Source organism: Paenibacillus chungangensis, assembly GCF_042675905.1.
GTDB classification, from domain to species: Bacteria; Bacillota; Bacilli; order Paenibacillales; family Paenibacillaceae; genus Pristimantibacillus; species Pristimantibacillus chungangensis.
Window position 1 is genome coordinate 57,672 of sequence record NZ_JBHTJZ010000014.1, and the last position, 46,336, is coordinate 104,007.

Sequence of the window (46,336 nt, forward strand, 5' to 3'; positions counted from 1 at the left end):
CAAGGGCTGAACCGTTATTCTTCTGTGGAGTTGAAGAACAAGTCGAACGGACTTAGCCTAGGTACCGTGGCGGCGCGCGAATTGACAGACGCCCTCCCACATATTGCGGTCGGCCTGATCTCCAACGCCCGGGGGGGCACATCGCTTGCCCAGTGGCAGAAGGGCTGCGGTACCTGGCTATATGAAGAGGCTGTGCGCCGGACGAAGGAAGCGATGAAGAGCGGGACGCTGAAGGGGATATTATGGCATCAGGGGGAGTCAGACGTTGGACATGCCGACTCCTATTTATCCGACTTGAACGCTATCGTTGTCAATCTGCGCGCCGATCTAGACATACCCGACGTACCTTTTATTGCCGGACAGATTATGCCGGGAAAAAGCGATACGTTCAACGCGATGCTAGAGTCGATCGGACAGACGATTGCACATGCCGACTGGGTATCGAGCTGCGGGACGGCTTCGATCGGGGACGGATCACATTTCGACGCCGCCAGCCAACGTCTGCTCGGCAGGCGCTACGCCGGCAAGCTGTGGCCGATGGTTTACGCCGACATGGCGGTGACGGAACTGCCGGAGGAATAATCCCTCCTGCCGCAGCCCATAGACCGTTCAGTGGCAGTCGGCATCAGGTTATTTTGCGGAAGTAGACCGTTTACCTGGTGAGGGGCGGTCTATTCTTGTTCAATAAAGGCTTGCTGAACCTTAATACCGGCTGCATACTCTGGAGGCGCACTCGTATGCGATTCCGTCAGTTTAGTGTTGGCTGCATACACTGGAGGCGCACTTGTATGCGATTTCGTCAGTTTAGTGTTGGCTGCATACACTGGGGGCGCACACGTATGCGATTCCGTCAGTTTAGTGTTGGCTGCATACACTGGGGGCGCACTCGTATGCGATTCCGTCAGTTTAGTGTTGGCTGCATACACTGGAGGCGCACTCGTATGCGATTTCGTCAGTTTAGTGTTGGCTGCATACACTGGGGGCGCACTCGTATGCGATTTCGTCAGTTTAGTGTTGGCTGCATACACTGGAGGCGCACTCGTATGCGATTTCGTCAGTTTAGTGTTGGCTGCATACACTGGAGGCGCACTCGTATGCGATTCCGTCAGTTTACTGTTGGCTGCATACACTGGGGGCGCACTCGTATGCGATTTCGTCAGTTTAGTGTTGGCTGCATACACTGGGGTTGCTCTCACATGCGATTCCGTCAGTTTGGTGTAGGATTCCAACAATCCGGCTCGCATGTATCTATCCACTAGCTGATCGTATTCAACTCGATTTGAATAAACACTGTATCAATAAAAAAACACCCCCTCACACCAAGCGAAACCTGCTGCTTAGTGTGAGGAGGTGTTCCAAAACATTAACGAGCAAAGCTGGCGGCAATGCCACCAGTGCTACTTATACGAGCGCCTTCGCCGCGATATCCGTGCGGTTCTGCTTGCCCTCGAACTGAATGACGCTGACTGCTTCATAAGCGCGGGCGCGCGCTTCCGCGATATCGCGGCCGAGGCCGACGATGCCAAGGACGCGGCCGCCGCTGGTGACGATGTCGCCGTCCTTCTGTGCCGTACCGGCGTGGAAGACGAGCGCGCCCTGTGCTTCCGCCTCCGCAAGGCCGGTAATGACGCGGCCCTTCGGATAAGAGCCAGGATAACCCTCGGATGCCGCTACGACGCATACCGCAGCCTCGTCGCTCCACTGGATGTCCAGATCGGCCAGTCTGCCGTTCATGGCCGCCAGCACGATATCGACGAGATCTGTCTTCAGACGCGGCAAGACGACCTGCGTCTCCGGATCGCCCATGCGAGCGTTGAATTCAATCGTCTTCGGACCGTCCTTCGTTATCATCAGTCCCGCGAACAGCACGCCGCGGAACGGACGGCCTTCGCTGACCATCGCCTTCGCGGTCGGAATGATAATATTCTCGATCGCATCATCGACAATCGACTGCTCAATATGCGGCAGCGGCGTGTATGTACCCATGCCGCCCGTATTCGGTCCCTTGTCGCCATCGAATATGGGCTTGTGATCCTGCGCCGGTACCATCGGCTTCACCGTCTCGCCGTCGACGAACGCCAGAATGGACATCTCCTGTCCTTCCAGGAATTCCTCGATCACGACTTGATTGCCCGCTTCGCCGAACACCTTGTCCACCATAATGGAACGAAGTGCCGCCTCCGCTTCCTCCATCGTTGCAGCCACAGTTACGCCCTTGCCCGCCGCAAGGCCGTCGGCTTTAATGACGATCGGAGTAGATTGCTCTCGCAAGTAAGCGGAGGCCTTCTCGAAGCTTGTGAACGTTTCGTATTTTGCCGTCGGGATATTGTACTTCTTCAGCAAGTCCTTCATGAAGATCTTGCTTCCTTCAATCTCCGCCGCGAGCTTGTTCGGTCCGAACGCCGGTATGCCCGCCGCTTCGAATGCATCCACGATGCCGTCGGCGAGCGGATCGTCCGGTCCCACGAATACGAGATCGATGGAAGAATCCCTCGCGAAGCTCGTCAGCTCGTCGAACTGGTTCACTGCGATCGGTACGCACTCTGCAATACTGGCAATCCCTGCGTTGCCCGGCGCGCAGAACAGCTCCTTCACCTTCTCGCTCTTCTTCAGCGCCCATACGATCGCATGCTCGCGCCCGCCGCTTCCGATAACCAATATACGCATCTTGCAAGCCCCCTTAATAGAATATGACCCCGCCCCTAACCACCGACCCGATGCGGCCAATGGCAAGAGGCGAGCCCTCAGACATATTAATGTTTAAAATGACGTACGCCCGTGAACACCATCGCGATATTATGCGCATTGGCCGCCGCGATGGACTCCTCGTCCTTTATAGAGCCGCCCGGCTGAATGATCGCGGTAATACCCGCCTTCGCCGCCAGCTCCACCGTATCGCCCATCGGGAAGAACGCATCGGATGCCAGCGCAGCTCCCGTCGCCTTCTCACCCGCTTGCTCGATCGCAATGCGCGCTGCGCCGACACGGTTCATCTGACCAGCGCCGACACCTACCGTCATATCGTCCTTCGCCAGCAGGATCGCATTGGACTTCACATGCTTCACGACCTTCCAGCCGAATAGCAGCTGCTTCATCTCTTCTTCCGTCGGCTTGCGGTCCGTGACGACCTGCAGATCGGCCTCGTTCAAGCTATGCACGTCGCTCTGCTGCATCAGCATGCCGCCGTCTACAGATGTAACCAGCCATTCCGGCTTGCGCTCGGCCGCTGCGGACAGCTCGCCCAGCTTCATGAGACGAATGTTTTTCTTCTTCATCAGAATGTCCAGCGCCTCCGGCGTGAAGTCAGGAGCAATCACAATCTCCAGGAAAATGCTGCCCAGCAGCTCGGCCGTATCCGCGCCAATCGTGCGATTCGCCGCGATAATGCCGCCGAAGATGGACGTAGGGTCCGCTTCGTACGCTTTCTGATATGCCTCATGGATGGTCGCTCCGATGCCTACGCCGCAAGGGTTCATATGCTTCACAGCGACGACAGCCGGCTCGTCGAATTCCTTCACAATTGCCAGCGCCGCATTGGCGTCGTTAATGTTGTTATAGGACAGCTCCTTGCCGTGCAGCTGCTCCGCCGTCGTCACATTGCCGGTAGCGGCCAGCGGCTTCTTGTAGAACGCCGCCTGCTGATGCGGGTTTTCTCCGTAGCGAAGATCCTGCACCTTCTCGTAAGTGACAGTGTAGGATTCCGGCAGCGGCTCACCGTTCAGCTTGGACAGATAGTCGGAGATCAGCGCATCGTATGCGCCGGTATGACGGAACACTTTCGCCGCGAGGCGCTTGCGCGTCTCTAACGTCGTGTCTCCTCCGGCCTTCATCTCCTCGACAACTGCGCCGTAATCTCCGGCGTCTACGACAACCGTAACGAAAGCATGGTTCTTCGCCGCGGAGCGAAGCATAGTCGGTCCGCCGATATCGATGTTCTCGATCGCGTCCTCATACGTCACATCCGGCTTCGCAATCGTCTCTTTGAACGGATACAGGTTGACGACGACCAGATCGATGTAATCCAGCCCCAGCTCCTGCATCGCCTTCTGATGCTCTTCATTGTCACGTACAGCCAGCAGGCCGCTATGCACAGCGGGATGCAGCGTCTTCACGCGTCCGTCCATAATCTCGGGGAAGCCTGTCACATCGGAGATGCCGATAACCGGCACGCCTTCCTTCTGCAGCAGATTGAAGGTACCTCCCGTTGAAATGATTTGCACGCCCTGATTCGCCAACTCTTTCGCAAATTCCACAATGCCCGTCTTATCCGATACGCTAATTAACGCTCTGCGAATTGCCATTCCATCGTCCTCCTTTATTAACTGAACCTATATTTATTCCTCAATCCGCACATGGCGACCGTCCAGCTTCACACGGCCATGCGCGATATGCTGGATGACGCCGGGCAGCAGCCGCTGCTCAGCCGCATGAATGCGCTCCGCCAGCGACTCCGTCGAATCGCCCTCCAGCACCTCGACAACCTGCTGCGCAATGATGGGACCGCTGTCCAGTCCGCCATCGACGAAGTGAACGGTCGCTCCCGTCACCTTCACGCCATACTGCAGCGCCTGGCCGATGCCGTCCACACCGGGGAAGGCCGGCAGCAGCGAAGGATGAATGTTGATCATCCGGCCGTAGTAAGGCTCCACCAGCACGGAGGTGATGATCCGCATATAGCCTGCGAGCACGATCAGCTCTACGCCGCGGCGCTCCAGCTCGGCGATAATCTCTCCCTCGTAGGCTTCGCGGGACGGATAATCCTTCGGCTTGAAGACGAAGGCCTCCACTCCGGCCCGCTGCGCCCGCTCGACCACCGGCGCCGACGGCCGGTCACAAACAAGAAGCTCGATGGACACATCGAGCTTCCCCTCCCGCACGGCATCGGCAATCGCCTGGAAGTTCGTCCCCTGACCCGATGCGAATACCGCGATTCGAAGCTGAGACATTAGACTTCCGCTCCCGTGAACGTCACGGCCCGGCTTCCCTCTGTCACCGTGCCAATGCGGTACGCCTGCTCGCCAAGACCGCTCAGCACCTGCAGCGCTTCCTCCGCTTGATCGGCAGGCACGACGACGATGAGGCCGATGCCCATATTGAATGTGGTGAACATATCGCGATTCGTAATCTCGCCCTTGCGCTGCATCAGCTCGAAGATCGGCAGAATCGGCCATGCGCCATACTGGATGTCCACATTAACACCATCCGGCAGCACGCGCGGAATATTCTCGATGAAGCCGCCGCCCGTAATATGCGCCATACCCTTCACCTGAACAGATTCGATCAGCTTCAGCGCTTGCTTCACATAGAGGCGGGTTGGCTCCAGCAAGACGTCGCCAAGCTTCGCTCCGCCGAGCTCCTCCATCTCCTGATCCAGCGAGTAGCCGGCTTCTTCAAGCAATAGTCTACGCACAAGCGAGAAGCCGTTGCTGTGAATGCCGCTGGAGGCAAGACCGATGACAGCATCTCCAGGCGCAATCGTGGAGCCGTCGATCATTTTCTTCTTGTCGACGATACCTACGGTGAAGCCCGCAATATCGTACTCTTCCTCCGAATACATGCCCGGCATCTCTGCCGTCTCTCCGCCGATCAAGGCGCAGCCGGACTGCACGCAGCCTTCGGAGATTCCCTTCACAATCGCCTCGATCTTCTCCGGCACCACCTTGCCGCATGCCAGATAGTCGAGGAAGAAGAGCGGCTCCGCTCCCTGCACGATAATGTCATTCACGCACATGGCCACCGCATCGATCCCGATCGTGTCATGCTTATCCATGGCGAAAGCAAGCTTCAGCTTCGTACCGACGCCGTCCGTGCCGGATACGAGCACAGGCTCCTCATATTTATCCTTGTCCAGGCCGAACAAGCCGCCGAAGCCGCCCAGGTCGGTCAGCACCTCGGGACGGAACGTCCGCTTCACATGCTTCTTCATCCGTTCGACCGCTTCATTGCCCGCGGCAATGTCGACGCCTGCTTTTTTGTACGCTTCTGACAATTTGGTCAACTCCTTCATATCTTTAGGTTCTTCAAGTTACTTGGAACCATGATTCACTTAACAGCTGCAGCTCTTATCCGATTCCGCGTTCACAGGCGTCGGATAATCATTGTCGAAGCAAGCCAGGCACATCCCGCGATTATACGCGCCGTCGTTGCCCCCTACGGAATCCACGAACCCTTCATCGCTTAGAAAAGACAAGGAATCCGCGTTGATCTCACGCCGAATCTCTTCCACCGTGCGGTAAGAAGCGATCAGCTCCTTGCGATCCGGCGTATCGATGCCGTAGAAGCAAGGGTTCTTGAACGGCGGTGAAGTAATCCGCACATGAACCTCCGTCGCACCCGCTTCACGCAGCAAATTGACGATCCGTCGCGACGTCGTGCCGCGGACGATAGAATCGTCGATCATGACGACACGCTTGCCCTCCACGACCTTGCGGACTGCCGACAGCTTCATCTTCACGCCCTTCTCCCGCAGCTCCTGGGAAGGCTGTATGAAGGTTCGTCCGGTGTACTTGTTCTTGATCAGACCAAGCTCGTAAGGAATGCCCGTCTGCTCGGCATAGCCGATCGCCGCGGAGATGCTGGAGTCAGGCACGCCCGTCACGACGTCCGCGTCCACGAACCCTTCGCCAGCGAGCTGTCGCCCCATCCGCTTACGCGCAGAGTGAATGTTGATGCCGTTAATGTCGCTGTCAGGCCTTGCAAAATAAATATATTCCATCGCGCAAGTCGCTCTACGCTGCTCTTCCGCATAACGTTCCTCGCGAAGGCCGTTCGCATCCAGAATAAGCAGCTCGCCCGGCTGGACGTCGCGCGCATATTCCGCACCAATCGTCTCGAATGCGCAAGTCTCCGACGAGAATACGTAGCCATCGCCAAGCCGTCCCATGACGAGCGGACGCAAGCCGTGCGGATCAGAGGCGACCAGCAGCTTGTCGTTCGTCATGATCAGGAAGGCGAAGCCGCCAACAAGCTGCTGCAGCGCTTCCTTCGCCGCCGTCTCGAAGTCCTTCGACGAACGCGCGATCAGATGCGCGATAACCTCGGTATCGCTGGACGTCTGGAAGATGGAGCCGCTAAGCTCCAGCTCGCGGCGGATCGCCGGCGCATTGACGATATTGCCGTTCGTCGCTATGCCCAGATCGCCGTCGCGATAGCGGAAGATCAGCGGCTGGGCATTGCCCAGATAGCTCTCTCCAGATGTGGAATAACGCACATGTCCGATCGCTCGATCCCCCTGCAAGCTATCCAGACTGTCCTTGTCGAACACTTCCTTCACCAGACCCATGTCACGGTGGTAGCTGAATTTATTCCCGTTCGCGGAATCCACTGTGCAGATGCCCGCGCTCTCTTCCCCACGGTGCTGCAGCGCATGAAGGCCGTAATAAGAGAGACCAGCGGCGTCAGGGTGTCCGAACACCCCGAACACGCCGCATTCCTCTCGTAATTTATCGAATATATCGTCGCGCCCTATGCCCTCATTATAATGAGAGCCTGTCCACAGCAAGGGTTGCTTTACTTCATCAGACATGGAATCGCATCCTTCCAGACCTTCTCCAGATGTTGGACCGGCGCATGGATGCCGGATTTGCCGTTGACGTTGATGGTCAGGTTGCTTCCCGTTACCGTTCCGACCTTCTCGTGAGCGACGCCTTGCTCTGTCAGCCAAGCCGCCAGCGCTTCCGCTTGCTCCGGATTCGCCGACAGCAGAATGCGCGATTGCGATTCACTGAACAGCAGATGGTCAGGACGCAGGTCCGAAGTCAAGGATACGTCAGCACCCTTGCCGCCGCTAATGCAAGACTCCGCCAGCGCGACAGCGATGCCGCCCTCCGACAGATCGTGTGCAGATGCGACCAGCCCCTTCTGGATTGCGCCAAGCACCGCTCCTTGCACCCGCTTCTCCACATCGAGATCGATAACGGGAGGACGGCCGGATGCCGCTCCGTTCATCACATACTGCAGCTCGCTTCCGCCGAACTCCGCCTTCGTCTCCCCGATCAGGATGATGACGTCGCCTTCGGACTTGAAGCCTTGCGTCATAATATGATCGGTGTCGTGCACCAGTCCCACCATGCCGATCACCGGCGTCGGATAGATCGCGCCCTTCGCGTTCTCATTGTACAGACTGACGTTGCCGCCGATCACCGGCGTATCCAGCTTCACGCAAGCTTCGGACATGCCGTCGGCAGACTTCTCCAGCTGCCAGAATACGTCCGGCTTCTCCGGGCTGCCGAAGTTCAGGTTGTCCGTAATGGCCAGCGGCTCCGCGCCGGAACAGACGATGTTGCGCGCCGCTTCCGCCACCGCAATGCGGCCGCCCATCTCAGGATCCAGATAGACATAGCGCCCGTTGCAATCCGTCGTCATCGCCAGACCCTTGCGCGTGCCGTCGATTGTGACGACTGCCGCATCGGAGCCCGGACGAACAGCTGTATTGGTGCGAACCATGTAATCGTACTGATTGTATACCCACTCTTTGCTCGCCACAGTCGGGGAAGCAAGCACTTTCTCCAACGTGCCGTTCAGATCAGTGATCTCAGCGAAGCCTGCTGCATCTACAGCGGCGTTATCTCGATAATATTGCGGCTCAGCGGACGGCTGATTGTACACCGGACACTCGTCGACGAGCGCTCTCACCGGCATATCCGCCACCTGCTCGCCTTGATGGATCAAGCGAAGACGGCCGTCGTCCGTCACCTTGCCCACTTTCGCACAGATGATGCCCCACCGATTGAAAATCTCCATAGCCTGCTCTTCATGCTGCGGCTCGATGACGAACAGCATCCGCTCCTGTGACTCCGACAGCATCATCTCGTACGGCGTCATGCCCGTCTCGCGCTGCGGCACCTCGTCCAGATACAGCTCCAGACCGTTGCCCGCCTTGGACGCCATCTCCGCGCTGGAGCAAGTCAGACCCGCCGCGCCCATATCCTGAATGCCGAGCACGATGCCGGAATTGATCAGTTCCAGCGTCGCTTCCATAACCAGCTTCTCCATGAATGGATCGCCGACCTGCACCGCGGTACGCTTCTCTTCCGATTCCTCGGACAGCTCTACCGATGCGAACGTCGCGCCATGAATGCCGTCGCGACCAGTGGCCGGGCCGACATAGAATACCGGGTTGCCGACGCCTTTGGCTACGCCGCGCTGAATCTTGTCGTGATCGATCAGGCCGACACACATCGCGTTGACGAGCGGATTGCCCTCGTAGCTCTCGTCGAACATAACCTCGCCAGCTACTGTCGGGATGCCGATGCAATTGCCGTAGCCGGCAATGCCGCTGACGACATTTTCGAACAGGTACTTGACGCGATCATTGTTCAGATTGCCGAACCGCAAGCTGTTCAGCAGGGCAACCGGACGTGCGCCCATGGAGAAAATGTCACGAATGATGCCGCCTACGCCAGTCGCTGCGCCTTGGTAAGGCTCAACCGCGGAAGGATGGTTATGCGACTCGATCTTGAATACGACCGCTTGATTGTCGCCAATATCCACGATGCCCGCGCCTTCGCCAGGCCCCATCAATACGCGCGGCCCGGTGATCGGAAACTTCTTCAGAATCGGCTTGGAGTTCTTGTACGCGCAGTGCTCAGACCACATCACGCTGAATACGCCGATCTCCGTATAGTTGGGCTTGCGGCCCAGGAAGCCGCAGATCAAGTCATATTCACTGTCGGACACGCCGAATTGCGTGTAGATCTTCTGTTCGGCAATTTGCTCTGCCGTCGGTTCCTTAGCTGTTAATTGCTGCGCCATGTTGTTCCCTCCATGCATTCAGAATCGATGTGAACATCCGCTTGCCATCTTCCGATCCCAGTAACTGGCTTACTGCACGCTCCGGATGCGGCATCATGCCGACGACGTTACCGGCCTTGTTGGAGACGCCCGCAATGTTATCTACAGAACCGTTCGGATTGGTGTCGCCCGCGTAGCGGAATACGATCTGGTTATTGGCTTTCAATTCCGCGAGAGTCGCCTCGTCGCAATAGTAGTTGCCTTCGCCGTGGGCGATAGGAATATCGATAATCTCGCCTTGCGAGTATTGATTCGTGAACGGGGTAGTATTGTTCACCACTTCAAGCGACGTGCCGTGGCAGCGGAACTTCAGTCCCGTATTGCGAATCAGCGCGCCCGGCAGTAATCCTGCCTCCGTCAGTATTTGGAACCCGTTGCAGATGCCGAGAATATATTTACCTTGCTCTGCAGCCTTCTTCACTTCGTTCATGACATCCGCGAACCGAGCGATCGCGCCGCAGCGCAAGTAATCGCCGTAAGAGAAGCCGCCCGGCACCAGGATGGCGTCGTAAGCGGACAAGTCCGTCGCGGTGTGCCATACATAGTCGACTTCTTGCCCGACTGTAGACTCTACCGCCTTGTAGCAGTCGATGTCGCAGTTGGAGCCTGGAAATACAAGTACCGCAAACTTCATCGCCTTAACCCTCCAGTTCGAATCGATAGTCTTCTACGACGGTGTTCGCCAGCAGCTTCTCGCACATTTCCTTCAGCTTCGCTTCCGCTTCCGCGCGGTCGTTCGTATCTAGCTCAACCTCCAGATATTTGCCGATGCGGACCTTGGATACTTCGTTGAAGCCCATCGAGTGAAGCGCGCCTTGCACTGCAGTTCCTTGCGGATCCAATACGTTTTCCTTAATCGTGACGTAGACGGTTGCCTTCATAATAGCCTCCTGAGTATGGTTGTATTTGAAAGTAATGAGTTACTTGAACGACTTGCTCTCCAGTGTATGCGGCATACACTAAGCTGGCTCGTCCACACCTTTTCGGCGCTCCATTGTATGCGGCATACACTAAGTTCGCTCGCACCTTTCCGGCGCTCCAGTGTAGGCTACCTACACTATTTTCGCTCGCTCGCACCTTTTCGGCGCTCCAGTGTATGCGGCATACACTAAGTTCGCTCGCTCGCACCTTTTCGGCGCTCCATTGTATGCGGCATACACTAAGTTCGCTCGCTCGCACCTTTTCGGCGCTCCATTGTATGCGGCATACACTAAGTTCGCTCGCTCGCACCTTTTCGGCGCTCCAGTGTATGCGGCATACACTAAGTTCGCTCGCTCGCACCTTTTCGGCGCTCCAGTGTATGCGGCATACACTAAGTTGGCTCGTCCGCACCTTTGCGGCGCTCCAGTGTATGCGGCATACACTAAGTTGGCTCGTCCGCACCTTTTCGGCGCTCCAGTGTATGCGGCATACACTAAGCTGGCTCGTCCTCACCTTTTCGGCGCTCCAGTGTATGCGGCATACACTAAGTTGGCTCGTCCGCACCTTTTCGGCGCTCCGGTGTATGCGGCATACACTAAGCTGGCTCGTCCGCACCTTTTCGGCGCTCCAGTGTAGGCTGCCTACACTATTTCGGATCGTTCGCGCCTTTAAGGCGCTCCAAGCTATGAATCATCCCCTGCAGCATCCTGCACAGTTACTTTCCGAGCTCCAGACGATGTGCCCTGCCTTAGAGCCGGCTATACAGCTACTTTTCACTCTCCAGGCTATGATTCCTCGCCTGCAGCACCCACATCACCCCGGCAGCGTGCCGGAGCACACTATCGCTACTTCAGTTCGGAGCCGCTCAAGCGGCGGTAAATCTCGCGATAGCGGGCCGATGTCGCCGTAACGACCGTCTCCGGCAGCGGATCGGGCATGCTGTTGCGATCCCAATCGGTGCCCAGCAAGTAAGTGCGCACAGGCTCCTTGTCCATGCTGTCGATCTCCACATCCAGCTCGTAGTTCCCTTCCGACCAGAAGCGCGAGGAGTCCGGCGTGAAGATCTCGTCGATCAGAATGACCTTTCCGTCGATCAGCCCGAATTCGAACTTGCAATCGACCAGAATAATGCCCCGCTCCTTGCAGTAGTCGTGCGCGTAACGATACAACTCTAAGCTGCGGTCACGCAGCTCTGCCGCCTGTTCCGCGCCGACCAGCTCTTCCATCCGCTCGTACGGGATGTCCTCGTCGTGGCCGACATCGTTCTTCGCGGCCGGAGTGAAGATCGGCTCCGGGAACCGCTCGTTCTTGCGCATCCCTTCTGGCAGCGCAATACCGTTAATGGCGCCCGACTGCACGTATTGCCGCCAGCCGCCGCCGGTAATGTAGCCACGCACGACGCATTCGATGTCGATGCGCTTCGCCTTGCGCGTCACCATGACGCGGTTTTTCAGCAACTCCGGCTCCGTCACCAGATCACCCAGCTTCTCCACATCGGTATGCACGACATGATTAGGAAGTATCTCATTCGTTCGGCTGAACCAGAATGCCGCCAAGGAATTCAGCACATTGCCCTTGTCCGGCACGGCAGGCTCTAATACATAATCGAACGCCGAGATGCGGTCCGTTACGACAATCAGGTAATGCTCGCCCAGATCGTACAGTTCACGCACTTTTCCTTTATACACCAGAGGAGCTTTCACATAATCAACAGCCGTGGTTATCGCCTGCGGTTGCACTGTCATGAGAACTCTTCCCCCTTAAATTAATTCAAGCCCAAACGGTCGAAAATCGTATCCACATTCTTCAGATGCCAAGCCGGATTGAAGCAATCTTCAATTTCTTCCACAGAGAGGACCTCTGTAATTGCCGCTGTTTCTTCTATAATAGAGCGGAACTGTCGCTGCTCCTCCCAAGCTTGCATCGCGCGCGGCTGTACCGTGTCGTACGCCTCCTCACGGCTGAAGCCCTTGTCGATCAACTTCGTCATAACGCGTCCGGAGAACGGCACGCCGTAAGTGGCGCTCATGTTGCGCTTCATATTGTCAGGGAATACCGTTAAGTTCTGAATAATGTTGCCCAGACGGTTCAACATATAGTTAAGCAGCATCGTCGAATCCGGCAGGATGACGCGTTCCGCCGACGAATGGCTAATGTCGCGCTCATGCCACAGCGGTACATTCTCGTAAGCCGTCAGCATATGGCCGCGGATCACGCGTGACAGACCGGACATATTCTCGCAGCCGATCGGATTGCGCTTGTGCGGCATCGCCGATGAGCCCTTCTGCCCCTTCGCGAATGGCTCCTCCACCTCGCGGAACTCACTCTTCTGCAGAGCGCGAATCTCCGTAGCGAACTTGTCCATCGACGTCGCAATCAAGGCTAGCGTCGCCATGTACTCTGCATGGCGGTCACGCTGCAGCGTCTGTGTCGAGATGGGAGCGGCCGTAATGCCCAGTTTGTTGCAGACGAACTCCTCCACGAACGGGTCGATATTCGCATAAGTGCCGACAGCGCCGGACATTTTGCCGAACTCTACCCCCTTCGCTGCATGTTGGAACCGCTCCAGATTGCGCTTCATCTCTTCATACCAGAGCGCCATCTTCAAGCCGAACGTCGTCGGCTCGGCATGGACGCCATGCGTCCGTCCCATCATCGGGGTATCTTTATACGCAATCGCCTTCTCGCGCAGAATGCCGATGAACCGCTCGATGTCCTTCAGCAGGATCTCGTTCGCTTGACGAAGCAAGTATCCCATCGCCGTATCGACCACATCGGTGGAAGTAAGTCCGTAATGCACCCATTTCCGCTCAGGCCCGACCGTCTCCGATACAGCGCGTGTGAACGCAATAACGTCATGGCGCGTCTCCTGCTCGATCTCGTAGATGCGCTCAATATCGAAGCTGGCGGACTTGCGCAGCGCAATCGTATCTTCCTTCGGAATAACGCCAAGTTCGGCCCACGCCTCGCATGCGCACAGCTCCACCTCAAGCCAAGCCTTATATTTGTTCTCCTCTGTCCATATCGCTCTCATTTCCGGTCTGCTATAACGATCCAACATATGCCCTCACACCTTCCAAGCTTGAGTTTCCTGTTCCCAAATCCCTGTATTCTCAACCCACTGCAGGGCATCCTCAACGGTGGTCGCCAGCACGTTCACGTGACCCATCTTCCGCTTCGCGACAGCATCCTTCTTCCCGTACAAATGCAGCTTCGGCTCGACGCCCAGCGCCTCCGCTCCGGAATCCTTGCAAGCGATCCGCTTCAGCACCGGCTCAACATGCTGGCCCAGCACATTGACCATGACCACCGGCGTCATAAGCGACGGATCGCCAAGCGGGAGACCGCATATCGCGCGAATATGCTGCTCGAATTGGGATGTGCGGCATGCTTCCATTGTGTAATGACCGCTGTTGTGCGGACGCGGCGCCAACTCATTGACGTACAGCTCGCCGCTCTCCGTCACGAACAGCTCTACCGCGATGAGGCCGACGACGCCGAGCCCCTCCGCGATCCGTATCGCCAGCTCCTCCGCCTTGCGTTGCAGCTCGTCTTCGATTCGCGCAGGCACGACGGACAGATGCAATATATTTTCGACGTGAATATTTTCCGCAGGTGGGAAAGCTTTTATTTCCCCTTGCGCGCTTCTTGCCGCAATAACCGATATCTCCTTCCGGAAGGCGATGAACTGCTCCAGGACAAGCTCGGTGCCAGCCCGAGACAACGTCTCATACGCCTCGTCGATCTCCGACTCCGAGCGAATAACCCATTGGCCCTTGCCGTCGTAGCCGCCCGTCGCCGTCTTCAGCACGCAAGGCGTGCCGAAGGCGGACACCGCCTCACGCAGCTCGTCTGCGTTGCCAATCTCGCGGTACGGCGCTACCTGTACGCCCGCCGCTTCAATCGCACGCTTCTCACGAAGCCGATGCTGCGTCGTATACAACAGGTGGCTACCTTGCGGTACATACGATTCCGCCATCAGCATCGCCGCGACGCCCGCGTCTACATTCTCGAACTCGTATGTGATAACGTCGGCACGCTCCGCCAATTGCCTTGCGGCCTCGCGATCGTCATATGCGGCTTCGATCTGCCGCGCCACCTGACCGGCCGGAGCCTCCGGCGTCGGATCCAGCGCGATGAAGCGATAGCCCATCGCGCTTCCCGCTTGCGCCAGCATGCGCCCCAGCTGTCCGCCGCCAAGCAGCCCGATTGTGCTGCCGGGAAGCAGCACCGGCGCAGCTTCAACGCCTCCAGCTAGCGACATCTTCTCGCCCGTGGCACGATCAACAGGTGCAGGCGCTCCCCCCGCATGATCGCTCCGCAAAGATTCCTTCATCATAATGTCTCACTGCTTTCCAGCACTTGCTGCTTCACACGTTCCCGGCGCGCTTCCACACGCTCCCTCACTTCAGGATCGAAAGCGCCGATCATCTGCGCCGCCAGCAAGCCCGCATTCGTGCCGCCGGCATTGCCGATTGCAACCGTCGCCACAGGGATTCCTCCCGGCATCTGCACAATCGACAGCAGCGAGTCCAGTCCATTCAGATTCGAGGACTTGACGGGTACGCCAATGACCGGCAGTGCCGTCTTCGCAGCGACCATGCCGGGCAGATGCGCAGCGCCGCCGGCTCCGGCAATAATGACCTTCAAGCCGCGCTCCGCCGCACTCTCCGCATATTCGAACATCAAATCCGGCGTCCGATGCGCAGAGACAACCTTCTTCTCATAGGGAATATTCAGTTCCTCCAGAACGTCGCAGGCTAACTTCATAGTGTCCCAATCCGACTTGCTGCCCATAATGACGCCCACCATCGCAGACATTTCCTCAAACCCACTTTCTCTATTAGTATGTGATCATCAACAAATGAAAAAAAGCCCTTCAGCAATCCATATCCGATATGCCGCAGGACTCCAACGTGAAACAACCGGCACAGTGACGACAACCGGATGATCACCACTCATGAATGCAACCAACAGCAAGAAGCCCGCACCAACACCATTGGAATGGAGAGGCGACGACTCAGCCGACAGCGCCCCTAGGCGCCGAGAGCGGCTCTCGCAAAACCGTTGTTCATTCATCAAGCTCGTAGTCCAGAAAATGCGGTTTCCGGGTAGAAACATTCGGGCCTATCCCGAACATATACGAGACTGCTGTGGAAAAGCGGAAACGTCCGCTTCAACCTCCTTTAGTTTATCGAATCTGACATAGGCTGTCAATGAAATACGAACATTTACAAGCTTTCAATTATTAAAGTTCGTATTTTTCACCAATCTCTCTTTAATCGTCCCTCTCCTCGACCGAATAGCCTCCCAATTCCATCATCCTTCTCCATCATCTTCCTTTAGAATGCCCTAATTGCTTCTCTAATTATTAGACTATGGACAGACCGCGCTGAATACATTGGATTATAAGGAGCTTGCAGCCGGCGAGAGGAGACAGCCTGTCCTCAGGCCGTCCCATCGATAAGGAGGGTTACACGTGCAGATACATACAGTGAAGAAGGGAGATTCGCTCTGGGCGCTGTCGCAACGCTACGGCGTGCCTCTCGAGCACATCTTCGACGCGAACGGATTGACTGATCAAAGCCCGATTGTAATCGGTCAGGCCATCATCATTCCTACCGATTCCGACACGGTGACGCACAAAGTGCTCGCGGGAGAATCGCTCTGGATAATTAGCCAGCGCTACGGCGTATCCATGCAAGAGCTGGCGAAGGTCAACGGCATTCGCAATCCCGCTCAAATCTCAACGGGTCAGGTGCTGACCATCCCTCGGGCGGCGAAGCCAATCATCGAGGTCAACGCCTATTCGGAGAAGATGGATGAGGCGGGCGTGAAGCTGGTCGATGAGGTCGGCGACTACCTGACCTACATCAGCCTGTTCAGCTACCGCGTCCGAATCGACGGCTCCATGACGCCGCTTAACGATGCCGCCGTTATTGCCGAAGCCTATGACGAGCGGGTCGCCCCGATGATGGTCATTACCAACTTTGAAGGCGGCACCTTCAGCTCCGACATTGCGCATGCTGTGTTATCCAATCCCGCTGTACAGACTAATCTGATCGGGAATATTCTGCAGGTTATGAACACGAAGGGCTACAAGGCGCTGAATGTAGACTTCGAGTATGTCCTTCCCGGAGACAAACAGAATTATAACGACTTCCTGCAGAGGCTAGTGGACGCCCTCCATCCCAGCGGCTATCTCGTCTCCACCGCACTCGCGCCGAAGGTATCCGCCGATCAGCCAGGTACGTTATATCAGGGGAAAGATTACGAGGCGCATGGACGCATAGCAGACTTCGTCGTCATCATGACGTATGAATGGGGATGGTCGGGAGGCCCGCCCCGCGCAGTAGCTCCGCTTAATGAAGTCGTGAAGGTGCTGAACTACGCCGTAACCGTTATCCCGCCGGAGAAAATTATGATGGGCATGCCGCTGTACGGCTATGATTGGACGTTGCCATACGTGCAAGGCGGGCGCTGGGCGCCGACCGTCAGTCCGCATGAGGCGGTCGTCCGGGCAGCCAAGTATGGGGCGGACATCCGCTATGACGAGGAAGCGCAATCCCCTTACTACAACTATTACGACGAGGAAGGCAAGGAGCATGTTGTCTGGTTCGAAGACGCTAGAAGCGTGCAAGCGAAGTTCGACATCGTGAAGAGCTACAAGCTGCGCGGCGTCAGCTATTGGGTGCTGGGCGTGTCCTTCCCGCAAAACTGGTTTGTGCTTGGCGAGAACTTTACGATCAAGAAGCTGGTTTAAAGATTAGAGGTAACAACACGAACCCTTACGACTCGATTTTGGAAAAATGGAGGATCTGTCAAGCCTTTTTCGGAGAAAAAAGCCAAAAATACCTAGAACAATTCCCATAATGCAAAAAGGAATTAAATGAAAAAATCCCCCTACAGAGTAGGAGGAGAGCATGATTGGTGGTACAAGGAAACCCTTGTCCCATCTGCCTCGGTGAATGCCGAGAGGCTATTGTATAACGCGGAGGAAATATGGCGATTTGAGTGAGATTCAATCGCGAAATACCTTCCTAGTTTGAAATAAGCTCATCATTAATGTAAAACCTATCGCAGCACTAATATGCGGCAGCCATTGATATGTGATAAGCTGAAATCCCAAAAACAATGGTTCAGCCGCTATCAAAACCAATGACAACGGCAAACACGCACTGAAGAAAAACATCGCTTTAAACTTAAAACGTCTCACATCTACAACACATAAGGCGATATACACACCAACGAGCATATAAAGCGGTACTAGCAACAGCAACCATTCCGCAGTATACGTTTTTCCCACGACTGTCTGTATTCGACCTTCCAGGTTATCGACCAACATTAAAACGAGCCAAAAGCCGATTACCCAGCCAATGTTGTACAAAACACTCCAGTAATCTCTCACCCAATCATCCTTTCTTGCACTATTTTGTAATATCATATTATTTAGAAAAATAAGACCTCACACCTACCTAGTCTTATGCAGAAGATAGACCCGGACTAAACCGGGTCTATCTTCTATTGCAAAAAAACTCATACATTCCTGAAAACGTAATGAAAAATTGACCAAATTCGCTGAATATACCTTGAATGTATGCATAGTTTTCACACTAATTTTTTGAACCGAAGTAATTATTCGTGTGTGAAAGTGACCATGTATTATTGGGATCAGCATGCCAAATGGTAATATCTGTTTAATCACCTAAAATCATATACGCTTGCACTAATACAGGTTCAAAGCTAACCGGCTTTTCATAGGAATAAGTTAATCGACTCGGGTTATAATCCTTATAGTTTTGTACAAATAAACTGTCTGCAGTCGTACCCACTTGTCCTATACGAACAGACTGATCCTTTACGTTCAATGACGTATCAGCTCTATTCCAACCACCTGTAACTCTGACTAAGTCATAATACTTTCCACCACGATTATCTACAGTTTCATTAATATAGACAGTTGAGTATGCCTCAATCCCTATGCTACCATCCCAATCATTTCCTTTATATTTGAATTTATCATAGTCATTTATAGTTGTGATGGCATATGTGTTTACTCTTTCCGCATAATTTACTTTTGTATCTAATAATTGGACCGTTTTAAACTCTTTCATTTGAAAATTCACTGTATCGCCAGAAGTAGATATTACTTCTTTATTCTGAATAGAGAAGGTATTGCCTATTCCAATATCAGATATACCTCCTTTCATTGCCCGTTCCTTCAAAATATCAATGTCTATACTAGAACAAATTTAAGTTGGGAGTATATTTCAAATTAATACTCTGAATGAAATAACTGAATTAGTAATTAGTCTATAAGAAAAAGCCCTCATTATATAAACACATAATATGGCTACGTAGTTGTAAATTAATTGTAGATATTTTCAGAAAGTTTATTTCCATCATGAATCCAATAATTATAGATGCTTATCTAGTAACTGAAATGTCCCTACAAACCATCAATTCCATAAGAAAAATAGCCTTAATCCCAAACTTTATCGGATTAAGGCTATTTATAATTTATTAATAAATAGGCATCACTATCGGGCGTTACGAACATCGTCCAAATATTAAACTTCTTCCACCCACACCGTCTTACTCGCAACCGAACCGCGCTTCGGCTCCGGCGGCGTCATATCAGGATAGCCGATATAGACCAGCCCAACCAGCTCTTCCCGCTCCCGGAGCGCTAGCGTCTCATGCATGCGCGGATGGTACATCGGCGCGCCGGAGCGCCATATGGCACCCAGCCCGTGAGCATGGGCGGCGAGCAGCATATTTTGCACAGCGGCTTGCGCTGCCGCCAGCTCTTCCGCCATAAGCGCACGCGGATCATCGGACGGCGAGCAGATGGCTGCGATGACGACAGGTGCACGCATCGCCTTAACCATCTCCTTCTCCCGCACCTCTTGCATGTCTGTCTCGCTTATTCCCTCGCGATCAGCAGCTGCGACCTGCGCGTAGCCTTCGCCAAGCTGTTCCCTGCCCTTGCCCGTCATGACGATAAAGCGCCAAGGCTGGGTATTGAAATGGCTCGGCGCCCAGTTCGCCGCCTCCAGCAGCGATTCGATCACACCGCGATCCACCGGGTCCTGCTTTACCCTGCCGATCGTTCTTCTCGTCCGGATCGCCTCCAGTACACCCATTGCCACCGCGCTTTTCACTTCCTGTTGCATCAAGTCCAATCCCCTCTCCCGTCTAAAGCTATCCGTGTATGACTGCCCATGTCGATTCTAGCTGAACATAGACTTATATTCTCCGTACCCTTCCTCTTCCAGCTTCTCCTTCGGAATGAAGCGGAGTGCGGCGGAGTTGATGCAATAGCGCAGTCCCGTAGGCTGCGGCCCATCATCGAACACATGGCCCAGGTGGGAGTCCCCTTCCTTGCTCCGCACCTCGACTCTCACCATCATGTGGCTCGTATCCGTATGCTCCGTCACCGAACTCTGCTGGAGCGGCTTCGTGAAGCTGGGCCAGCCGCAGCCCGCATCGAACTTGTCCATCGAGCTGAACAACGGCTCGCCCGAGACGATGTCGACGTAGATGCCTTCTTCTATATGATCCCAAAACTCGCCAGTGAACGGCCGCTCCGTGCCGCTGTTTTGCGTCACCTCATATTGGATAGGCGTAAGCCGGCGCTTCAGCTCATCATGATCGATGCTCATCTTCCAATGCTTGCTGATGAACGCGTCACGGCCCGATCCTTTGCGGTACATCTTGTAGCGGAACGGATTCTTTTTATGGTAATCCTGATGGTATTCCTCTGCGATGTAGAACGCTCCTGCCGGCTCGATCTCCGTCACTATCGGCCCCGCGAAGCGGCCGCTCTGCTCCAGCTCGCGCTTGGAGGCTTCCGCCTGCTCCCGCTGCTCCTCCGTATAATAGTAGATGCCCGACCGGTAGGAACTGCCGCGATCATGGAACTGCCCGCCTGCATCGGTGGGATCGATCTGCTGCCAGAATGTAATTAGCAGCTTCTTGTATGGGAATACGTCCGGGTCATAGGTTATATGCACAGCTTCCGTATGCCCGGTCGAATCTGAGCACACTTCCTCGTAAGTCGGGTTCTCCGTATGACCGCCCGTATACCCCGATACGACAGATATGATGCCCGGCAGCTCCTGGAACGGCGTCACCATGCACCAGAAGCACCCCCCAGCGAACATCGCCTCTGCCCGACGACCGCCCTTCTCCAATTGTTCCATTTTCATCGTCCTCCTTCGATCGCTCATAGGATTGCTACTCTCAACTGATTATCATTATACAGGATGGCCCCGCCCAGCTCAAAATGCTCCAGCATTTGCCTTCGCCCCGCATGGCGACAGCTTGTTGCACCTTTGTTACAATTAGATGAAATTCGCAACCTTTTGGCACTCCCGAACCGTTAAGTAAGGGCACAAGCGCAATTGGACACAAATGAGGTGAAAGAAAGATGCAACAATCCAACTTGGAAATCCATGCCGGAAGCCGCCAGGCCGCCACGGCGCAGAAGCGAAAGGGCAAGCTGGCGGTCGCGGTTTTTCTCGGCGTATGGACGATCCTGATCGGGGGCGGCGTATTCGGAGCGAAGTGGTACATCGATCGCATGCAGACGAACCTTACCGCCGATATAGAGCGGCAGACGGCCGCGCAAATCCAGCAGCTGCAGTCCTCTTATGACGCATCGCTCCAGGAGCTGGAGCAGCAGCATACAGAGGAGATGAACGCACTGAAGGGCAAGGTCGACGCTTTGAACGAGCTGCTCACCTTCGCCAAGGACAACGCGGACACGAAGACGGACAACAGCAACAAGCTGTATACGCAGTTGAATGAAGTGAAGAAGCAGCTGAATGAGCTGAAGAAAAATCTGGATGTGCTGAAATGACCATAACGACACAGAATCTGCACAGAATGGCCTTGCTCGCAATTGCCCCTTTCATCGGATTAATGCTGTGGCTCCTCATAAGCGACTTCGGCATTCAACTGGACGTGGAGACGAAGCGCGAAGCCACGGTTCAACCGCAGCAGCTTGCGGCAGCGGAGGAAACTCTCACGGGATTAGAGCAAGCCCGGCAGATGGCGGAAGAGACGAGCAAGTCGCTGACGAAGCAGATTGGCCTGTATAAGAAAACTAATGCGGAGATGGAGGAGATTGCGAAGGTCGCCTCTGCCCAAGCGGGACGTCCGCTCGCTATCTACGACCGGCAGATTACAAACAGACTCGGCAAACCGTCTTCCACGATCAGCTCGGACAAGCTTCGCGCGCAATTATTTTATCTGAATCATGAGCATTTCCGTGGTTATGCCGTTAAGCTGCAACTGAAGTCTCCCGATGCGATGAATATGGCGATGGGCGGGGACAAGCCCGGCGATGCGATGACGACACTTCAAGCCGTCAAGCAATATGGAGCTGCTGTCGGCGTGAACGCCGGCGGATATGCTGATGCTAAGGGAAAGCGGTATCCGCTCAGCACGACGATTGCGGATGGCAAGTACATAACGGGCTTTGAAGCCTCGTATGCGGATTTGTTTTTTGTAGGGATGAATGACAAGAACAAGCTGATTGGGGGGAAATTCACGAAGAAGGAACAGCTGGATGCGAAAAAACCAAAGTTCGGCGCTTCCTTCGTGCCGATATTATTGAGGAACGGAGCGGCGCAGAACATACCTGCCAAATGGCAGTCGAGCCCGAAGCGCGCTCCCCGCACCGTCATAGCCAATTATAAGGATGATCAACTGCTCATCCTCGTGGCGGACGGCTACAATGAAGGAGGAAGCTCCGGCGCGACGCTGTCCGAGCTGCAGACGATACTGAAGCGGTATGGCGTTGTCGACGCCTACAACCTTGATGGGGGCGGCTCCTCCTCGCTTGTCTTCAATGGCACGCTGGTGAACAAACCGTCCGACGGCAAGCTTCGCAAGCTGCCTACGCATTTTCTGTTTTTCAAGTAGGGGCGCTCACTGCCCCTGCTTTTTTCATTTTCAAGGCAATGCCCGCCTTCAAAACATCGATATCCCGCTCCCGCTGTAGCAGCAGCCGCTCCGCATCCTGATGCGTGATAAGCTGGAACCGCACTTCGTCTCCCGGCTTCAATCCGGCAAATATCGGCAGATCGACGGCGGCCACCTGAGCCACTCGCGGATAGCCGCCCGTCGTCTGGCGGTCCGCCAGCAGCACGATGGGCTGCCCGTCCCCAGGTACTTGAATCGTGCCTGCCGCCACCGCTTCCGACAGCAGCTCCTCCTTCGTGATGAGCTGGAGCTGCTGGCCTTCCAGCCGATAGCCCATCCGGTCGGACCGCACGCCTACCCGGAATGCCGTCTGAAGTAGCGCATGCTTGCTCTCAGCCGATAATCTATCCATATGCGTTCCCGGCATAATCCGGATGACATGCATGGGGGTATGCATAATAGCAAAATGCCCCGCATGCCATGACATTGTTCCTCCTTGCCCGCGAAGCATGTGCATGACTTGCGCTTGCTTGGACCCCGGCGCTGAAGGCAACACGGACAACTTGTCTCCCTTGCGCAGCGCACGTCCTTCCAGTCCGCCAATACCGGCTCGCAAGTAGGTGCTGCGGCTTCCCATTACTAGCGGAACGTCGATTCCGCCGGACACAGCCAGATATGCTCTGCATCCGGATCGGCAGGTGAGGAAGCTTAGTACGCTGCCTTCACGCCACAGCACCGGTCGCCATAATGGAACCGACTCTCCATCCGCCTCCACTACCATATCACCGCCGCAGATGGCCATAGCCATATCTTCGTCGGCCCGCAGCCCCGCCCCTGCCATGGTCAGCTCCAACACCGCCATCCCCTCATCGTTGCCGACCAGCAGATTCGCCACCCGGGCAGCCCCTTCGTCCATGACGCCGCCGACCACCACGCCGTACTGCTGATACGCTGGCCTCCCCAAGTCCTGGACCGTCGTCAACAGACCCGGTCGCATGACGGTTAACGCCATATTCTCTCCCCCATTCCTGCTCATGATGTCGTCATCTGCACAGTTGCCGCCCAATTACACTTTTCTATGCAACTTAGGTATGTATTTTCATACAAGCTCGCCTGACTTCGCCTGACCTCGTTTTTCCTCTCCTGACATCTCATTACCTCGCCTCTCCAACCCACTTTGCAGCCACTTTTGTACGATTTTTCGTACAAACCACTCGCCTCAGACGCTCGATCCGTCACTTTTATACGATTTTTCGTACAAATTCGCTCGTTTGGACCACTGACCGCACACTTTTGTACGATTTTTCGTACAAATCACTCACCTCAGACGCTCGATCCGTCACTTTTGTACGATTTTTCGTACCAATTCGCTCGTTTGGACCACTGACCGCACACTTTTGTACGATTTTTCGTACAAACCACTCGCCTCAGACGCTCGATCCGTCACTTTTATACGATTTTTCGTACAAATTCGCTCGTTTGGACCAATGACCGCACACTTTTGTACGATTTTTCGTACAAACCACTCAACTCAGACGCTCGATCCGTCACTTTTGTACGATTTTTCGTACAAACCACTCACCTCAGACGCTCAATCCGTCACTTTTATATGTTTTTTCACACAAAACACCTGCTCCAGATACTCGCCCCAACACACTTTCCTACTGCTAACCTTTTCACAGAGCTCCCAAATCACTGCCGGGAAGGGGACGATCACATCACCCTCCTCGTCTTCGCAAGCTCTCGTACTCCTCCGCCGCAATCGGCAGGAAGCGAACGTGATCGCCGGCCTTCAGCAAAGCAGGCTTCTCCCTTTCTGAAAGGAACAGCGAGAGCGGCGTCCGTCCGATCAGCTGCCACCCCCCCGGCGTGGCAAGCGGGTAGACGCCTGTCTGCTTGCCGGCGATCCCTACGCTTCCTGCCGGGATAGAGGTGCGCGGCGTCTGTCGCCGCGGAGCAGCGATTGATTCCGACATGCCGCCCATGTAAGGAAATCCGGGAGCGAAGCCAATCATGTACACGAGATAAGAAGGCTGACTGTGAATGGCGATTACGTCTTCCGGCGTCAGCCCATTATGCTTCGCGACTTCCACCAGATCGGGTCCATACTCCCCCCCATAGCATACGGGAATCGTGACGACTGTCGGTTCATCCTCTTTTTCGAAGGACGCCACAAGTCCGCCACCCGTTCCAACCAACAAGCTATTCAGCCTTACACATATCGTCTCATAGATAGTAGCATGTCCTTTCTCGCTCTCGCTGCGGCTGCTCCGCACCTGAATAGGATCATAATGGATCGTGACCGATGCGAATGCGGGCACCACTCCCCTCACCCCCGGTATCCCGCCCCGCTCCACTATATGCAGCACAGTCATCACTTTCCGGTGAGTCGCTTCATTCAGTTCGTTCCCCAGCCCAATAATAACACCGCATTCACCCAGAGGGAGCAACTCATAGGACAGGGCTCCTGCATTCTTCTCCTTTCTCTGACTCTGCTGCATGCCGCATCTCCCCTCACACTCCGACGCTTTCTCATCCGGCTCTTCTCATCCTCACTCGCTTACAATATTTTGAACGCGGCCGACTTGACCGTCTTGCAGCCGCACCTTGATCCCGTGGGGATGCTGAGGAGAATTGGTCAATATATCTTTAACGACACCACGCGTAGTCGCGCCAGTCCGTTGATCTTTTTTTAGCACAATGTCTACTTCCAGCCCCGGCTTAACGTCGCTGCGTAATTTTCCGTTCCATGCCATTCCGCACTTCAGCTCCTACTCTAATCTCTAGTTGTTTTAATCGTACCATATTCGGCACATTCGACGAAAATAAACTCGCAAAACCTTCCTCCAACAAAATCTGCAGGGCGCGGCAGCTGACGCCAATAACCATAAGTGAAGAGGTAAAAGTTACTATCCTTACTCCAATTCCCTCGCTATTCACTCCGCCTGTGCGTCATCTCCCCTTTTCATCACAACCACTAGCATTCATCCAACTCGCCATCAATCCCTACACACTTTCCGAACTAGCGGTAACAGCCCTGAAGGAGATGCCTTCCCGCTTCAGCAACTCTCGCAATGCCAATACATGTCCCGCCGCTCCAGGTGTATCGCCATGGACGCATATGGTGTCCGCCTTCAACGCAATCACACCGCCTTGCCTCGTCGCAACCTTGCCTTCCTTCACCATCATGACGGCTTGGCGAGCCGCAGTCTCCGCACTTGCCAGCACCGCTCCTTCGATGTTCCGAGGCGTCAGAGAACCGTCGCTCTCATAAGAGCGGTCCGCAAACACTTCGTTCGCGGTGCGAAGTCCCAGCTTCTCCCCCGCCCGAATGAGCGCGCTGCCCGATAGCCCGAAGAGCAGCAAGCTTCCGTCCACTTTATATACCGCTTCCGCAATGGCTTCCGCAAGCGCATCCTCCATTGCCGCCATATTGTACAACGCTCCGTGCGGCTTCACATGCGACAAGAAGCCGCCTTCCGACTCCGCGAACGCCCGCAGCGCACCGAGCTGGTACACGATCATATCATAGGCTTCCTTAGGAGCAATCGCCATCTCACGTCTCCCGAATCCTTCCCGGTCAGGCAAGCCGGGATGCGCCCCGATTGCGACATTGTGCTTCATAGCAGAAAGAACGGACGCGCGCATAATTCCAGGATCCCCCGCATGGAAGCCGCAGGCAATGTTAGCGGACGTAATCAGCCCCATCAGTTCCTCATCCGCTCCTATCCGGTACGCGCCATACCCTTCTCCAATATCGCAATTGATATCAATACTCAGCATAGGTATTCTCCTTTCCGCTCCCTGCTTTCAATCTGCACGATATACATTCGACTGTTTAATGCTTCCATAGCAATTGTCCTTTGCACGCCTTCTTCCATTATAGTAGAGAAAAATACCCACTCCGCACAAAATGACACTTCCGCCGATGATTTGGCGCAATGTCACCATCTCTCCCAAAATAAAATAAGCCAAAATAGCGGTTCCGACAGGCTCCAAGAGAATGCTCATCGAGATCGTCGTCGCGCTGAGCCATTTCACCAGCCAGTTAAAGACGGTCTGCCCGAATACAGTAGGGATGAGCGCCAGCAAGAACATCCATAGCCAATCGCTGCTCTCGTAGCCCGTCAGCGCTTCGCCTGTGGCCAGACAGTAGACGAGCAGATAGAGAGCGCTGGCAGCATATACGATGAACGTATAAGGGAACAGCTCCAGCTCCTTGCGAACGCTCTGGCCGATCATGAAGTAGACCGTCACGACAGCCGCTCCCATTAGAGCCAGCAGATCGCCGAATAACGCAAGGCCGCTGATCTGCATATCGCCCCAGCCGATAATAAAGCTGCCCGCTATTGCCAGCAGACCGCCCCCAATCGCAGCCATTCTCAGTCGCTCCCGGAATAGCCAGGCGCCTCCCGCTATTGCGAACAGAGGCTGCAACGTCACAAGCACGGTCGAGCTCGTGACGGACGTATAGTTCAACGATTCGAACCAGAGCACGAAGTGAACAGCAAGAAAAAAGCCGGCCAGCAGACACATCATCCACTGGCGGCGAGTAAAACTCCTTATGTGCCTTAAGCTGCTTCTCGCGTCCGCCATCAGCAAGGGCATGATAAGCAAAGCGGAGAACAACATGCGATAAAAGGCAATGACGGACGCCGGAGCCTCCGTCAGCTTCACGAATATGGCCGACGTTGATAAAGCCACCGCACCAAGAAACATGGCGATATATGCCCGATTGTTGCTCATAGATGACATTTCACCTGCACCTTATCTCCTTCTTCTAATACTACCGTAATCTTGCTGTGGACATCGCCACTCCAATCCTGCTCATAGGCCGGCGTCATCTCATTGCCATTCGCTTATAGGCGTTCGTTTTCGCCCGGGAACTTCGCCGTCCATTGGATGGGATGCTTGCAGCGGTGCGGCGAATGACACCTCGGGATAGTCTCTCCTGTGCAAGCGCTCGTCAGTTAACTCCAAGAGCTCCCCCATCGCCTGATTGCGATACCCTTACTTGTAGCAGATGTCCGGCAGATGCGATTGCTCCTCCACATTGTATTCATCATAACGGATCGCATCTACCAGCGCCAGCTTCAGCTTGCGCGAATCTCTGATGAAGTGCTGCATGATGAAGATAATCCTCGTCTCCCGTGCGCATATATTCCCGAGGGCAATAGCCCGACCCGACTTGCGGCAAGAACTTCAGCAGCTTGCGCTCGAAGCCGCTCCATGCTTGCTGTGTATGCCCACATACGGCACGGAATACGACAGCATATACTTTACGCCCTGTTGCTATCCAGCTCGATGCTCCGTTCACCTTCCAGTTCGACGCCCCGTATGCCGTCTTTCTATCGCCTTCTGCCGTTTTTTACGGTCGTCATCCAGTTCGGACTAGCACCTAATTTATAAACGACAAAAAGAGAGCAGCGCCGGTCCAGCGCTGCTCTCTCTTCAATTGCTAATTTGTTATTATTCCCCGCCAAGGAAAATATAACGGCCTAAAATGAGAATGGCGAGAATCCACATCAGCCAGTGGATGTTGTACTTCCCTTTGCCGAACAGATTCGCTACAGCAGCCAGCAGCACGTATAACACGATACCGAAGGAGATGCCGTTCGCAATGCTGTACGTGAATGGCATCAGCGCCAGCGTGAAGAACGCAGGAATCGCATAGACCATATCGGAGAAGTCAATCTCCTTCACAGACTGCATCATGAGCACACCGACGATGATCAGCGCAGCAGCCGTTGCAGAGCCGGGAACAAGCGCCACCAGCGGAGACAGGAAGACCGCAAGCAAGAAGCAGATCCCCGTCGTCACTGCCGTCAGGCCGGAACGTCCGCCCTGCGCGATGCCGGCCGAGCTCTCCACATAAGCTGTTACGGTGCTAGTGCCCAGAACCGCGCCGCCGCTAACGCCGATCGCGTCCACGAACATGGCTTTGCCGATTTTCTTCTTGCCCTTCTCAGGATCCTTCATAATGCCGGCGCGGTTAGCCGTACCGACAAGCGTACCGAACGTATCGAACAATTCCACGAATGTGAATGTCAGAATGACGGTAATCAGACCCACTTCGAAGACGCCTGCGAAGTCAAAATGCCAAACTTGCAGCTCGCTAAAGTTCGGAACCCATGTCTTGCCTTCCAGCACCTCGCTAACGTTCACATGGCCTGTAATAATCGCAATGATTGTCGTGGCAATAATGCCGAACAGAATAGCGCCCGGAACACGGAGCACCATCAGAAGCGCGATGAGCACGATTGCCACAATCGTGAAGACCACTTCCGCGTTGTGGAAGCTGCCAAGCACGATGACCGTCTCGGCCCCGCTGACCGCTGTGAAGCTCTTCTGCGGAATGTCTGAGAAGCTATCTACAACAATTGTCATCAATCCGCTGTTCTTCAAGCCAATAATGGCGATGAACAAGCCGATACCGACCGTGATGGCATGCTTCAAGCTGTCAGGAACAGCTGTAATGAGCATCTGCCGCACTTGGGTAACGGTCAGAATGATGAAGATAATACCGGAGATGAATACCGCTGTCAGAGCCATCGAAGCCGAGATCGGCTTGCCGGTCGCTTGCGATGCGATAACCACTGAAGCGAAGTAAGCATTCAAGCCCATGCCCGGTGCCAATGCGACCGGGAAATTGACGAATAGCCCCATCGCAATGGTGAAGATGCCCGCCGCAAGTGCCGTAGCAAGGAATACACCTTCCCAGCTCAGTCCGGCCGGCGTCAAGATTATAGGGTTGACTGCCAGAATATAGGCCATCGTCATGAATGTCGTCAACCCTGCCATAATTTCAGTTCTTACATTTGTTCCCAGTTCCTTCAATCGAAAGAAACGTTCCATTTTGATCCATACCCTCCCAAAATTGTGTTGGAACAAACAGAGAAACCTGGTTGAATATACGCACACGCGCATCTCCCCCCAGGCTCTGCAAAAAGCGAAAAAATGATCCGCTGGACCGTAGCGGACATTTTTTCCACTTTCCGTAGCCTGATCATTTACGGTGACCTGTAGATACTCTCAAGCCGATTCTTGAGATTATACGAAAAGCTTATGCTGTTGTTTTCCGATTACAATTTTATAGAGAATAGCGCTATTTTGTCAACATATTTCACGAATATTCGAGGAATTTATATTTTTAATCATTCGGTTTTACAGCGTTTTCAAAAGGGGCGTATATCACTATTTACCTATATACGCCTACCCATTTCCTTACATGCTTCGCGAAAACCCCATAATCATACATAATCCCCCTATTATCCCATCGCCCAAGTGAGAAGAAGAGAGATGGCAATTATGCTAATCAATATGATCCACCCAAACGGCCTTGCGAAGTTCATCGTCCATCCGACACCGAAGCGCTTCTCCACGAATATCGCCGGGTCCTTGGGATTGAAGTAGAATTGGCCAAGCTTCCAATGCTGATCCTGATCTCCTGCTGCTGCCGCTGCTTTCCCATCCGCACTCCCGCTGCCTCCTCCGATCCGACTTCCGCCTTGTCCGGTCACAATCGACAAGACGATGGAGCCAACGACGATAATGCCCGTTACGACAAGGACGAGTATGCTTGGCACCCGGATGTCCCAATCCAGCAGTTGGTACAGCTGAAAGCTTCCGAACATCGCGATCATCAGGAAGGCGTTCACAACGATGAAGGAAGACCAGTAGCGACGGAATTTGACATTGCGCCGCAAGGAGCCCTCCGGATCATGGGACTCTACGATCTGTTTGCTGCGGCTGATCGTATAATTGACGAAGATGAATACAAGCAGCAGGAACGAGCCAATGATAGCCGGCCACATGACGGCTGAGTAGCTTTTGGCCACTGTTCTTGTAATATTCCCCGCGAAGTCATGCTTCATCGGAATTTGGTCGGGAAATTGATCATACCCCAGCACCCCGATGAGAACGTATGAGACGATAAGCAGGAAGTGAGGAATAAACCACAGGTATGATACGGTCAATTTCTCCTGCCGAAACTTCATATTCACGATAACTCTCTGCACTTTATCCGTCTGCCAGTTCTCCTGAAGCTTGATCTGCTTGACGGCATTATGCTGCTTCAAGTAAATGAGGAACGACAGGATCAGATAGCCGAACACATGACCGAGCATCGTCAAGCTCCAGCTCTCTTCACTCATCGGACTAAGCGAAAACAGGACAAGAGACGCGCTGAGAGCGACGCCGGCAGCTCCGTTCCACCAGGCATATTGGCGCCTTAATGCGGCAAGCCTGGAATCCTTCTGCGCTTCCTCCGGAACCGTCACGCCGAAGCTCTCGATTCTTCTGGTCAGAAAGGGCATAATGGTCGAAATCATCACTAGCGGGAACATTACAATTGCCGACATAAACACCAGCCAACCTTGACTCATGTCACTTCTCCTCCTTAGGTAGCATTTCTTCAAATACAGCTTGACTCATTTCCGCGAATTGCTCCTTCGTTACGCCTCTGCATATGGCGTCGGCAATGAGCGGCCGCAATTGTTCCCTCAAGCGGCTTCTGTAGGCGTCATCCGCTGCGGGATAAGCGTCCATTGTAATGACAACGCCTTGCTTGCGGTTAATCTGCACATAACCTTCTTGCTTCAGCAATTGATAGGCCTTGTTCACCGTGTGCAGGTTAATGCCGAGATCGGCAGCCAGACTTCGCACGGACGGCAAGCCTTCTCCGGGCTGCAACTGCTTCCGCGCAATCCCTTCCACTATTCCATGGACAAGCTGTGTATAGATCGGCGTCTCCGATTGCAGATCAATATCCAGCAGCATACTCGCATCACCTCGCTTGTCTCGTATGATTGGTTAGCCCAACCCCATTTCGGCTCCTACTTCAAGTTCATCCACTTGTTATAGTTAAAGTATAACAGATATAACTAGTATGATCAAGCATATCTACTAGCACTAAGTATATTTATTAGTCCTCCTCCATTCGTAAGGTTCATCTGTATTTAAAAAATAGTCATTGTACCTAAATAGATGAAAAACTCCCGTCTGTCTGTTCCGCACAGAGACAGACGGGAGTTTTTGTGTTTGAATATATTAGACTGATTTATTACTCCCACTCAATCGTAGCAGGAGGCTTGGATGTTACGTCGTACACGATCCGGTTAACGTTATCTACTTCGTTAACGATTCTCACCGAAATCTTCTCCAGCACGTCCCAAGGGATGCGCGCCCAGTCGGCGGTCATGCCGTCGATGGATGTAACAGCCCGGATGCCTACGGTGTAGGAGTAAGTACGGGCGTCGCCCATAACGCCTACGCTCTTCATGTTCGGAAGAGCCGTGAAGTATTGCCAGATCTCGCGGTCAAGACCCGCCTTGGCAATCTCCTCACGCAAGATCGCGTCGGACTCGCGCACGATGTGCAGCTTCTCTTCCGTCACTTCGCCAAGCACCCGAATAGCCAGGCCCGGTCCCGGGAACGGTTGACGCATAACGATAGCGTCTGGCAGGCCGCATTCTGTACCCACCTTGCGAACCTCGTCCTTGAACAGCGCTTTAAGCGGCTCTACAAGCTCGAATTTCATGTCTTCCGGCAAGCCGCCTACATTATGATGCGACTTGATCGTCTGTGCGGTAGCCGTGCCGCTCTCGATGATGTCGGTGTAGAGCGTGCCTTGCGCCAGGAAGGCGAAGTCGTCCAGCTTGTCCGATTCTTCCTGGAACAGGTAGATGAACTCGTTGCCGATAATTTTGCGCTTCTGCTCGGGATCGTCGACGCCCTTCAGCTTGCCCAGGAAGCGGTCCTTCGCATCGATCTTCAGCACCTTCATATCGAACTTGCCGACGAACGTCTCCATTACGCTCTCCGCTTCTCCCTTGCGCAGCAAGCCGTGATCAATGAACATACACGTCAGCTGATCGCCGATCGCCTTATGGAGAAGAATGGCGACAACGGAGGAGTCCACCCCGCCGGACAGCGCGCAGAGCACCTTCTTGTCCCCTACCTGCTGACGGATCTCCGCGATCTTATCCTCGATGAAGGATTCCATCGTCCAGGAGCCTTCACAGTCGCACACCTTGTACAGGAAATTCTTGATCATCTCGTTGCCGTATACAGAATGGCGTACCTCAGGATGGAATTGTACCGCGTACAGCTTCCGATCCGGATCGCTCATGCCCGCAATCGGCGCATGCTCCGTGCTTGCGTCTACACGGAATCCCGCAGGAGGCTCAATGACGAGATCGCTGTGACTCATCCATACCGTCTGTACGGAATCCAATCCGTGAGCGATAGGGCTGCCTTCGACGAAATTAACCTCCGCTTTCCCGTATTCACGCTTCCCTGCGCGCTCTACCTTGCCCTTCAGCTGGTGAGACATCAGCTGCATACCGTAGCAGATGCCTAAGATAGGCACGTTCAGCTCGTAAATCGCAGGATCTACCAGAGGAGAATTTTCTTCATATACGCTTGCCGGACCACCAGAGAACACGATGCCTTTCGGCTGCAGCTCCCTAATCTTCTCCACAGGCGTATTGTAAGGCAGCAGCTCGCTATATACGCCAAGATCGCGAATACGGCGGGCTATCAGCTGGTTGTATTGTCCCCCGAAGTCGAGGACAACAATAATTTCATTATGCTTCGTCATGACCGAGCCTCCCTCAATTGATGTAGTAATTATATATAAGCTACTTCCAGAGAGTCAAGGACACGACTGTTAACGCTGGACCGACAATCAGGAATTGTCATAGCACTTGCCGTAAAAACTAATTCACGATACAATTCCCTCATATATAGAATGCTTTCGGAGACATTAAAAACGATATGAAGCAGGTGATTAAGTACATTATGCTAGAAGTAAGAACGTCCAAACTGATAAGTGAAGGATCTACTGACGAAGAATTCCAACGCGGCGTATTCGCTACACAGGACATTAAAAAAGGAACTCTTATCCATGTCGCTCCTGTTATTTCCTATTTGAATGAAGATCACGTCCATATAGAAAAAACTATTCTAGGCGACTATGCATATTCTTATGGGGCCAATCATAGCGCTATCCTGCTGGGGTACGGCAGCTTGTTCAACCATTCCTATACGCCAAACGCATCCTTCGAGCTTAACTTCGACAATCTGACCGTTGAGTTCTATGCGCATACCGATATAAAAGAAAACGAAGAGGTGCTCACGAACTATAACGGCGAGGTCGATTGCAACGATCCCCTATGGTTTGACGTGAATAAATAGGATACGCCGCCCCCTGTTCATTCCCCTTCAAGTTGTATTCCAGATGAAGAAGGAGAATGGCGGGCCTTCTTGTACTCCGTTGGCGTTTTCCCTGTATCATTTTTGAAGACGCGACAGAAGTACCGGTAATCCGTCATGCCGATGGCTTGCGACACTTCATATATTTTCATCGTCGTCCGCTCCAGCAGCTCCTTCGCCTTATTCATGCGAATGCGGTTCAAGTAATCGGACACATGCTCTCCCGTCTCGCTCTTGAACAGCGCGCCGGCATAGGAAGGATGCAACTGCACAAGATGGGCAAGCTCGGCAACCTGCAGGTCTTCGGCGTACCTCTCTCGGATCATCGCTCTCATGAGCTGCACCTCTCGCCGAAAACCTTCTCCATGTCCGCTGCGCATCGCCTGCCGCAGCAGCTCCAGCGTCCCTTCCCACCAATGCCGGAAGTCATCCCAGCGCTCCAGCCATGCCAGCTCCTTGCAGCGCTCCCTCATCTGTGGCGGAAGATCGTTCAACGCCGGATCCAACATCTTCAATGTGATGCTCAGCAGCTGACGAGGATGCGTACGCGCGCGCTCTCCGTCCCACTCTGTCAAGGATGCAGCAGCTTCCTGTACCGTCTTGACTTCTCCCGCCTGAAGCCCGGCTATCATCCCGGTCACCATCTCCCGCAGCCGCAAGGAATCAACGTTCCGGTAAGACTGCTGCGGCGCTCCTTCCATCACCGACTGATAATTGTAAAAGTAGGACAAGGATTGCTCCAACCCATCGCTTGCCGATTGCACGAGAAGCCGGGCCGCCTGCACCCGCTGCTGCCCGGAGAACGACCAAGGCTGGCCGATATGGACGAACGCATCGGTATCCGTTATGTCTGGCACCCTGTGCAGACACTTCAAGCCCAATGTGCGAAGCTTTCGTTCACCGTCCTCCGACGAAATGCGGGAATCCGCTCCCACATACACAATGACTCGATTATCGAGATAAGGAACGACAATCCCCCCATCCTTATCCAGTATCTCCTCGATTGCCCCTCCTACTCCCTGCTGAAGCTTCTCTGCTTCTCCGACGGCGATCGCTCGCTTCCGGTTCAATCGGTGCAAGTCCCAGCCCAATATCAAGACTGCGATATGGCTGTATGCGGTTAAGCAAGCCATGGAGGCCGGCAGGTCAGCCTTCTCGTTCCTCTCTCCTTGAAGCCGCTCCTTTGCTTGCTCCAGCCATACACGCTTCTCGTTCCAATACTGCCGCCAATTCAGCTGCTCTTGAAGCTGCAGCTGTTCTTCCTTATTCATCTCGGACGCAATAAGCTCTGCCGCCTTGCGGCAAGCCTTCACGATCGCATCGCCGGATTGCGCCACTTTCACCAGATAATTGTCCACGCCAATCGCAATCGCCTGCTGCGCGTATTCGAATTCACTGTATGCGGTCAGAATGATGACGTGCACCTGCGGCCATCGTTCCTTCACGATCGCGGCGAGCTGAAGCCCGTCCATTCCCGGCATCGTTATATCCGTCAGCAGCAGATGAGGAGGATCGCGCTCGATCATGGCGAGCGCCTCCTTCCCGCTGGAAGCCGCCCCCATAAAAACAAAGCCCGCTTCCTCCCACTGCACGCCGTTCGCGAATTGCTCCCTCACCCACTTCTCGTCATCCACCATCAGCAACTTGAACACTCGCGCCCACCTCCAGATGTAGAATAGAGCAAAAATGATCACCTTCACTTCAATCCCACTGCTGCTTCTTTCGCAGAAGAAGGCAACGAGAGCGGCAATCGGACCGTCACAATAAGACCACCGTCTTCCTCATTGCGGAACGATAAGCCGCAGGCCATTCCGAAGTGCAACTGAATACGATCCTGCACGCTGCGTATGCCCAGATTGTTGAGCCCTTTGTAAGCCGTCTCCGTCTCTTCGCGAGCAAGCAAGCGCGCCAGCTTATCTTCAGATATGCCCGGTCCTCTATCCGATACTTCCAGCGTGATCCGGCCCTCGTTCTCCATAGCGCCAGTCACAATAATAAAGTTCGGCTCCGGCTGATTCAGTCCATAGAAAATGCTGTTCTCGACCAGTGTAATCAAAGTCAGCTTCGGAATCGGGGCAGAAGTCAGCTCATCCGGCACGACCATCTCGAAGTCGAATGCATCTCCATATCGCAGCTGCATGAGCCGCACGTAGTTGTCCAGCTGCTTCAATTCCTCTTCCACCGTTACGATTTCGCTTACTTTATCCATGGAATATTGCATTAATCCCATTAGTGAGCCAATCATCTCGCCCATTTCCTGTCCTCTGCCGGATCGGTCCAAGTAATAGATCGCACTTAACGTGTTATTCAAAAAGTGGGAGTTCACCTGTGAATGAAGCACCTTCAGCTCATGGTGGCGCTTGCGTTCTTCACTCTTCTGCAAATCATTGAACAACGTCTGAATATTGTTCATCATTCGGTTGAATCCGCTAGCGATAAGCGCGAATTCATCACTGCGTCTAATGATAACGCGGGATGCCAGATCCCCGCGGGCACCCGCCTTCAATTGTCTGATAATGGCGCTGAACGGCTTCTGTATGTACATCGCCACCCACCCGGAGACGACCACAGCCAACGCAACGGCAATAAGGAAGACGATGAACAGCTGCTGCTTCAGGCTGGACAACAGGGGGTAGGCTTCATTCTCTTTTATGATGGAAAATACGATCCACCCCCAGCGGTTGCCCTTGCTCTGAAGCACCTTATACTCGCCGCCTTCGGCTTCTACAATCTCCATTCCTCTGCGCCCTGACTGAATGAGCTCGGCAAGCGATGACACCATATCGTTATGTCTCTGTATCTCCTCGTAATTGGTCAAGGAAGCGTTGGACGTGATATAAAGGCCGCTATTCGAAAATAAGTAAACATGCTTGTTCTCTTCCTGCGCAATAAGCGGATCCGTTAGCGAATCCAGATTCAAATCCAGCACAATGTATTGATGCTTGTTGATTTGTCTGGCTACCGTGATCACCCTGCGGTCTCCCGTCCGATACGGTTCACTCCACCAAAAGCCGCTCTCGCCAGTCTTCTCGATAATAAGCGATAAAGTCTCCGGGGTAACAAAATACTGATACGAATAGGGCTCGCTAATTGTCACTTCCCCATTGTCAATAAAATAAAAGCCATCGATGCTATCATTATGCAAAGCATGCATGTTCTGTAGAAGCACATTATAGTCGTCCTGATTCAAATGATTGTAGATGCCCGCATTGGACAGGAAGATGAATTGCGTCTGAATATTGTCCATGAATGCCTTCAGCGACTTCTCCATCTGATCAACGGATGCTTGCAGAGCGCTGTCATTGTTCTCTCTGATCGGAGTGAACAGCCTCTGATAGCCGAACAAGCCGATGACAAGGAACAGACAGATCACGCTGAAGAACGTAATGATGAACAGCTTCATGCTAATGCTGGAGAACCATCTCGTTCTAATCGGTCCGTTCATTGCCATCAGCCTCCGTGTACGATGCTAGCGTTTACATTCTAATCATTAGTATACCAATCCTCTATCGTCTCCACAGCCGCTTTTTTCAACACCTCGATCACAGAAGGAGCGATGAGCTCCGGCAGCTCGGGATGATCCAATTGCGTTGTCAGCTGCTCCAGCTGGGCAATCGCGATCCCCCCGCGTCCGTCAGCTTTCATCCTTGCAATGACTTCCCACTTCTCACTCCACTTCTTGCTGACGGGATGCTCCAGCACACCCAATTCCCGAAGCAGATCCAGCACGTCGTCCAATTGCAGCTCTTCTATATAAGTGAGGGTGTAGCCGCCGCTCTCGCCCTGGAACGTAATCATGCCGCCTTCCTCCGTACTCTGAGCCAGCACCAGCTCGATCTGGCCAGTGCGGTGAATGAGCCAGCTGCCTTCCTTCAGGCCTGTCACCGCCACTGTCGCCGGACCGCTGCCGGGCAGCTGGAACGAGAGCGTCTCCGCCGTTCTTCCCGCATGCCGGTTGAACAAGACCGCATGATCACCGACTCTCGCGCCAAGCAGCTTCTCCGCATCGATCGCAGTTACGTCAAGCGGCGCCGTCACATCATTGTCCATGAATTGCATTACATTCAAGAATGCATCCTCTTCGCTCGGGACATTCGGCGACAGCTGTACTCTCCAGGCTCCGCCCTCTACCGCATGCTGTCCCGGCGCTTTATAAGGCGTCTGAGGATAATTCGTGCCGAATACTTCGAACTCCCTGCCCGGGCCGCCGATCTTCTCGATCGTCAGATTGCCGCTGCCCGGCAGCAAGGCTTCGTTGACAAGCTTGCCGTCGTATTGTCCTTCCGTGCGCCTGATCGTCACCCGATTGCCGCTTACTTCCGGCTCTTCCATCGCATGCAGCAGCCAGTATTTCTTGAAGTGGGGATCCGAGCTGGCAATCCGGTCGTAGACAATCATCGCCCCCGGCACATTGGCGTCTCCCGTATGAATGAAAGCATATGCGCGCTGATACTGCTGCACCTTATCGGAGTACGCCGCGCTGAGATCCGCTTGCAAGTAGCTGAACGCGGGAGTATGCTCATCGGGACCGTAAGCGTACGCCTTGATGACGCCCATATGAAGATCACTGTCCAGCAGCCCTTCCAGCGTCTTCACTTCACTGGACTGTCCGGTGTACGGCAAGCGCTGTCCGCCGTCATTGACGAACTTCCTGCTCGTCGGCGACTTCTCCGAAGGATCCATCACAAGCATGGCGTTATGGGCAATCGTCTTCTTATAGTAATGTAAGTCGTGATCGCTGCCGTACGGACCGTATTGTCCTTTGTACATCCCGCTATCCAGCGCCAGAGCGCCCTTATGGTAGACCTGGAAGCTGCCCATATCCAGATGCTGGTGATTGGTATAGTAATATTCGCCGCCCTTCATCTCCGCTACGACCGTATTGGAATCGTAACCCTGATCCCAGCCTGTGCGCGCCATCATCGTGCCGGACGGGTACCCGAAGTAGCGGGTTAACGGCAGCTGCGATACCGGCTGAGATGGTAGGGTGAAATCCGCGAACAATACCGCCGTTACGGAATCCACGCCTCCCTGCTCGTACTGGCGCAAAAATTCATCTTGTATATAAGGGTCCTGATAATAACCGGCCGCCATCGTAATCGCGAAGCTGTACTGCCAGTACTGGTCCGGCTTGTAACGACGGTCCCAATACGTATCCCCGTCGCGCAGCAGCTGGCCGTCCGGCCTGCGCGTATAGATCGCGCGATAGATCAGATCCGCCTGCTTCTCGCTGAGCACGCTGCCGTAGCCCATCCGCTGGAACATCCACTGCGCCCACAGCTCCGGCTCGAATCTGCCCTGCAAGCCGTAAGTGTCGCCCTGATGATGCATGCCCGATTGATACCAGAAGTTGCGGGCGGGCACGTATTCATTGAAGAAGCGCATAGCAGCCAGATTGTACATCTCAGGGTCTTCGTCATAGACGGCGATCCCCATGCCAAGTTGATCGCGCATCACTTGGAACTCCGAGCCGTGACCGACCACATTGCCTTGCTTCACCGGCGGATATCCAACGCTCATGATCGCCGCCAGCTCCTTGGACTTCTCAACGAAGAAGGCCTTGTCCGAAGCCGTCAAGAGCGGATAGCACCAGTCGTAGACAAGCGCCGCAGTATGAATCGTCTTGCCGGCGTAGAAATACGTCTGTTCTCCCTCATACTGCACCGTAGACATGAAATTGCGCATCACCTCAATGGCCTGCAGTCCGTGCTCCGCGCTGCCCTCCAGCAAGTAGCGAAGCGCGGCAGCTTCCGCGTGGGACAGCCAGAATGCTTTGTAATTGGACCGACCCTGCTGCACCGCTTCCAACTCGCCTGGAGGCGGTACTGGGAAGTTGAACGGAACTCGTTCCCACGTGATGCCGTCATTAGATACACGTATATCGAAATATTGATAACGCTGATTTCCCTGATACCAAGCGATATCTATGTCTGTGACGGTCGTAACGCTTCCCAGGTCGTATTGCACCCATTCTCCCGCGCCGAACGCCGCCCAGTAGGAGTTAGAAGACAGATCCCCATCCACCGTTCTATTGCCGTCGTGCCACTCGTTCTGCGCCGAGCTCCAGTCAACCGCTTGTATCGGAAGCGCAATACGCTGTCCGGCATTGTCTTCGCCAAATATCGCTGTCTCGATTATGGAGTTCCATGGACCGCTATTGGAATTATGGCTGCCTACAATGCGCACGTACCGGGCATTCACCGCAGACGGGAAGGGATAATTCTCGAAGCCTGCGGTCGTGCCGCTGCTTCTCATGTTGTATTCCGTTACTGCGCCCTTGCGCTGTACATCTTCCCATATCGGCGCGAACTCCGCCGTCGCGATCTTCGCTTGCAGCTGCGGCACAAGCGAAGGCGTCACATACAGCCGCGGATGTGTTGCCGGAGGCACGGGCAGCGTGCTCTCCGTATACACGGTCTTCTCCGGCATGCGAACCGAAAGATCGTCCGCTGCCGCTCCGTATACGATAGCGGGATGCGTCGTCTTGTATCGCCCGTTCGATTCCACCTGCACCTGATATCTGCCGTCCGGCTGCGCATCAGGGAAGGTGAAGCGGCCTGCCGCGTCCGACGCTGCCGTGCTGATCGGCATGGCGAAATGCATGTCCGCCATATGATAAAGCTTGGCTGTGGCTCCCACGACCGGCGTTCCATCCTCGAACGACAGCGCCGAACCGCCGATGCTCCACTTCTGCGCCTGCAGATCCTCACTGAGCGCGACATAAATCGGTCCTAGCTCCGACTGGCCTACCGTCAGCGGTACCGCTGCCGTCTCGTAGCCCGGGCGCTTCGCCCTCAGCACATAGCTGCCGCTTGCTACTCCGCCTGTCAGCACATAGGCGCCGTCCAGTTGCGACACGGCGCTGTCCAGCGGAGCCGTATACGCCGTATCGGCCGCATTATACAGATATAGCTTGGCGAACGGCAGCGGGGCGCCGCTTCCCGTATCGCTTGCCGTCCCGCGAATTATGGTCCTCGCCTCCAGCGTAAGCTCGTCTGCATAAAAAGCACCTATAGAGAACAGGCCGGAATACAGCAAGACGCTTACGGTTGCCGTGCCCGCAGGAGCTTCCGAGGAATGGACGAGCGGCACCCACTCCGCCGTCGGAGACTTTTGCTGCGTAGCCGTGCTGAGCAGCAGACTGCCTGCGGCATCATAGAACCGGATATAGAGCGTTGCGCCGCCGGATTCCACGAACACCTTGGCCGAAGCCGTATAATTTTTGCCGCCGTATGCGGTCAGACGATCACTCTCCAGACCATAGGAAGCCGACGGGTTCACATCGTCGATATGCACGCTATATCGCCCGTCAGAGCTGCGCATGCCATCAAGCGCTATGCCTCCGCTGCCGAAGGTCTGCTCCCAGTGGGCCAGCCCCGCTTCGAAGCTGCCGTTCGGCAGCAGCGATACCGGCTCCCATGCAGGATCGGCCGACAGCGCCGCGTCAATCGGCGGCACGCTGGCGCTGCCCACCGTGACGGGCATTACCGTATCGAGATAACCTTCCTTCACGAATCGGATCGCATAGCTGCCATCTGTTACCCCTCCGATGAACTGATAGGAACCGTCGGCCGCACTAATGGTCGTCTCCAGAGGAGCGGCGTATCCGGTATCAACGGCCTCATGAAGGAAGACGCCCGCATCCTCAAGCGGACTGCCGCTTGCCTCATCCGTCACCGTCCCTTCCAGCAGCGTACGCTCATGCAGGCTGACGTTGTCCACATAATACTCCGACATTGTCGCCAGACTGGAGTAGAACAAGACGCTTACCTTCGCCGTTCCCGCAGGCGCGATTGCAGATACATCCGCGCTTTGCCACGTATCCCGAGGCGTGCTCTTGGGAATGCTATTGCTCTCTACCAGCTGATTGTTATCATTGTAGAATCGCAGCATGACAGATGCATAGCCGCTAACCATGTACACCTGACTCGTGACCGAGTAACTCTTGCCGGGATAAGCGGGGAGCTTGTCGGATTCCATGCCATACGATGCAGTGCTGCTTGCATCCGTTATTTTCAGGCTGTAAGCTCCCTCGAAGGCTTGCTCATCCGACACTGCAATGCCACCGCTGCCATAGTTCTGATTCCAGCCCGACAGCCCCGCTTCGAATCCGCCATTACCGAGCAAGCCGCCTCCTACGGAAGCTTCGACTGGTCCTGCCGGCGATACCGCCAGCAACTGCGCGACAAGAACTACGGCAAGCATTAATTTCCATGCACTGTTCCATTTTAATAACGATAACATTTCCTCACTCCCCATTGACAGGATTAAGTAACAGAGAACTTCCTCGCTATTTGTAACCGCTTTCTATTATCGACAATGAAGAAGGGCGCCACTTCACTGTTCGCGCCCTTCTTCTAAGCTGCTTGCCCTAACTCATCATTCTTAATTCTTATTCCGCTTCAAAAGAAACCGCGTTGCCCGTCGCATTGGTGACCTGCTCGGCATAGTAGGTGAAGATGTCCTTACCACCGTAAGTCGTCATCAGTTCCTCGCGATACTTCGGCCAATTGGAAGCATCTTTGTCTTCGTACAGCATATGGACATGATACTCATTCATTTTTTTGCGAAGCGACCCCAGATCCATGCCTTCCTTCACGACCAGGCTGGTCCCGATATGCGGCAGGAACTTGTAAGACTTCACCATATCGGCAATAGCCTTGTCACGCTCCGTCATCTCCGGATCGACTACCTCCAGTCCGAAGATTTCCGGCGTCTTCGGTGTGAACCAGCCGTAGATGTCGATGAAATTGCCATTATCAATAACGTCCCTCTGGTACGCATCCTTGATGATCTCCAGCTTGCTCCCATTGCGCTTGTAATGAACGCCCTCCTGACCGTATCTCGTTAGCAGGAAGCCTTCTTCTCCAGCCAGCCAGTCCATGATTTCAAGTGAACGCTCGATCTTATCGTCCGTCGTCTTGGAGCTGATGAGGAACGGATTGCCCGGCGATTCCTCCGCCCATACGCCTGTATCCTTCCACGGATGGAATGGCTGCCAGTCGACCGTATCCACGCCGGTCACGCTTTTCGTTTTGGCCTGAATGCCGTTAGGATTGCTCTCCAAAGCGGTTGTCGTACCTATGCTGAATACGATGCCGGCTTTGCCCTGCGTCACTTTCTCGACCGCTTGAGCGCCTTTGTTCAACAGCCAGTCGGGATCCGTATATGGGAGCAAGGCGCGAATATCATCCAGCACTTGCTGCATGCGCTTATCGGTACGGGAATCGACGAATCGGCCGTTATCGATCATGAACGGGCCGATGAGGCCATTGTTCAGGAATGCCGGAAATTCCATATTCACTGATGTGCCGCTTCCGCTCGTCGTATAGCCGTATGTGTCGTTTTTCCCATTGCCGTCCGGATCTTGTTCCGTGAACGCTTTCATTACATTGACCATTTCTTCATACGTCTGCGGCATGTCGAGACCCAGCTTATCCAGCCAGTCCTTACGGACGTAATACGAGCGGTATTTCTTCTTCGCATACGGTACCGGAGCTCGCTTGAACACGTCCTGGACCTGGTATGCCGCCAGATCGGCTTCCGTCATCCAATACTGGAAGTAATTCGGCATGCGCTCGGGAGTGACCCAATCCTTCAGATCGCGGGCTACACCGTCTTTGATGTACGTGTTGGATTCCATCCCGCCCATATAGAAGACGTCCGGAATATCGCCGGAAGCGATCATCGTATTGAGCTTGCTCTGATACTCTTGACCCCACGTCATATATTGCAGGTCCAGATCGACGTTGAACTTCTCCTCGATCGCCTTCAGGACGAAGTCTTTGTCCTCGGAGGGCAGGCTGGTATTGTTCCATCCGTTGACGAACCAGCGCAGCTTGATTTTCTCCTTTTTCTCTTCTTTCTGCTCATTCTGGCTGTTGCCGCCCGCATTGCTGGCAGCTGGTGGATCATTCTGCTGGTTATTGCCTCCCCCATTGCCGCTGGAAGAACAAGCGGTGAATAGTAATGCCATAATCAATAGCGGAGCTATCATTTTCATCCATGATTTCATATGGTACAACCCCCTAGTGAATTTCAATGATTAAGCTTGCAGGAGAGAGGCTCTCTCCCTTGCTTGCACTGCATTCCCCCGCTTACCCCTTCACCGCTCCAAGCAGCATTCCCTTCATAAAATACTTCTGCAGGAACGGGTAGATAGCCAGCACAGGGATAATCGCAACGACGACGACCGCCATCTTGATCGTCTCCGGCGGCAGCATATCCACCTCGTTCTGAGAGACGGACAGCTCTTGGCTGACGCTCGGCGCGATGATCATGTTGCGCAATACGACCTGCAGCGGGAACAAGTCGCGATCATTAATGTACATTATGCCGGCAAAGTAGGTATTCCAATGGCCGACGCCGTAAAACAACGCCATCGTGGCAATGACGGGCAGTGACAACGGCAGCACAATGCGAATCAGCGTCTGCAGGTCGCCGCAGCCGTCCACCTTCGCCGCTTCCTCCACCTCATGCGGCAGGCCTTCAAAGTATGTCTTCATGATCAGCATATTGAACGAAGATACCAGTCCGGGAATCATAAGCGCCCAGAGCGTATTCATCAGCCCCGTCGCCTTCACAGTCAGGAAGATCGGGATAAGCCCCCCCGAGAACAGCATCGTGAACACGATGCCCATCAGTACGATATTTCTTCCGGGCAGATATTTCTTCGACAAGGCATACGCGAGCCCCGTTGTCACGAGGATGTTCAGGAACGTCCCCAGCAGCGTAATATATACGGTGACGCCAAGCGCCTTCGGTACGACTCCGCTCTCCAGTATCGTATGGAACGCTTCGAATGTTACGGTGCTGGGAATGAGGACGAAGCCCCCGTGCTTCAGCACTTCCTCATAGGGTGTAATCGACATAATGAATACGAAATATAACGGGAACAGCGTGACGAAACAGAATAGAGCGAGTACAAGATACAGCACGGAGTCGACTACAAAATCAGATTTACTTTTTCTCAAAACGAATGCCATGTCATCCTCCCCTTACCAGATGCCCGATCCGCCGAGCTTCTTCGCCAGACGATTCGCCCCGATGACTAGAATGAGGCCGATCACGGACTTGAAGACGCCCATCGCCGCCGGCACACTGAAGTCAAGCTGCTCGATGCCGCGCCGGAATATCCAGGTGTCCAATATATCCCCGACATCATATACCCGGGCATTAAGGAATATGTAGACCTGCTCGAAGCCGGCATCCAGAATATGGCCGATGCGGAAGATAAGCAGCAGGATGAACACTTCGCGGATGCCCGGCAGCGTAATGTGCCACATCTGCCGCCATCTGCCCGCTCCGTCGACGACCGCCGCTTCATACAGCTCGTGATTAATCGTTGCAAGCGCCGCCATGTAAATGATGGCTCCGAAGCCGGTATTCTTCCAGATATCCGTCACGAGCAGCATCGGACGGAACACGTCAGAATTGGTCAGCACATCGATTGATCCCCAGCCCATATCGCGTACAAATGTTGTAACGAGACCCGATCCCGGAGCGAAGAATGAGAAGACGAGGCCGTATACGATAATCCAGGACAGAAAGTGAGGACCGTACGTAATCGTCTGAACGACCCGCTTGAACCAGCGTACCCGAATTTCATTCAGCATGAGAGCGAGCACGACATCCGGCAGCATGTTGAACAGGATTCGATACAAGCTGAGCAGGAGCGTATTCTTCATCAGTACGCCGAATTCCGGTGTCGAGAATATCTCCTTGAAATTGTCGAGCCCTACCCAAGGACTGCTCCATACGCCTTTCATCAGGTTATATTCCTTGAATGCCACAACCAGGCCGAACATCGGCATGTAATGATAGACTAAGTAGTAGAGCACGCCTGGAGCCATAAGGATATATAGCCATCGGTAGCGGACAAGAGCCGCAATCGCAAGGGCCATCTTTGATCTCGGTACGGCTTGTAGGCGAGGATTCAGTTCTTTTGCTGGACTGTTGGCCTGCATGCATACCACCCTTCCTGATGACGTTTGCGTTTTTTCAATACTTGCTTGTCATTCCACAGACTGTTAAGCGCTTACAACCATGGTATGCACTCATTATAGGCCACTCGGTTCCGCAGTGAATAGCACATGCATTCAAAAAAGTGTGCACTTTTTCAAAAAAACGGTAGCGATTTTCTGCAACGCGCGCAGCTCCTAGCGCACGGTGTGTCGCTGTATGACGGCGGTCGGTCGACCACATATGCGTATATGCGTCACCTATTCCTTTCACTCGTCCGCAGCATTCCGGCGCTCCAGTGTAAGCCACCTGCACTATTTTCGCTCGCCAGCTCAATTTCTCCGCTCCAATGTAGGCCAGCTACACTATTTTCGCTCGCCAGCTCGATTTCCGCGCTCCAATGTAGGCCAGCTCAGTAGCGTTGCATTAAACTTGACATGGAATGTACCTCTAAAAAGTGACATTGTTACAAAAATGTTAAATATATGTGATGCATGACAGAAAAAAAGCTCCTAAA

At 54.2% G+C, this 46,336-nt stretch carries 36 protein-coding genes and 2 riboswitches (1 of these 38 running past the window's edge); of the genes, 5 read left to right on the forward strand and 31 right to left on the reverse strand.

Going from position 1 to position 46,336, the window contains the following annotated elements; all coding sequences use genetic code 11:
- A protein-coding gene (locus tag ACFQ2I_RS12370) for a sialate O-acetylesterase (protein ID WP_377564561.1) crosses the window boundary here: on the forward strand, positions 1-582 show its 3' portion. It extends 672 nt beyond the left edge of the window; 582 of the gene's 1,254 nt are visible here — the last part of the coding sequence; its start codon lies beyond the left edge, outside the window; it ends in the stop codon at positions 580-582.
- Between the two features lie 819 nt (positions 583-1,401).
- Here ACFQ2I_RS12370 and purD read toward each other — a convergent pair.
- The 12 genes from purD to purE form a co-directional block, all read right to left on the reverse strand.
- Positions 1,402-2,667: a phosphoribosylamine--glycine ligase gene (purD, locus tag ACFQ2I_RS12375; RefSeq protein WP_377564562.1), complete on the reverse strand. Its 1,266-nt coding sequence runs from the start codon at positions 2,665-2,667 to the stop codon at positions 1,402-1,404.
- A gap of 86 nt (positions 2,668-2,753) precedes the next feature.
- Positions 2,754-4,301: a bifunctional phosphoribosylaminoimidazolecarboxamide formyltransferase/IMP cyclohydrolase gene (gene purH / locus ACFQ2I_RS12380; protein WP_377564564.1), complete on the reverse strand. Its 1,548-nt coding sequence runs from the start codon at positions 4,299-4,301 to the stop codon at positions 2,754-2,756.
- Between the two features lie 33 nt (positions 4,302-4,334).
- Entirely contained in the window at positions 4,335-4,946 is a 612-nt protein-coding gene (gene purN, locus ACFQ2I_RS12385; protein WP_377564565.1) for a phosphoribosylglycinamide formyltransferase, read from the reverse strand.
- Positions 4,946-5,989, reverse strand: a complete 1,044-nt coding sequence (purM, locus tag ACFQ2I_RS12390) for a phosphoribosylformylglycinamidine cyclo-ligase (protein ID WP_377564566.1) — start codon at positions 5,987-5,989, stop codon at positions 4,946-4,948. The genes purN and purM overlap by 1 nt, the downstream gene beginning before the upstream one ends.
- A gap of 57 nt (positions 5,990-6,046) precedes the next feature.
- A complete protein-coding gene (gene purF / locus ACFQ2I_RS12395) occupies positions 6,047-7,525 on the reverse strand; it encodes an amidophosphoribosyltransferase (RefSeq protein WP_377564567.1) in 1,479 nt (492 codons plus the stop codon).
- Positions 7,510-9,753 (reverse strand): phosphoribosylformylglycinamidine synthase subunit PurL, encoded by a 2,244-nt coding sequence (purL, locus tag ACFQ2I_RS12400; protein WP_377564569.1) that lies wholly within the window; start codon positions 9,751-9,753, stop codon positions 7,510-7,512. Before purL ends, purF begins: the two co-directional genes overlap by 16 nt.
- Positions 9,731-10,426, reverse strand: coding sequence for a phosphoribosylformylglycinamidine synthase subunit PurQ (purQ, locus tag ACFQ2I_RS12405; RefSeq protein ID WP_377564571.1), 696 nt, complete (start codon positions 10,424-10,426; stop codon positions 9,731-9,733). The genes purL and purQ overlap by 23 nt, the downstream gene beginning before the upstream one ends.
- Before the next feature lie 4 nt (positions 10,427-10,430).
- Positions 10,431-10,676: a phosphoribosylformylglycinamidine synthase subunit PurS gene (purS, locus tag ACFQ2I_RS12410; RefSeq protein ID WP_262679082.1), complete on the reverse strand. Its 246-nt coding sequence runs from the start codon at positions 10,674-10,676 to the stop codon at positions 10,431-10,433.
- 882 nt (positions 10,677-11,558) lie between these two features.
- On the reverse strand, positions 11,559-12,458 hold the full coding sequence (locus tag ACFQ2I_RS12415; RefSeq protein ID WP_377564572.1) for a phosphoribosylaminoimidazolesuccinocarboxamide synthase: 900 nt from the start codon (positions 12,456-12,458) through the stop codon (positions 11,559-11,561).
- A gap of 20 nt (positions 12,459-12,478) precedes the next feature.
- Entirely contained in the window at positions 12,479-13,774 is a 1,296-nt protein-coding gene (purB, locus tag ACFQ2I_RS12420; protein ID WP_377564573.1) for an adenylosuccinate lyase, read from the reverse strand.
- Positions 13,775-13,780: 6 nt separating this feature from the next.
- Positions 13,781-14,977: a 5-(carboxyamino)imidazole ribonucleotide synthase gene (gene purK / locus ACFQ2I_RS12425; protein WP_377564610.1), complete on the reverse strand. Its 1,197-nt coding sequence runs from the start codon at positions 14,975-14,977 to the stop codon at positions 13,781-13,783.
- Between the two features lie 71 nt (positions 14,978-15,048).
- Complete coding sequence (purE, locus tag ACFQ2I_RS12430) at positions 15,049-15,534, reverse strand: 5-(carboxyamino)imidazole ribonucleotide mutase (protein ID WP_377564574.1); 486 nt, start codon at positions 15,532-15,534, stop codon at positions 15,049-15,051.
- Between the two features lie 246 nt (positions 15,535-15,780).
- Positions 15,781-15,879: riboswitch (purine riboswitch) on the reverse strand.
- A 313-nt stretch (positions 15,880-16,192) separates the two neighbouring features.
- Between purE and ACFQ2I_RS12435 the strand changes: the two genes are divergently transcribed.
- Positions 16,193-17,476 (forward strand): glycosyl hydrolase family 18 protein, encoded by a 1,284-nt coding sequence (locus ACFQ2I_RS12435; protein ID WP_377564575.1) that lies wholly within the window; start codon positions 16,193-16,195, stop codon positions 17,474-17,476.
- Positions 17,477-17,734: 258 nt separating this feature from the next.
- Here ACFQ2I_RS12435 and ACFQ2I_RS12440 read toward each other — a convergent pair whose 3' ends face one another.
- The 4 genes from ACFQ2I_RS12440 to msrB all read right to left on the reverse strand — a co-directional run bounded on the left by ACFQ2I_RS12440 (position 17,735) and on the right by msrB (position 20,918).
- Positions 17,735-18,121 (reverse strand): hypothetical protein, encoded by a 387-nt coding sequence (locus ACFQ2I_RS12440; protein ID WP_377564576.1) that lies wholly within the window; start codon positions 18,119-18,121, stop codon positions 17,735-17,737.
- 289 nt (positions 18,122-18,410) lie between these two features.
- Entirely contained in the window at positions 18,411-18,923 is a 513-nt protein-coding gene (locus tag ACFQ2I_RS12445; protein WP_377564577.1) for a hypothetical protein, read from the reverse strand.
- 360 nt (positions 18,924-19,283) lie between these two features.
- Entirely contained in the window at positions 19,284-19,889 is a 606-nt protein-coding gene (locus ACFQ2I_RS12450; protein ID WP_377564612.1) for a nitroreductase family protein, read from the reverse strand.
- Positions 19,890-19,946: 57 nt separating this feature from the next.
- Positions 19,947-20,918, reverse strand: a complete 972-nt coding sequence (gene msrB / locus ACFQ2I_RS12455; protein ID WP_377564578.1) for a peptide-methionine (R)-S-oxide reductase MsrB — start codon at positions 20,916-20,918, stop codon at positions 19,947-19,949.
- A gap of 227 nt (positions 20,919-21,145) precedes the next feature.
- Here msrB and ACFQ2I_RS12460 point away from each other — a divergent pair, with 227 nt between their 5' ends.
- Positions 21,146-21,577, forward strand: coding sequence for a hypothetical protein (locus ACFQ2I_RS12460; protein WP_377564579.1), 432 nt, complete (start codon positions 21,146-21,148; stop codon positions 21,575-21,577).
- A complete protein-coding gene (locus tag ACFQ2I_RS12465) occupies positions 21,574-22,644 on the forward strand; it encodes a phosphodiester glycosidase family protein (RefSeq protein WP_377564580.1) in 1,071 nt (356 codons plus the stop codon). The genes ACFQ2I_RS12460 and ACFQ2I_RS12465 overlap by 4 nt, the downstream gene beginning before the upstream one ends.
- Here the strand turns inward: ACFQ2I_RS12465 and ACFQ2I_RS12470 are convergent.
- The 9 genes from ACFQ2I_RS12470 to guaA all read right to left on the reverse strand — a co-directional run bounded on the left by ACFQ2I_RS12470 (position 22,637) and on the right by guaA (position 33,244).
- Positions 22,637-23,680 (reverse strand): 5-oxoprolinase subunit C family protein, encoded by a 1,044-nt coding sequence (locus tag ACFQ2I_RS12470; RefSeq protein WP_377564582.1) that lies wholly within the window; start codon positions 23,678-23,680, stop codon positions 22,637-22,639. The two genes, ACFQ2I_RS12465 and ACFQ2I_RS12470, sit on opposite strands and share 8 nt — an antisense overlap.
- A 682-nt stretch (positions 23,681-24,362) precedes the next feature.
- Complete coding sequence (gene pxpB / locus ACFQ2I_RS12475; RefSeq protein ID WP_377564583.1) at positions 24,363-25,145, reverse strand: 5-oxoprolinase subunit PxpB; 783 nt, start codon at positions 25,143-25,145, stop codon at positions 24,363-24,365.
- Between the two features lie 51 nt (positions 25,146-25,196).
- Positions 25,197-25,400, reverse strand: a complete 204-nt coding sequence (locus tag ACFQ2I_RS12480) for a YwbE family protein (protein WP_377564584.1) — start codon at positions 25,398-25,400, stop codon at positions 25,197-25,199.
- Positions 25,401-25,650: 250 nt separating this feature from the next.
- Complete coding sequence (locus ACFQ2I_RS12485) at positions 25,651-26,427, reverse strand: LamB/YcsF family protein (RefSeq protein ID WP_377564585.1); 777 nt, start codon at positions 26,425-26,427, stop codon at positions 25,651-25,653.
- Between the two features lie 27 nt (positions 26,428-26,454).
- A complete protein-coding gene (locus ACFQ2I_RS12490) occupies positions 26,455-27,390 on the reverse strand; it encodes a DMT family transporter (protein WP_377564586.1) in 936 nt (311 codons plus the stop codon).
- A gap of 723 nt (positions 27,391-28,113) precedes the next feature.
- Positions 28,114-29,499 carry an NCS2 family permease gene (locus ACFQ2I_RS12495; protein WP_377564587.1) on the reverse strand — a complete coding sequence of 462 codons (1,386 nt, stop codon included), beginning with the start codon at positions 29,497-29,499 and terminating at the stop codon, positions 28,114-28,116.
- A gap of 123 nt (positions 29,500-29,622) precedes the next feature.
- A riboswitch (purine riboswitch) is annotated at positions 29,623-29,722 on the reverse strand.
- Between the two features lie 190 nt (positions 29,723-29,912).
- The gene (locus ACFQ2I_RS12500) at positions 29,913-31,028 is read right to left on the reverse strand and encodes a DUF1648 domain-containing protein (protein WP_377564588.1); all 1,116 of its coding nucleotides are present in this window, start codon (positions 31,026-31,028) and stop codon (positions 29,913-29,915) included.
- A gap of 1 nt (position 31,029) precedes the next feature.
- The gene (locus ACFQ2I_RS12505; protein WP_377564590.1) at positions 31,030-31,422 is read right to left on the reverse strand and encodes a GntR family transcriptional regulator; all 393 of its coding nucleotides are present in this window, start codon (positions 31,420-31,422) and stop codon (positions 31,030-31,032) included.
- A 283-nt stretch (positions 31,423-31,705) separates the two neighbouring features.
- Positions 31,706-33,244, reverse strand: a complete 1,539-nt coding sequence (gene guaA, locus ACFQ2I_RS12510; RefSeq protein ID WP_377564591.1) for a glutamine-hydrolyzing GMP synthase — start codon at positions 33,242-33,244, stop codon at positions 31,706-31,708.
- 200 nt (positions 33,245-33,444) lie between these two features.
- Here guaA and ACFQ2I_RS12515 point away from each other — a divergent pair, with 200 nt between their 5' ends.
- On the forward strand, positions 33,445-33,840 hold the full coding sequence (locus ACFQ2I_RS12515; protein WP_377564592.1) for an SET domain-containing protein: 396 nt from the start codon (positions 33,445-33,447) through the stop codon (positions 33,838-33,840).
- A 17-nt stretch (positions 33,841-33,857) separates the two neighbouring features.
- On the opposite strand, the gene ACFQ2I_RS12520 is transcribed toward ACFQ2I_RS12515, so the two are convergent.
- From ACFQ2I_RS12520 to ACFQ2I_RS12545, 6 genes are all read right to left on the reverse strand, one after another.
- Entirely contained in the window at positions 33,858-35,510 is a 1,653-nt protein-coding gene (locus tag ACFQ2I_RS12520) for a response regulator transcription factor (protein WP_377564593.1), read from the reverse strand.
- 44 nt (positions 35,511-35,554) lie between these two features.
- Positions 35,555-37,303 (reverse strand): sensor histidine kinase, encoded by a 1,749-nt coding sequence (locus tag ACFQ2I_RS12525; RefSeq protein ID WP_377564595.1) that lies wholly within the window; start codon positions 37,301-37,303, stop codon positions 35,555-35,557.
- A gap of 38 nt (positions 37,304-37,341) precedes the next feature.
- Positions 37,342-42,102, reverse strand: a complete 4,761-nt coding sequence (gene hepB / locus ACFQ2I_RS12530; protein WP_377564597.1) for a heparin/heparin-sulfate lyase HepB — start codon at positions 42,100-42,102, stop codon at positions 37,342-37,344.
- Positions 42,103-42,250: 148 nt separating this feature from the next.
- Complete coding sequence (locus ACFQ2I_RS12535; RefSeq protein ID WP_377564599.1) at positions 42,251-43,873, reverse strand: hypothetical protein; 1,623 nt, start codon at positions 43,871-43,873, stop codon at positions 42,251-42,253.
- Between the two features lie 82 nt (positions 43,874-43,955).
- The gene (locus tag ACFQ2I_RS12540; RefSeq protein WP_377564601.1) at positions 43,956-44,843 is read right to left on the reverse strand and encodes a carbohydrate ABC transporter permease; all 888 of its coding nucleotides are present in this window, start codon (positions 44,841-44,843) and stop codon (positions 43,956-43,958) included.
- A gap of 12 nt (positions 44,844-44,855) precedes the next feature.
- The gene (locus ACFQ2I_RS12545) at positions 44,856-45,824 is read right to left on the reverse strand and encodes an ABC transporter permease (protein ID WP_377564603.1); all 969 of its coding nucleotides are present in this window, start codon (positions 45,822-45,824) and stop codon (positions 44,856-44,858) included.
- Positions 45,825-46,336 lie beyond the last annotated feature (512 nt).

Coding starts and splice junctions, on each gene's coding strand:
- purD (WP_377564562.1), bottom strand. CDS start 2,667: ATGCGTATATTGGTTATCGGAAGCGGCGGGCGCGAGCATGCGATCGTA.
- purH (WP_377564564.1), bottom strand. CDS start 4,301: ATGGCAATTCGCAGAGCGTTAATTAGCGTATCGGATAAGACGGGCATT.
- purN (WP_377564565.1), bottom strand. CDS start 4,946: ATGTCTCAGCTTCGAATCGCGGTATTCGCATCGGGTCAGGGGACGAAC.
- purF (WP_377564567.1), bottom strand. CDS start 7,525: ATGTCTGATGAAGTAAAGCAACCCTTGCTGTGGACAGGCTCTCATTAT.
- purL (WP_377564569.1), bottom strand. CDS start 9,753: ATGGCGCAGCAATTAACAGCTAAGGAACCGACGGCAGAGCAAATTGCC.
- purQ (WP_377564571.1), bottom strand. CDS start 10,426: ATGAAGTTTGCGGTACTTGTATTTCCAGGCTCCAACTGCGACATCGAC.
- ACFQ2I_RS12415 (WP_377564572.1), bottom strand. CDS start 12,458: ATGACAGTGCAACCGCAGGCGATAACCACGGCTGTTGATTATGTGAAA.
- purB (WP_377564573.1), bottom strand. CDS start 13,774: ATGTTGGATCGTTATAGCAGACCGGAAATGAGAGCGATATGGACAGAG.
- purK (WP_377564610.1), bottom strand. CDS start 14,977: ATGTCGCTAGCTGGAGGCGTTGAAGCTGCGCCGGTGCTGCTTCCCGGC.
- purE (WP_377564574.1), bottom strand. CDS start 15,534: ATGTCTGCGATGGTGGGCGTCATTATGGGCAGCAAGTCGGATTGGGAC.
- ACFQ2I_RS12445 (WP_377564577.1), bottom strand. CDS start 18,923: ATGAAAGGAGGTATATCTGATATTGGAATAGGCAATACCTTCTCTATT.
- ACFQ2I_RS12450 (WP_377564612.1), bottom strand. CDS start 19,889: ATGCAACAGGAAGTGAAAAGCGCGGTGGCAATGGGTGTACTGGAGGCG.
- msrB (WP_377564578.1), bottom strand. CDS start 20,918: ATGGAACAATTGGAGAAGGGCGGTCGTCGGGCAGAGGCGATGTTCGCT.
- ACFQ2I_RS12460 (WP_377564579.1), top strand. CDS start 21,146: ATGCAACAATCCAACTTGGAAATCCATGCCGGAAGCCGCCAGGCCGCC.
- ACFQ2I_RS12465 (WP_377564580.1), top strand. CDS start 21,574: ATGACCATAACGACACAGAATCTGCACAGAATGGCCTTGCTCGCAATT.
- ACFQ2I_RS12470 (WP_377564582.1), bottom strand. CDS start 23,680: ATGAGCAGGAATGGGGGAGAGAATATGGCGTTAACCGTCATGCGACCG.
- pxpB (WP_377564583.1), bottom strand. CDS start 25,145: ATGCAGCAGAGTCAGAGAAAGGAGAAGAATGCAGGAGCCCTGTCCTAT.
- ACFQ2I_RS12480 (WP_377564584.1), bottom strand. CDS start 25,400: ATGGCATGGAACGGAAAATTACGCAGCGACGTTAAGCCGGGGCTGGAA.
- ACFQ2I_RS12485 (WP_377564585.1), bottom strand. CDS start 26,427: ATGCTGAGTATTGATATCAATTGCGATATTGGAGAAGGGTATGGCGCG.
- ACFQ2I_RS12490 (WP_377564586.1), bottom strand. CDS start 27,390: ATGAGCAACAATCGGGCATATATCGCCATGTTTCTTGGTGCGGTGGCT.
- ACFQ2I_RS12495 (WP_377564587.1), bottom strand. CDS start 29,499: ATGGAACGTTTCTTTCGATTGAAGGAACTGGGAACAAATGTAAGAACT.
- ACFQ2I_RS12500 (WP_377564588.1), bottom strand. CDS start 31,028: ATGAGTCAAGGTTGGCTGGTGTTTATGTCGGCAATTGTAATGTTCCCG.
- ACFQ2I_RS12505 (WP_377564590.1), bottom strand. CDS start 31,422: ATGCTGCTGGATATTGATCTGCAATCGGAGACGCCGATCTATACACAG.
- guaA (WP_377564591.1), bottom strand. CDS start 33,244: ATGACGAAGCATAATGAAATTATTGTTGTCCTCGACTTCGGGGGACAA.
- ACFQ2I_RS12515 (WP_377564592.1), top strand. CDS start 33,445: ATGCTAGAAGTAAGAACGTCCAAACTGATAAGTGAAGGATCTACTGAC.
- ACFQ2I_RS12525 (WP_377564595.1), bottom strand. CDS start 37,303: ATGAACGGACCGATTAGAACGAGATGGTTCTCCAGCATTAGCATGAAG.
- hepB (WP_377564597.1), bottom strand. CDS start 42,102: ATGTTATCGTTATTAAAATGGAACAGTGCATGGAAATTAATGCTTGCC.
- ACFQ2I_RS12535 (WP_377564599.1), bottom strand. CDS start 43,873: ATGAAATCATGGATGAAAATGATAGCTCCGCTATTGATTATGGCATTA.
- ACFQ2I_RS12540 (WP_377564601.1), bottom strand. CDS start 44,843: ATGGCATTCGTTTTGAGAAAAAGTAAATCTGATTTTGTAGTCGACTCC.
- ACFQ2I_RS12545 (WP_377564603.1), bottom strand. CDS start 45,824: ATGCAGGCCAACAGTCCAGCAAAAGAACTGAATCCTCGCCTACAAGCC.